The organism is Desulfobacula sp., from assembly GCF_030145145.1.
In the GTDB taxonomy this organism is placed as follows: domain Bacteria; phylum Desulfobacterota; class Desulfobacteria; order Desulfobacterales; family Desulfobacteraceae; genus Desulfobacula.
Window position 1 is genome coordinate 1 of sequence record NZ_JAQYWD010000037.1, and the last position, 57671, is coordinate 57671.

Consider the following 57671-nt stretch of genomic DNA (forward strand, 5'->3'; position numbering starts at 1 on the left):
TAAAGAGGCTCAGCTTCTTCATATTTGCCCTGGGATCTGTAAAGCCCAGCCAGATTGTTCAGGGTGGTGGCTACAGAGGGATGATCAGGCCCCAGAACGGTTTCTATTATTTTCAGTGCCCTGGTGTAAAGAGGCTCAGCTTCTTCATATTTGCCCTGGGATTCATATAGCCCAGCCAGATTGTTCAGGGTGGTGGCTACATCGGGATGATCAGGCCCTTTTGAAATTTCTTCCCGCATTAAACAAACCCAGGCAATTGGCTCAGCTGTATAATATCTGCCTGCATTCTCAAGATATGAACTCAATTTAGAAAGTCTCCAAGCACTCGGGAACTCATCCTCTGGCTGATCTTTTCCAGACTGTTGGGCTATATGAAGAATGTGCGGGATTAGCGCATACCCTTTGATATAATTTCCTGTTTTGTTTATCTCATCTACTTTGGAATTTATATGACCTAATACAGCTTCTCCCCATTTTATATCCTCATCTAAAAAGAAGATTGCCTGTTGAATAAGACGATGAATCCCGTATCCATTTGATGTTTTCTTCAAGATGGATAAATCGGTCAGGTGGGCCAGGATTGTATATATGTCTTTTTCTGACATCTCCAAAACATCAGCCAGCAGATCAGGTACAATCGTTTCCGGATCAAGGTAAGCAATGGAACAAAGGACATCCCTTGTGCGTGGCTGCGTAAATTGCTGACCGGCCAAGTTAAGGGATGCCAGAACGCTTGTACATTCTTTGTTACATGTCTCTCGCTCTTTTTGAATCAAGTTCTTTGGAAGATCTTTAACCATTTGTTTTAATGGGTATCCACGGGAAAGGCTTCCCAATATCTCCAAAGCCAGGGGCAGGTATCCCATCTTTAAACAGATGGCCTTTACAAAATCCATATCCTTTTCGTTCATTTTGGAACGGTCCAGTTTTGCGTAGCCTAAAAAGATATCTATTGCAGTATCCGGGTCCGGCAATTCCATGTCTATCTGTTGAATGGCCATGGCCTGGTTGCGTGTCGTCACAAGTTGGTGAGAGTCTTTAATTTCGGCAATATCATCCGGGATCTTATCTGATTCAAGGTTGTCAAGGATGATCAGTTTAAGGCCGTCGCTTTGAAGCTGTGATATTAAAATATGAACCAAGACTTGTTCATCAGCTTCTAACCATTCACCATGAGTCAATCGCTGCCTGTCTGTCATTTTTAAAAAAGCGGATGCAGCCCCTAAAAGGCCGTTCTCCATACCTAACCAGAATACACCGCCAGGGTAATCGCCTGCATGTCTGTGCGCATACTCAATGGCCATGGCAGTTTTTCCGATTCCGCCCTGGCCAACAGCTGCTGCCTGGCAAACGGCTGCTTGATACTCTGTTGTGAATTTGTCTTTTATTTTATTTGTCCAGATATCCCCATTTTTAAGAAAGGAGTTTTTAGGATATGGGACAAGGAATATCGATGTGTCAGGGTGGTGGAGTTCATTTGAAAAGACAGCCCCAAAATTTTTATCAAAATGCTCTATTATTTCTTTTTTTGATTCGGTTGTATGCTCATTAACCTCTTTTGCAGTTTTCTCAATGTCTTCTTTTGTTGAAGGATCAGGCTTTTGCGTATTAAGATAGGCTTTAATTAAATGGGCAATAGTAAGGATAAAGCTGAGTATGAAAATATAAAATATAATTTGCGAATTCGTATTTCCTGCCATTGCTTTTTGATAATTAAATCCAATGACAATAAAGGACAGAACTATTATAAAAACGTCTACCAGAAATATTTTCAGATTCAAGATCATATGAACTCCTATTGATAAACAATTTTTTGTTCTTCAAACGAATTCGGCAGTCTGATAAATACGAGTTTAGAGCTTATTTAAGGTCTTTTCAGATATCTGTTGAACAGTCAAGGAATAATGACATGCAAGCCGCAATGATTTGCTTTCTATCGCATAAAAAACAAAAAAGAGGACGTGCTTTCTGTTGATGTTATCTTACAACGGTAAAGGCATTTCAATTAATCAATTATGGTGGAAATATAATTGATTCTTATAAAAGAAACCAAAATAACCTTTATTGGAGACCAAGTTGATTTTGTCCATCAAATTCGATTCCCTCAGAGTGTTCCCTTGCCTTACCCCAACCTATCCAATTGTAATAATCAATTTCGTTACTTCCATCTTCGCCCAAAGTGCGGGGGACCATTAATCATTTCCTATTTTATACCCGGCTTCTTCCCACGCCTTTCTCATTACTTCATTTTTCTTTAAATATTCATCAACCACTTCTTTTGAGACCCGATTAAAAATACAAGAAAAATTAACGCATTTTGAACAGGTATTTCTTCCTAATATTACAAAAAACACAATCGTTCCAAGTGCGGTAAGTCCTGCCCATAAGTATTGCTCCCCAATTATGGAAAAGTATATGGGATAACCAAAAAGAATGCTAAAGCCTATTACAAGTTGAAACTTCTCCCACCTGTTTATAGGTGCCGGATTATATTTCCAGAATTTAGGACACCCGGCATTCGCATGGCATTCCAGTAAAAAGCCCTCTTTGGCATAGTAGGGACAATGACTGCATAAAATTTTAATCTCCCAGAAACCAAAAAAAAATATCCAGAAAACAAACATCCATGCAATCTGGTTAGAGTAACCTCCACGATTCATCCCTATTAATCCGGGTACCAAAAATACGGAAAACAATAGAATAAATTTTAACCAATCAAAAACACTAAATCTACATTTTAATTTACCTGAGATAGTACACCCTGTACAGTTCGACTCTTGGCCGGCAGTACAAATACCATTGGGATTATCATGACCAACCGGATTCATTATCGGTCTCCTTCAATCATGCTACGACTAAAAAGTTTGATCTGTAAATCAGTATCAGTGTTTCAAATTTGTGTAAAGAAACATTCAATTATATGGAAGGATAATAAGCAAATTAATCAAGATGCCATTAAGGTATATTGGAGATAAAAAGTAGGAGTAGACCGACTCTGATATGGTGCGGACCGGACTATGTTGGGTGCAAAGTTTTTAAATTGTCGGTTTCCCTTTTGGCCAGACTCATATCATCAATTAAATTATTATCGTTCATAGATATGAAAAGGGTGGCTCGAAAGTCTGCATCAAGTTTTAAACACTCCGTCAATCCCCATACGATATCTGCATCAGAGTGGCAACAGTTATGGACTTCCCCGGAAATGTTGGAAAGATCACGCAGCGTAAAATCAATATTGTCATTATATATGATATTAAGCAGGAGGCCGCTCGAATTTTTTATATGGGCTTTGTAAGTATCTATGGTTTGTTTAAAGGCGTTGAAACTGTCCTTATAAGAACTTACCGTATGAACCATAACTCCGCTTTTTCCTGAAACATTACTTTTTACATCTGCAAAATCAAGGCCGACGCGGCTGGGGATCATAAGCATGGAAAAAAGGCTGTGGATCGTTAAAATCGCTTGGTGTTCATAATGTTTCTCATGAATAAAGACACAGGCTTCTTGTTCGTTCACCGGAAAATTCTGCGCAGCCAGAAGGGGGTTCTCGTCTTCAATGGCTATTGTGAATGACAGGAAAAGATCGTGACAATTGATGAGTTCTCTTGCGATCCAAAAGTCCCTATCTTTCATAGACCCTATGAGAAAGACGATTTGACCTTCAGAAATGAATCCATCTATCTGATTGTTATTGGGGCTGAAGTGCTGAATTATAGCAGGCTTGCCAGCCAGAACGTCAATCGGTTTCGGTCCAGATTGTAATACCTTAGCAATCTTAAATCCTTTATTTCCAACAGTAATGAAGAGAATTTTTATAATATTTTCTGGAAGTGTAAAACCATTTGGTTCAGATAACGGTGATTGCCGTTTGCCCTGGATATTTAACTGGGATGGAAAAAAGGATAGAGCATCATGAGTGTTTCCTGTTGCAGCTAATATGGTACACAAACCGATGCTCTTTATAAATTTTCGTCTTGATACATTGGACATGATAGATCCTTTTCGAATATTCATTCCTTAACTTTCGGCTGACCGAAAAATCTGTTATAAGGGTTGCTCTAAAATTCCGGTTACAATCGCATCTTTTATTCTTGTAACTGTATTTTGTTTTTTTAAATTTATTGCTCAAATTTAGCATATTGACGCAAAAAGCTCAGACACGCGGTTCCAATATTGCCATAACGATTTTTAGCGACAATTACCTTAACAATTTCTTTTTCATGACAACTTGTCATTTGATTCGTAACATCATCCCGATGAATAAATGCCATGATATCTGCATGCTGAAACAACCCACAGGTTTCAGTGGAAGTCTTCAACATTGAAGTCCAATCGCAGCAGATATCATCAATAAGACCACTCATCTGAGATACGACGATTACAGGAATATTCAGTTCCCTGGCAAGAGTCTTAAAAAAAATTGCCATCCGTGTTATTTGCCGTTCGACTGAACAATCATCCGTTGTAATAAGCAACTGGATATAATCAATAATCAGTAACCCAATCCCCAATGATTTTTTCAGATATTTCGCTTTCCTGTGAATCCCTTTTAATGAAAAATCTAATTTATCTTCGATAAAAAGGGGTTTGCCTTCTAATCGAGTGGCAGCATCAGTGAGTTTTCGCCACTCTTTAGGTCTAGGTCGTGTATGAATCAATTGATTCAGATCTATATTGGCTTCTGAAAGCAATAGACGCATTGCTAACTGTTCCGCTGTCATTTTAAAAGAAAAAAAAGCAACTGGAGTGTGCTCTTCAATGGCCACATTTCGGGCAATACCAAGTGCCAAAGAAGATTTCCCCATTTGTGAACCTGAAGCAAGCACGATGAGATTTGAATCTTCTAACCCCAAGAATATGCGATCAAGTTCTGAGAACCCTGTGGAAAGCCCTAAAAGTTCATCTGGATTATTGTGGATTTGCTCAATTTTATCCACATTCATTTCAATGTATTCATCTATTCCAAAAAAATGGTTATGGTTTTTAATTTTTCGGTTTGTCATTTTAATCAATACTCCATGTTCCAAATCTCATTTTATTTGACATTACCATGACAATATTCCATTTTATGGAACGATACTCTGCTTTTTTATGAAAGAATTGGCAATTTTAAATTCAGTATACACTTAATTGGCGGGCGTTTCGAGCATTATTATCATTTTATTTTGGAATTGGCCTTCCACGGGATTTGCTGCTACATGGGAACGTCATCGTCATCATCATTAATATCATTATCAAAATCTTCTTCTTCAATTTCATCCAGGGTGTCCCGGGCGGCCTGGGATACATTAATGTCTGGATCTTTAATTAATTTTTTGAGAATGAAGCCAGGTGTCTCATCGGTGCTTCCCAATCCAAACCTTATGGTGGGATCTGCTTGTTGATAAAGTTTTTCACATAACCAGTCCCTCTCACAGAGTTCATATACTTCCGTTAAATCAGAGATATTATCCACGATTTCAGTTAAAATCTCAGAATCACCAGTGTTTATAAATCGTTCGATATCATCTTTGCCCATTTGTGATAGAAATTTATCCTGGTTAATCATAGATCGCATAACCTCTATTTGAGAATCAGGTAAAAGAAGTCTAACAGTTTTTGCATGAAGATAATTTTTAGATACAATATTTGACCTTGTCTCGGCTGAAGGCGATTGAGCCAATTCGTGGTAGATATTTTTGGTCCTTTTACAATCATCCAAAGCATAGGCTATTTCGTTTAATTCTCTATGCCCGAGCTCTAATCTGACGTTGTTAATAATAAGTTCTGCGGTCATGTTTTATCCTCCTTGTTTTTATTATATGGTTAATAGTATCATTGTCGCATTCCATGGGATGGAACGACTATTCACTTATTTTAAATGGGATCATCATGACTAAAAAAATCAAGCCTGATAAAGACCATGGACAAAAGGTTATAGAGTTATTTTTCAAATTATTCTTCTCCCCATATGAATATTCACTGACTGAGCTTTCAAGGGAATTGGAGTGTTCAAAACAAACAATAGGCCGCATTGTCGATAAAATAAACAGTTCCACTGAAGGTATCAAAATTGAAGATTTCATTAAGGATAGAAGACGGTTCTTCAGGATCAAGAAAGAGAAAATTCCTGCTAAAGAAATAAATTTGACTCAGTCAGAATATGGTGTTTTGCAGATGTGCTGTTCTTTTACAAAACACCTGATTGGAAAAGAAATATTTGACCAGGCTTTGAATGCTCTTGGTAAAAGCCAGGCCTTGATAAAGAATAGGGAGACCGTGTCGGAAAAACATTTTGGTGCCTTTACCCCTGGGACAATAGATTATTCAGGTCACCAACGAATAATAAAGAACCTGATAACTGCCATGGAAAGCAGCAAGGTTTGTAAAATCACCTATAAATCCATCTGGAATCAAGAACCCAAAATATTCTATATCAAACCATTAAAGCTCTTTTCCAAAGACGATACCATTTATTTACATGCTCAAATGGCCAAAGCTCCCGGCAAAGTTTATAAGGCACCTAAGTTTGACCCTCTGCTGGTAATCCACCGGATTGTGGAACTTGAAATCACCGAGATATCTTTTAAATTTCCTGATAATTTTGATTTTGAAAAGTCGTTTAATCAAACTTTTGGTGTTATGAAAGAAGATTCTTTTCAGGCAAAAGTTGAGTTTTCCGGATACGCTGCCAAGCATGTGAAAGAACGGATCTGGAGTCATGACCAAATTATAAAAGAAAAGAAAGACGATAAGATTGAATTAACATTTACTGCGACATCTTACATTGAAACGGTTTCCTGGATACTTTCATATGGCCATGAGGCCCGAATTCTTGAACCAGACTGGTTCGTGGAGGATATGCAGGCAGAAATCAAAAAAATGCATGAATTATATTGATCTCTTTGTGACTTTGACAATTCAAGTATTAATTTTCAAAAAAGTAAAAATGAATTATAGAATCATGAGGAGGCAGACAATTTAATTTACAAAGCCCTCTTTTTGGAAATACTTTTTATAACGTGGCAAAATATCATCTGTAAAATTTATACAAGTCTTCTGGATATTAGCCTTAAAATCTTCAGAATTTTTCAGTTTACCAATGTTAATAATATGTCTTAAAGAATAATTGAGGACTGTGATCTCATCTTTATATTCTTCCTCCTTTTTAAAGATTCCCATACATTTTTGAAAATCAGCCATTTTTTCTTTTCTATTTTTGCCTTTCGGTTCTAAATAAAGATTAAAGGCGGGATATACATCCACGGATTTATCAGTTAGATCTTCCCAATCTATAAAATCATATTGAAAATAAAGCCCAACATCTTTATCAATATCATATGATCTATCATCGTACCAATAAACACAGTCGCCATCAGTTTCGATTACCAAATTATGATCTTTTTGAAAAGGATGCTGTAATTCTAAAATACTTTTTGTTACCAGGTTGTTCACGATTTCTGGTATTTTGATTTGTGCTCTTTTATAGATTTCGTTTAATGCTTCGATATCATCAATGTTATCAATGATAAAATTCAAGTGTTTATCGGTTGTAAAAATCATAATTCATCTTCCTATAAATTAAAACCAATTATAATAATTCAAGAAACATTCAATATTAGTTATCGTATCTGAATTAGTTGCTCTATGCTCAGAATTGACTATTGCCTTCTTAATGGCCATTACCACTTTTGAAACAGACATGGGGATAAAATTATTTTCAAGAGGATATTTATCCTCCTCAGGAGAAAGAAAAATTCCAAGTAGATATTGTTCTTTTATTCCTTTCATTTTGCCCATTTTTAAAAGTTTTTTCCATTGCCGTTCTGTTTGTGGGGCAGTTGAATACGTTTCACTACCACCCCTGATTTTGTTTTCAATGAAAATAATGAATTTGTCAGAAATAATAGCAATGTCTGGGATAGTATCCCCCAAATGATACTCTCTAATAATCTGAACCTCGGCTGAATCAAGAGTTGATATAATAGCAGATACATTTTTATGTCTGTTTTCAATCGTTGATAGAACATTTCTTAAGGGCTCTATTCCTAATTTGTGAGCGGATTTAGGATTTAATAGAGAGGCTAAGGCATCACTTAATTGGTTTTCTGTTGGAGTAAGACCTGCAATACGAAACAAATCATAGTGATGAAGTTTTTTTTCATTGAAAATTTTAAGTACTTTTTTAGCACTGTGAACTTTTTCATCAAGATGCTGTCGATAAATTTCAATAAAATCTTTTAATGATTTCTCAGCACGATATAGTATTGAATTTTGTAAATCCCTAAAATCTATAAGAAGCCGTTCTATCTGAACAAGATCAAATTCCATGACATCCTCATTGAAGTATTTTCAATACGGATACCACCTAAAAGATGTATTTTCAATAATAATATTACTTATGAGTGCCTGTAGTTGATTCTCTTTTTGACATATAAAATGAAAGGAGAATTGCTATGGACATTGATCAAATAAAAACAAAACTTGGTTTCCGGTTAAAGGCACTACGGCTTGATAAGGAATTGAAGCAGGAAGATCTTGAAAACTTCAATTTTTCCTACAGGCATTATGGCAAAATTGAAAGGGGCCAGGTCAACCCAACATTAGGGACACTAGCCCGGCTGTGTGAATTGTTTGATGTCTCTTTATCTGAATTGTTCTTTTTTATGGATGATAAAGGGTCAACCTCAGATATACAACAGGAAGTTGCAGCCAAAATCAGAGGTGTTTTAAAAGAGAATGATGAAGCCAAACTATCCAAATTAAAAATCTTTCTGAATGAAATTTTGTAAATTAAAAATCCCTTTGATCCATTAGCTTTTAGTATAAATAATTGCTATTGTACGTTCTTGAAAAAATTTCTGTGGATTTGAACAGGATCTACTTTATCTCCAATAAAATTGAAAATTCCATTTTGATTCCCATTATGTCTATTTTCTGTAAAGTTGAATCAAGGATAGGATAAGGTTATTCCTGTTGCGATAATTAAAATTCTATTATAGGTATAAATCAAACCTAAGAATTAGGCATGTTTTTCAACCGCAGGGAGCTGCCATGAATTTACTTAATCGGGTTATACTAACATCAATAATATTTCTTTCTTCATGTAGCACTCAAACAGGGAATTATGTAAAAGCAGAGGATTATGTACAAACTGAGGATTCTATTAAAATAGAGAATTTAACGAAAAAAGAGGAATATTTACAACCAGAGGAGGAGCATTTAGCAGCCTTTGGTGATTGGACAGTAAACATAGTTTGGTTTCCTGAATTTAATCCATTATATAATATATTTGGAAATAATCCAGTTGCCCAAGTAGAAACCACAAATAAATATGGTTATACTCTTGGTATAATGTGTTCTGGTGAAAATAAAGGAACATGTGTACCGTACGTGAATCTTAGTCAGCCCTGCGAAGAGTTAGAATACTATAATGCATTAGTCTATGACGATTCTGGAGTTAACTGCGTTTCATTAGAATGTATTCCAATAACTCCAGTCTATTATTTGTTTTTACTCCCTGAAGATCATATGGATTATATATTGTCAGGTAATAAATATGGAATTGCATATGGGACAAAGGACGGTTTATTTAGGGCAGCATATTTTAGTTTAAATGGTTCTACAAAAGCTTTTCTCGAAGGACAGAGATTGTTCAATCGGTTTCAGCCACCAAAAACTGAAGAAAATAAAAAATCAGAACATAAAGATACAGTTCTTTAAATCTGATGTATCCTCAGTTATAAGGTGTTTTTTGGATATTAAAAACATCCTCTTCAAAGACCTGAATTTTGAATTTCTGATTCAACTTTATAACCCTTCAATACTTTTACAACTGACTTTTCCATATTCAAGTTGATAAAGTATATATCAAAAACATTTTGGCAGCGTATGGAAAAATATTTTCCAGGCTTGAACCAGAATCAACTTGGTCTCCAATAAGGTTGAATATCAGATTAAAAGCTTGACTCACATTATATATTGGTATCTATCCTTGCTTTTTAATGAGCCTCGTAATAATTTGGTATTTAATTTTCTAAGCTTAACAATCTAAAGGAGTTCAATTATGGTCGAATGTCAGTATTATCAGGCCGGAGTCAATGTGCAAAGACCAGAAGAAAATCTCCCACAATGGTACTGGTGTGACCATAAGCATAGCAAACATAGTAAAGAAGATATGAATTCAAGGAATACTTCAAACCCCATAAATATGCCCCCTTGTGGAGGAGCTTTGCCTTTATGCACCTTGAGTGCTGAAGAACTTAAGGATGCATAGGATTTAAAATATAATTTAAAAATTCTTCGTCTTTAATTTTAAAGACGAATTTGTCATATTTTAAAATTTCCTTTATGTATTAATATAGGACAGAATGCTATGATTTTCTCTCGTCATCCCAAACTACTTAGCGATTCAGAGCTTAGCACATGGCTTAATTCGCTAATTGAAAGAAAAGTACCAGAGTCTGATTTTTTGGATTACAAAGAATCAATCTCAATCAATTCACCAAAAGAAAAAATGGAACTTTGTAAGGATGTAACTTCCTTCGCTAATGAAAATGGTGGTGCATTAATTTATGGTGTTCCAGAAACAGTTCAAAATGGAATACCCTTGCCAAAAGACATTTCTGAATGCGGCATAGAATTCCCAAGTGATTCAATTATTAATATCGAAAATATATTATTAGATGTTATAGCACCTCCGCTGCCAGAACTTTTTATCAAGGTTATTAGCATAGATGTTACTCCGTCTAAATCAGTGCTATTGATTTACCATCCAGGAAGCTGGAATAAACCTCATATGGTAGAAGGATATAAACAAGGACGTTATTATCGGAGAGGAAATTTTCGTTCTATATTAATGAATGAAAAACAAATTGAAGAGGCTTATTTAAAAAGAAAAGTATCAAGTGATTTTGCGCAAGCATTTTTTGAAAACACAAATTTTCGAAAACCTCCTCAAAAAGTAACTTTTCTTAGGGCAATCGCATGTCCCCACTATTCCTTATACAGACGGGAGGAGATGGCTGAAAAAACCTTTAAAGATTGGCTTGATAGAAATCCTCCGGGTGGTCGAAGAGGAGAATGGGTTCCATTTATTGATGGATGGTGTTTTCGAGGGTATCCAGAAGGCAATTTTTATGGCAAACAATATGAAATACGTTTTTTTCACAATGGAGCCATTTGTTTAGATATTGATTTATCAACTGAAATAAATAATGCGCTACTCAAATTAAAATGGATTGAAGACTATGTTTTTGCTGAACTATTCCTTCCCTACTCAGCAAAGGTATTAGAAGCACATAAAATAAGTGGTCCGGTTTCTTTCAAATTTCATTTGTTCAATGCAAAAGGTTTATCTGCTGAATTTAAATCCGGTAGTTGGTATTCTAACCCCACAATAGGAGCAACCCCAATTGAGACCGACTCTTTAAGCTTTATTGAAGACTCATCGGTTAATGAATTAAACCTATCTCAATCAAATTTGTTGAAAAGATTGGTTGATAGATTTTCTTCCGCATTTGGTCTATGGAGAAATTCAAGAACATCCGAGTTATAACCCTGTTTGCTGCAGCGGACCGTTAAACTATATTTTTTGATAAATTTCATTTAAATTACTTCCCTGCAGTGTTTTTTATAAAATATATAAAAAATCATTTTAACAAAATCACCCGTTCATTTTTATAGGATAACAACTTTATTTTGAGAAAATGTTTTTGATGATGTAAAAAAACTATGGGCAGGGCTTAAATGTTGATTCAGTTACCATTTATTATCACGAAATATCGTAGCCCCATAATTTTAGCGTACAGGTTAAGATGTTATTCCTTCACTATCAATCTAAATCCAAATTAAGTAACATCCACATAGTCCATGGTCACAGATAGCAGGTGGTCATAATCTCCTGCCATGGCTTCTTCCATATATTTTGAAGCATACTCTTTGTCAGCACCGGCTTTAAGAAGTGCTTTTTTTACATGACCTATAATTACGAATGCATTACCATCATTACCAATGAGATTTACGGTTGGTTTAATTTTTGGTTCTATCATAATTTTATCTCCATATTTTATGAAATTTATAAAAGGAATGAATGAGAAACGCCGGGGGAATTTTATGGTTAATAACTTGGAATTAAAAATCACAGTCTAAATCGATTAATGCCTGTTGTGCCTCCAAGACAACTGATTTGTCTGGGTCAGTGGCAAGAATTTTTAAATAGCAGAGTGGAATATCACATCCTGCACCAGCAAGTTCAAAGCGAATTAATGGGTCTTGGTGCTGGACTAGCAGATCCGCTAAATACTGTATATCGCAACAATCAAATTCGTTTACGATGTCGTCGAGCTCCATTATCATCGTCTTTAATAGTCTGACCGATCCAAGTTCAATCAACCTGGTTAATTCGGATTTGTTGAGACATGTTTTCCCGATATCGGTTTTTAGAATTTGACAAAGAACCATAATTGAAGAATCTTGAATAAGAAGTTCCGCTGTCTCAGCCATTAGGTGTACTTTACAAGCCACAGCGGTACGAACCTCTGATGATTTCGACAGCGCAAGCTCATGAAAGATCAGAGCATTCTCTTGGCAGTCTGGAAGTATGTCCGCGATTACCTCCAGTTCTTTAAATCCTATCGAAGCTGAAACGTTATTTATTTTTAGTTTGGTCATTATGTTTTCTCCTCATAAGTTTTAGAAATGATAAATGTGTCTGTTGTAGACAGTCTATATGGCCTTTTTCTTGAATATTCTTTATTCCACAAATCGCATCTTTGCAGTTGTATCCTTGAGTTCCCTCTGTCAGAGTCAAATGTTACCAAACTCTTTTCGGTGATTTTTTTAATGATAGTCCAATGGCTGTAATATCCGTTATCATCTTCAAGTCCGTGCTCATATCCGAGAATTATGGCTGAATCCTGGGAGTTTAGAGCATTCCTTATCTTATTTAAAAACTCGTCTATACTGGTAGCCTTCTTTGACCACCAGGGCCGGTAAACGGTTAATGGTAGGCCCAATTCAATGATTACATTACACAATATTTTATTTACCCTGTCCCTGTATATTCCATACAAAACACCTTCTGCGTCTCCGTATGTTTCGATGTAATAATCCCATATTGATTCAAAAACTTTATTTTTATTTATGTTTGGAAATAGTAATGACATGACATTCCCAATCGCATAAAAGCCACATTGGCTGCTAAAATCCCCTTGTAGTGCTGGTTTTACCGGGTTTTTAGCCATTGATATTGATTCTTGTTTGAAATGTGGTTTGTATGGCGGGAAATACACTTTTCCCCGTCGTTACAGCATTTTTTGATATCATTGTATGCATGATGGTAAAATGATGATGAACATGACTTATATAATCAAACATCTATGGTCTTCTATTTAATGCAGTTACCATTGAGATCCGTTTTGACAGCTTTTGATTTAAGCTTTACTAAATCGTTGACACGGGCGCGGTTTGCCAAAGCTTTGGTTAGCAGAGTAGTGTATTTATTTTTGAAAGACTCATTGTGATATTCATAGCCGAGCATATGAGTTAGTTCTTCAGCAGCAGAAAATATCATATCAAAAACTGATTCCTCCCATGATGCTTCATAATAAGGGAAAGGATTGAAAGATATATAACCGTGCCTGTATTCAGCCCGTCTGGATAGATCCTCACTCATCAACAATCCATACCCATATCTTTTATTGATGTCAGCACATTCCGCGACTTCGTCTAACACCTCCTTCCATAACCAGGCCAGTTTTATCGTGGTTTGATCATAAAGAAGATAAGTCAAGTCACTGTTAATTTTCATATCAGTGACTACGATGAATCCAGAGTTAAAATGATTTCGATACCATGTAAGGCATTCATCAAATTTTTTGGTGTTGTAGATGCTTTTAGCCGACTTCATGGCAGAACGAATCTGATTTTCATTTTCTTTGTCAATTATTGATTCTTGAACTAAAAATTTTCCATCAAGCATTTCGGTAATATCATCAACAGTAAGTTCGGTAATGTCCTTATCTATCTGCTCAGCAAACAATTTGACAGTTTCAAGACTTTCTTCATTTAATTCATTGGTAAAAGCGGTGGCATAGCTTGAAATGTTTTCTAACTTTTTAACCTGAATAATGCTTTCTTTCCTGAGACAGGTGCTTTCAGAATCGATAGCTACTTTTCCAACCATTTTCGTGAATTTATCCTGCCACTCTCCAATGAAAGAATCTCGGTTGGATGTCAGGCAGTCATAGGATGACATTGAAATATTAAAGACATAGCATTTATCCAGAACAGAATGTAAAGAGAACATGAACAACCCGTGTGCCTGAACAATTATCATGTTTTTAGATTCATATTGTTGATCATCTATCAGATAAAGTGACCCAAGATCATCTATGACAAAAGCCTTTTTCCCGTGTTTAAGCCAATCAGATTCAACCTTTTCCCCATTATATTTTACAACTATTCCCCTGCTTTGAAAATTACACATACCGATGTAGTGTTTAATTTTGGTTTCAATATTTCTAACTTTATCTTTAATGAATATTCTGCTTATGGTTCCATGGATGGGATCACATTTTTGTATTTCATAGTTTGCCCCATTGCCAATAATCATGGAATTTTGAGAACGGATTCCCCATTGAGGCCATGCAAAATAAAGAATCTCTTTTGCTTTACCGATACCGCCAATGGAACACTTTTTCTTGTATGAACCACCCAATGTTAATAATGCGGTTTCAATGGTGGTTAATGACATACCAACGCCGTCATCTGTTATTTTCAGCCATTCACCATCAAAATTTAATTCAATATTTTTAGCGTCAGCATCAACACTGTTTTGGATAAATTCTCTTATGAGAGCTGATTCCCAGTTATAATAGTCCTTCAAGGCCATTCTAAAGAAATAATCAGAAGGGATTGATACCTGTTTTTTCACTATAATGTCTCCCATGGTTTTTTTGTTAATGTTGAAATTATTGATTTGGAGCTGTGTAAACTTCTTCTCGGTGAAAACGTACAATGCATGCAAAAGGACTTATCTTTACAAGCTTCACAAATTTTGTTTTTATCTAAGGTTGTTACAAGGTGATTGAATATATCATTCATGGTTTTGGTCATTGGCATTTTACATGCCCAGGCTATTCGTCTTAGAACAGCACTTTGAGTCTGATTGAGTTCTGGTGTATAAGCCATAATTATCAAAGTATTCCATTACGGCATTGAACAATTCGTTCAATTTCTGATGCTCTTTTGATTTGCCAATATAGGTCACAATCGATTTCCACATATCCGATGCGAATAGATTTCAAGTCATTAAAGGAAAAGTATCCCCATTCAGCCATTTCAAAATCATCATTTAAAATGACAAAGCCAAAGAATTGGTCATCGCCGTCATATTCAGCGACATACCAGTCACACCCGCCTATGAAAAAATGAAGAAATATTTTCTTATGTTTGATAGGGATAAAGTCTGTTGTATAAATTTTAGGGATCTTATCTAATTGGTCTTTAGTCGGTGTGTTCCACATAATATTCTCCTTTTTATGCTACCAGTGATTTATTGTTTTCGGTCTTGATTTCTTCCGAACCATGCAGATTTCTTATATCAGTCATGCTAAATTTCTTTTTTCCTCTTTTGCGATATACGTCCTCATGATAATACCAAGCCTTTTTATTGCCTGAAAACTTCATCTTGAGATCCCTTAAAATCGTTTTATGGTCGTATGTGTTACCAGATACCCAAAGCCAGGAGCCAATGATTTCAATTTTAATCCCTGGAATGGTTTTGATTTTATCAATCATTGCCTGAATAGTCTCAGTTAATGGGGTCTGCTTTTGTGCTGTCCTTGCCTGTTCGCCAGTCCACCAAGATTCACAATTTTTCAAAAAGTCATAAGCAATATTAACAAGTTTCATTACCTCAACATCACCATTTTTATCCGGGTGATGTTTCAAACATGCTGCCCGGTATGCTGTCTTTAGTCCGGCTTCTGTTTTTTCCGATGGACTTAGTATTGAAAGTGCTTGTATAATGTTCATGTAAGTTCCTTTCAGCCCTGCTAAATTACCGTTTAACGGGGGCATTTTGTGCCAGGCTTTCAGCGAGGTTGTTAATATCCACATAGTGTGCAGATGATCCTAAATTTCTTCCCATTGTAAATAATGATGTTGTTACCAAGGTTGGTACCAAAAGTGACCTTGTGGCCACAATCAAGTGTGAATCTTTTCCCTTTTAAAGAAATAAGAAAATCCCCTAATTTGTCCGTTTCTTTGTACCCCTTCATAACTTGCCCTCCTCTTTAAAATACAAAACCTTCGAAAGACTATCTCTCAAAGGCATTTGGTGAGTTGTAATACTGACAAATTCGGTATTACCAAAAATTGGAAAGTTGTTTTTGAATATCCTCCTTACTTACATCTGCATAAATTTGTGTTGTCTGAATACTTGCATGGCCAAGCTGTTTCTGTACGGCTCTCAGGTCTTTTTCCTGCTTGTAAAGCTGAACTGCATAGCTGTGTCTGAGTGCATGGACTGATTTGTTGTGTTCGTAAAGATTAAGAAATTTCAGGTACTTTTTAACGATTTGTTGTACAGCTTGGGAGGTCCAGGGGCCTCTCTGGCCTATAAAGACATGATCATCGTAACCCACCGGCTCACATCTGTCTTTTTTCCACTTGATGAAGCTATTAAAGTGCGACTTCAGGCTTTTGGGGATTTGTATGGTCCGGCTTTTCGACCCCTTGCCATCTCTGATGAACAATTCACATTGAGCATAACCTGTCTTTATATCACCACAGCGTATATCGGCTGCTTCACTGACTCGAACACCAGTTAACGTGAGAATATCAATGACCAGCCACTCTCGAAGTCCAGTGACCTGATTCTTCTTGCCATCTAAGATAGCCTTGTCCTTAACTGTCTTCCTGATGAGCTTGATTTGCATCGTATTAAAGTATTTAATGGTGTCCATAGATTTTACATTTCCACGGGTCTTGAACCTGTTGCTGTGCCGTGGTGGTGTATGCGATTGCAATTTTTCTGGGAACTTGAGCACTGCTTCCATTGATATGACCTCCTTTAGTATTAATGATGATGATGATTAATTGTACAACATGACAATATTATAGCAGATTTTGGCGAAAAAGTCAATAAGTACCTGAAATCATTGACTAATCGGATCATTTAGCGATATTTCGTGTTACTAATGTGATATGAAATAGTAGGGGCAGAAGTTCTGAAAAAAACTGAAAAAAGCTTATAAAAATGAGTTTTGAAACCGAATTAACCGCTTAAAGAACCTATTTACTGGGGTTAGACAATTTGTGCATACAATTTGAAATATAAAATGGCGGAAAACACTGATAGCAGGGCTTATTACGTTAATGGTGGGACCAAACATAGCAATAAATCAGGGGACACGGTGTTATGGCTGGGCATAGCTAAATGAGTCCATGATGTAACCCCTGAAAAAACGACAAATTTGACGGTTTTTCTAATAGCTCCTTTCCAAAGATGGATTATCGGGTTTGATACCACTTAAAAACCAGGGGTTAAAATTCCACAGTTTTTAATTCTGCAAAAATGTGCTTTGTACCCTCCCTTCCTTCTGAGATCAATTTTTATATAAAGGAATAAAAGCCGAAATTATTGATCAGGCATTAAGTGCAGGCATACAAAAAAGGATTATCGGTGGTAACATAAGATGAGGATGGATCATCACATTTCAAAGTTTATAGTAAACCGCAAAATCAGCAACCCGGTGTTTAAGTGTACAGATAGACCTCCCAAACCTTTCAAATGGGTGTTTTGAACAAAAGTTACCTCTTTTTTAATCACAACTATGGGTGTATACGGTGTAGTATGTACAGTGTAGATACTCGGTACGGCAGAGGGCGGAGCAGGCTGTAGGGCTGCGGTGGTATGTAGGTATTGGACTATAGTGTATATATATATATCAGTATTGTATATGCATAGTACTATTAACTACTTCTATTATATCTTTAACTATAATAAATAAGGGTAAGAGATCATCATCATCGTCAATTCATTATGGTATTCGTATAGCCTTCTATTCATAGAATGGAGCGGATATAATTTTAGCTTGTACTATTTCTTTGAGGCCTTACTTTCTTTTTTTTTTTGGTTTTGATCTTGATGTAATTTAGTCTCTCTTCAAACTCAGAATCACTGCATATTTGTTTAATCACAATATCTGCTTCTTTGAAACCGGATTCAATTCTGGCTGTTTCTATGATTTTTGGAGGTATCTTTTTTCCAGTGATAATACCATCATGTTCATTCCTGTAGACGGGGATATTGGATTTTGAGCAGAGAACAGTTAAGCGGTGTATGAAAAGGGCTTCCTGGCCTTGTAGCATGAATGCGGCTAATTTTCTCTTGCAGTTTGCATAGTGATCATTGCTTTTCTTGCCAGTATCATTAACCAAAGAGTTTTCAGGGTCTTCTTTTTTACCTATAGAATAATCCCTAAATATCATCCCACAGGCATTCTTCCATCTCAAGCAGTCGTTATACATGCTAATGTGTTGTTTGATGGGGTCTGAGAATAAAGTCTCTCTCCATTCTCTAGTGGCTTTCCTGAGGTCTGCTGTGACTGAAAGAAACCGCTTGTGAATTACATTTGCCCTGATTCTATCAATGCCTAACTGTGACGCTATTGTTTTGTAAATAGCACCTTTTTTGTTTGGTGCTTCAGCCCCCATTATTAATGCGTAAAAACATTCTTTCCATAGGTCTACTGTGATACCTGTTTTATCGGCATATATATTTTTAGCATCTTTTCTTTCTAAATATTTCTGCAACCAACCGCACTTAATGCGATACTTTTCCATTTCCTGCTTTAGAATGAAGCCCTGAGAGCTCTTTATATCATAATTGTATACCGGTATATTTACAATACTCACATACTTCATGGCCCTCGAAGCGCTTTGAAACCCCCCTCCTATTTCAAATAATCTTCCGCTTTTCTGAGATCTGTAAGAAGCTTTTACCAAATAAATTGGATGGCCATTTTTCTTGATTTTGCCTGTTTTAGTTGGGGTGTTAGCTAATATGGTTGTGAGGCTGGACAGATCACTATAATATCTACCCCTATGTGTTTTGAACTCTTTTAGGTGTTTTTTATAGCATCTGCCTGATTTACATTTTTTAGTTCTTTTTTCAAATAGATCCTTTTCATGATCGTATTTCCTTTTCATCCTCTTGACCCATTTTTTGGCGTTTTGAAGGTCAATCGGGCCTGGTTGTATGGACTTAATACTTTCTTTTATTATTGATGGAATATTGAAATTTTTGGTGCCATGAGATAATTGATAACGGTTTGATTTTGTCTCAACTTTTTTCCCTGTCATGAGATTTACAAAATCAAGGCCTTCTACAGAAGTATTCGGGTCCAATATACAATCCATTTTTTTAACAAAGGAATCGAATATGTTATTTGGGATGCGAAATTCCCGGCTTACATGATTCTTGATGCTGTGGGGCAAAATTTCTAATAATTTATGTTTTTTTAATATATTCCAGTTAAAATCCCGTCCAAAATTCTTATCAATTAATCTGCTGTAGATAGGCACAAAATAATCTTTTTCAGGGTTTTTAATTAACTCTTTGCTATTGAGATACATATTCGCCAAAATGTGAGATATGAATTTGTGGTACTTTCTACGCTTCTTCTGATCTTTAGCGCCCTTCGTGAGGGACCAGACATAATCGTAAACTATTTTTGGGGCCTTGTATATTTTCAGGATGTATCCTTTGCCATGGTAGGGCTTTGTTTTTTCTTCGATCGACATATTATTTCCTCCACGAATGATTAATTGTTGATTACATTTTTTCAGCAGAAAGATACCAGTTGATATGTTTAAAGTGAAAAGTCCAAATTTTAGATATGTCCAAATTTTGGACTTTTCATTTGTCATGGTATTACTTGGGCTTCATTCATTCAATTTAACAACCGGGATACTTGGACTGATTTACCCAAACAACCGTAAATCGTCATTTATCTCCGGCATTTGGTCCCATATTTTCCCCCGCAATAGACGTCCTGCCTTTTTCTTGTTTGTGCCACCCCATTGTTTGAAGAAAAAAGGGATATCATGCTTCACACACTGATTTTTAATATTTATTACCCACTTTTCTTCCATCGGTCTGGCACCGGGGCCGGACTCGCCACCAACGATAACCCAATCAATACCGGATAAATCCATTTTCCGCATTGGCCCTAATAGTGGTTCAATTGAAAGGAATCTGATAATGGCTGGGACTTCTCTCAATCTGTCAATCCTCTTAATGAGATTATTGTTTTCAACAGATACACCAACCCAGATGTTGTCAGTCCATTTAAGGCGATCCTTGAGTTTGAGCAGTCGTTTTGATCTTTTGGTTAGGACTTGAAATGTGTGCCAATGGGCTTTGTTCATAATGGTAAAAACAGATTTAATGAAAGACTCAGGTACATCTTTGTGGAAAAGGTCACCCATAGAACAAACAAATATCGTTTTAGGTTTTTTCCATTTTAATGGCATGTTTAATAGGTCGGAGTGGCAGGTCACTTCAAAACCATTTTTATACCTTTTTTGTTTTTCCATGGTTTTTAATCTCAATGCCATTCTTTCCGCGTAGCAGTTATCACAACCGGAGCTAAGTTTGGTGCAGCCAGTGACTGGATTCCATGTAATACCTGTCCATTCAATTTTGCTCATGTTCATTCTCCTATATAAATATTGCAGCAGATAAAATTTGACTTTACTGGTTAAACGATATTATTTATTTGAACTATGAGGGGTGGGACACCTACCGGACGAAGGCACCCCACTCCACAAAATAAACGACAAATTTGACGGTTTTTTCAAACGTCATTTTCACCTGGTAGATCGTGATCCCGTGCGAACTCATTTTTATAAATCGTCTTGAGTTGTTTCAAATGTGCAAAAAGGTTTTTGATTGTTTCGTAATCTAAATCACCAAAATCATTTAATTCAATAATCTTGTGTTTTTTATTCAAAATAAAATCTAAGTTCTTCACAAGTTTTTTTGCAGCACGATTTGTTGAACTAACCAAGTCGTCAGAATTAATTTTTCCTTCCTTTTTCAATGCTTTTTTATTCAGACGCTGCATACTCCGTTGTACCTTTCTTTTTTCTTTCATTTGCCTTTCCTCTTTTGAAATTTTAACATCGTCGTCGTACCAACCAGAGGTTGATTTAGCTAGTCCCTTTATTATTTCTTTAAAAACTTTTTTAAAGTTGCTGATTAACACACCACTAGTTAGAATCATCTCAAATTCTGGTGCGCTACTCAATTCTTTGAGTGTATCCTTGATGGAAACTTCTGCTGTTTTACAAAAACCAATAAAATCTTCTAAATCAGTTATGGGTATTAATGATAAAGCAGGGAATTCTTTCATGTCGATCTTCAGGGCAAGCCTCATATAACGTTGAGCTGTTCTTTCATCTATGTAGGGAAAATTAGTACGTCGATATTTCCCCCATTTTCCCCCAAGTTTTTTCTTTAATTTTTTTAACTGATTTAAAGTATCTCCCAATTTCCAAGCATACTTTGTTGAAGTCGACAATGATTCTTCATGCTTTAAATAAAAAGGTTCAATTTTCTTTTTAATGGTTTTCATTTCTTTTCTAATCTTTTTTGCTTCATCCGTTGTTAATTTTGCTTTTTGCTTTTTTTTTTTGCTGGCCATGATTTTGCTCCTTTGTTAATAATGTATTGTTTTGTACTAACGGATATTCATCTTTGATTGGTCTCTTGGTGTTTTGTTGTTTCGATTTGGTCTTTTTAATATAATTGAAAGAATCAACCCAAAGTTTATACCTGGTTTCTTTTTCGCTCTTTGGTAGCGGTAAAAAATTTACCCGAATTTTCCAATTATATTTTTTCATTTAAATCTCTTTTAAGTTTGTGTTGAACTTAATAAGGATGTTTTGCAGATGGCATGCCAAAAGATTTTAAATAGATAAAAATACAACAAATTACTGAAATTAAAGAGTTTTTAAATATTTGAAATTTTTTATTTGCTTGAAAATATTTAAAATATGTACTATTTAGTTTAGGTACATGTATTAAATAATTCATTTTTTTTGGGGAATATTAAAATTGAACTTAAGAGTTAGGTTAATGGGGAGGGGAGTATGAATATTGAAAAAGGTAATATATTGAATGAAAGTGATTTTGTATTTTTCACAAAATGCATGACAAAAGCCAAAGATTGTAAATTAGATGAATATAGCAGTTTTTTATCTGAAGTTTTAAAAAATTACGATGTATTTAATTGCCCGTTGGAGGACTTTCTTGAGAAGACTGATGATAAGGAATCTATCTCCATTCCTGCTGTTTTAGCTTTAAAAAAAATGTTTAAAAATATAATTAATAACAAAGAAATTAAACACAATGATTCAATTTATGGAGAGTATATTTTGTATCTTGAAAATCAAGGCAAAAGGTTTTCAGAATACTTTAAAAGCCTCGGTTCCAAAGAAGAACAATATAACATGCGAGAAGCGGGAATAATTGTTTATACAGATTTATTATCTATATACACTCTTCAGAAAGATAATATAAATTTTTCAAGGGTTTTTAAAACTATTTGTTTTCAAACCAGAAAAGTTAAATCAGCTGTTAAAAAAAACAAAATAACAATATCCGATGAATCTATTTTGGATAATTCGATTTCATCTTTAACAAAGTACATTGTTCAAAATATCAATATGTATGTTAACAACCCCTTGTTACAGAAAAGTATTGAAAAAGCTGTTATGTATGCAGATGACAGTGATCCTTGCCTTTTAATTGGTGCAACAGGAACGGGAAAGGAGTTACTCGTTCGTTTAATAAAAGAGTTTAGTCCTTCATATGGGCAATCTTTCAGAGCGGTTAACTGTGCGGGAATAACTGAAAGTTTGTTTGATTCGGAGATTAATGGTGCGGTGAGAGGGGCGGGAAGCAATTCATCAGAAAGATTAGGTGTTTTTTTATCAGCATGCTCAAACAATAGAGATAGTAAAGTCGGATATGGTATTAGTAAAACTGGAAAAATCATTTTTGAAAGCGGAAGACAAGACAATAAACCACCTACAAAAGAAGACTTAAAAGAAGCCCGTGGGATAGTTTTCTTGGATGAAATTAATTCGTTACCTTTGTATCAGCAGGCTAAAATTTTAAGAATCATACAGGAAAAAGAGGTTGAAGTCGTTGGGGCAGATCAACCCATAAAAGTTGATGTGAAAATAATTTGTGCGGCTAACGAAATTAATGATATTAGAAATCCAGGCAAGTTTCGACCTGATCTATTTTATCGAATTAGTGTTGGCATAATTGAACTTCCAACTTTAGTTGATATGAAAGATTCAATATTAGATTTTGCAGAATATAAAATTGAGGAAATTTGCATTAAGTTGGGATATAAAAAAAAATTTACACTTTCAGACAAAGCTAAGAAAAAATTAAAAAAGCATAATTGGCCTGGGAATCATAGAGAATTGGAAAATGTTCTTTCCCGTGCCATTAAAGATGTAAAATTTAAAGGTGAGAAAACGATCAAAATTCAAAATTTAGATTTTTTTCATTCTCCTTCAAAGAAGAGGGATTTAGGAAGTATCTTTTTTGAAGGCAAAACCTTTAAGGATGTTGAAAACGAATATTATTTATATCTAAAACGTAAATCAAAAGGGAATAAATCAAAAATGCAACAAATAGGAGGATACTCCTGTCGTACACCGGTTTATACACTAATTCAAAAATATGATTCTTAATTTTTTTAAGCTATTTGTCATTTTTTTTTAGCCAAGCATTAACTCTATCCTTATACTCAGGTATTGGCTTGGCTTCCATACGTTCCCATTTACCGATAGAAGCGGGGTCAACTTTAAGTTTATCTGCCAGTTGTGGTATGGTTAAAAAACTCTGCATCCTTGCAGCCCGTAACCTATCACCAAAAGTATTCTGTTGTTTAGGATACGACGGGTTGTTCTGAAAAAATAATTTCCACAGATCTTCTTCCGATATTAAGCCATTAATATGGGGTTTTAAAAATTCCGATAACCTTTTCAAAAAGGGAGTTTTGGGTTGGCTTCTTCCAACTTCCCAGTTGGTGATGCTACACTCATCGACACCCAGTTCTTTGCCTAGTTGTTTAACCTCCAAATTCAAATCTATCCTGGTTTTTCTGATCAAATCACCCAGAGAATTGATCTCAGCGGGATAACTTGGTTTGTAAACATTCCTTGGAATTTCTTTTGTAATCTGGTAGTTAGGGTAGTATGTTATCATTGATGAAAAGTTGCGATTGTGTACCACAGGCTTGTCCCTGCGGATATTTATCCGACCCAGGGGGACGGTGCACCTGCACCCGGCCCCAGGTACAGAAATACAGATCAAAAATATCCGGGCCGCTCCTGGACAGAATTGATATCCAGATTGAAGTGCCCAGGGTTGAGTATAAAGATCTTGCCGCCGGAACCAGGGGTGAACCCTCTTTGTGTATAAAAAAAAGGGTCAATAAGGCCCGAAAGATTCAGGAAAAAAGATTGAAAAAAACCGCTTTGTTCAGCAATGCGAGATTGCACAGCCGCCACTTGAAAGTGTTTTGTCAACTGGATGGTCCATGTGAGAAACTCCTTGAACAAGCCGTTGACGTGCTTGGGTTCTCTGCCCGGGCCTGCCATTCCGTCATACGGGTGGGAAGGACCATTGCAGACCTGGAAAATGGTTCCAAAATCCAACGGCACCATCTGGCTGAAGCCATTCAGTTCAGAAGTTTTGACAGGGGCTTTGCACAATCGTGTTAAAAAAAGGATCGAAAGATGACCGGTTATTTTTGGCAGCAGTGTTTACATTCAGCATCTACTATTTATAATACCCAGTTAAAGGGATGTAATTAACTCAACTTTTGGACGTTAGTTTTAATCGACGGGGTCAGGCTTTTTTTATTGTACTTTTTATCACGATTTCATAACCAGACGGGTAAAAAGTGCCATAAGGAAAGCCTGACCCCATGTAAAAATGACCAACTCCGAAAGTTGAGTAATTAAGATTTGTTCAGAATAATCTCCAGGGTAAAAGAAGATTAAATTATGATTAAAAAAGATATTTTTAATAAAAATGTCAAAGCGCAGTTTCAAGCGTCGGCAAAAGACAGGATATACCGGTTTATCATGGCGGATGGAACCATCCGGGGGGCGGTTGTTCATACCACCCGGATGGTGAATGAAATGAGGGCCAATCATAACTTGGGTCCCCTGGAAACACTGGTGCTGGGTCAGGCCTATATTGCAGCCAGCCTTCTGTGTGCAAGCCTGAAAGATAAAAATGACAGGATCAGTATCCACATCCAGTGTTCAGGGCCGATGAAAGGACTGGATGTTGAATCCAATTCCTTTGGGGAAGTCAGGGGATACCTTAAAACAAAATCGATCCAGGTCACCTCTCCTGAACAGATCAACTATTTGTCAACGCTTTTTGGTGCCGGTTTTCTTACGGTAACAAAATATCTTGAAAATGCACCCACCCCTTATTCCGGTCAGGTGGCCCTTGAGCATGGCAGCATTGCCGAGGATCTGGCCAATTATTTTCTTGTCTCTGAACAGATCCCCACCGGGTTCAAGTTAAGTGTGTATTTTGATGATCAAGAACGGGTTAAAGGGGCCGGGGGTATTTTCCTCCAGGCACTTCCGGGAGCAGATGCATCCCATCTGGCTGAAGCAGAAAAAAAGATTCAGCGCATCAATTCTTTGGGGGAATTGTTTGCCAAAGGGGAGTCACCCGAAGAGATTATTCGCAAGGAATTTTCAAGTCTTGCACCCCAATTCTTAAGCAGCAGCAGGGTGGAATTTTTTTGCAGATGTTCAAAAGAGAGAATGGAGGGGTATTTAAAAAATCTGTCCAAAACCGAAAAAAAGGATATGATGGCAAATGGCCCCTTTCCTGTTGTGGTAAACTGTCATCATTGTAATTCAGTATATCATTTCAGTAAAGATGAGTTGGCAATGCTTGAACAATAAGTGCGATTAAAAAAGGCGGGCATACCCAAACCGTCTTGACCTTTTTGACAATAAATTAAAATAATAGAATAAAAGGGGGTCATCATGTGTAATCATTGTAGTGATCATACTCACTCGCATCATCCGGAGATTGTTCAGCTGATGTCGGTTCAGAAAAACCTGTATGCGGTCTATCATACAACGGAAGCCCTTGACTTTGCTGTTGAAACAGGGAAAGGCAATATCAGCCTGATCCCGGTGCTGTTTATGGGGCTGATCAGACACGGGGAAAAAACCATGGTGGAGGGGTTTTTTGCCTCCACTTCCATTAACTCATGCGAAGACGTTGACGGGTTTAAAGGATATGCCGCATCCCTTGAAGATGCTGAAAAGTTATATGCTTAAATAATGGTGAACCACGCTTCCCTTGAGGAGAGCCGATGCATAAAATATTGAATGATAAATCCGGTGTAAAAATCATGCTCCCGGGAAACGAAGCCATTGAAAGGGGTGCCAGGCGGCACAAAACCAATGACACAAAATATTAAAAAAATTCAAGTGATGAATGGTCCCAATTTGAATATGCTGGGTAAACGGGAACCGGCAATCTATGGCTCCCTGACCCTTGATCAGATCAATACGGATCTTGCCCGACAGGCGGTGCCATTGGGAATGGCACTTGGGTTTTTCCAGTCCAACCATGAAGGGGCAATGGTGGATAAAATTCATGACATGTTCGAGGAAGAAATTGCCGGTATTATCATTAATCCGGGAGCATTAACCCACACCAGCGTTGCATTGAGAGATGCCCTGCTGTTAATGTCCTGCCCGATTATTGAGATTCACTTGTCCAATATTTACAAGAGAGAAGCCTTCCGGCACACATCATTACTGGCGGATATTGTTGCCGGCCAGATTACCGGGTTTGGTCATTATGGGTATACCATGGCTGTAATGGCCATGGCAGTAATGATCAATGACGACTGACCTTCTCATTTTGTGTGCCACACCCGGTGAGGCCGCTCAATTCCTGGATTGATGTTCGGTCTGCATCCAATTTTGTGGGAGAAAGGGATATGGCAAAATGGGATATGGATCGGGCAACAGCCTCTTTGGGCTTGATATGTGCCTGGATTTAACCCCTTGGTGGATTGGAGATTGAATGCAATTTATTGATTCCCATTGCCATCTGCATGATTCAAGGATTCTTTCCGGTATCCCCGGGATTTTGGATCGCGCAAACAAAGCAAATGTCCGGTACATGGTGTCCTGTGCCACTAAAGAAACCAATTTTGAATTAACGGCAACCCTGTCCCGGCAATATCCTTCCATTCTGCCCTGTTTCGGGGTCCATCCCTGGTGTGTGGACTCCCTGTCCGAACACTGGAAAGAGCAATTGGAGCACTATCTTTTGACCTATCCATCCGGTATCGGTGAAACCGGGTTGGATTTTACGGATAAAACCGCTGACCGGGATCTGCAGATCAAGGTGTTTGAGCATCATCTTGTTCTGGCAAGAGAATTGGAACGTCCCATTAACATCCATATCCGGAACGCCTGGGACACCTTTATCCATGTTCTTAAAAAATATGGAACGTTCAAGGTACCGGGAATAATCCATTCGTATTCCGGATCAGCGGATATGGTTCCGATTTTTGAAAAAAAGGGACTGTATGTCTCTTTTTCAGGGTCTGTGACAAATCCCGGGGCCAAACGAGTCATCAATGCCTTGAAACGGGTGTCTAAAGATCGGTTTGTTCTGGAAACAGATGCGCCGGATATCTATCCCTGTCTGGCGGTGCCGACGGTTTCCCGGCTCAATGAACCCGGGAATTTACCGGCCATCGCCCGGATAGCCGCCAGCAGGATCGGCAGGGAGTATGAAGCGTTTTCCCGGCATGCATATGAGAACAGTTTGACGTTATTTCATCCCCTGGTGCAGGGGAAAAAGGACGGGTAATGGATCAGTTCGTTCGAACAGAACAGCTCCTCGGAGCACAGAACATGGAAAAAATAAAAAACGCATCTGTGGCAGTTTTTGGCCTGGGAGCCGTGGGGTCATTTGCACTGGAAGCCCTCGCCCGAACAGGAATTGGAAATTTAAGGCTAATTGATTTTGATACGGTGGATGTATCCAATATCAACCGGCAGCTGCTGGCATACCATTCTACCATTGGCAGAGAAAAAGCAGTGCTTGCCTATGAACGGGTGAAGGACATCAATCCGTCCTGCAAGGTAGAGATCCATAGTTCATTTGTAAATGCCCAGAGCCTTGAGGATCTTTTGTCCGAAGATAGTGATGTGGTGGTAGATGCCATAGATGGCCTTAATTCAAAGATAAATCTACTGGTGGGCGCAAAGCAACTGAACCTTTCCGTGGTTTCCAGTATGGGGGCTGGCGGAAAAACGGATATTTCCATGATACGAACCGGAGATATCAGTGAGACGTGCGTGTGTCCCCTGGCAAGGGTGGTCCGGCAGCGGCTTCACCGGCGAGGACTTTACCAGGGGATCAGAGCCGTCTATTCCATTGAAAAACCCTTAAACAAACAAGCCTTTCGACCTGAAGATGCAGTAGCTGCCCTACCGGACCATGGCCGGCCAAGACCCCCCATTGGAACTGTCTCCTGGGTGCCGGGAGTGTTTGGCCTGACCATTGCCAGCGAGGTGATCCATATGATTATTCAGCGCCCTCAACCGCCTCATCCCGGAGAACCCGTCTAAGGACCTTTCCCACATTGGAAACAGGGATTTCATCTCTGAACTCAATGATTTTCGGTCGCTTATACCCGGCCATGTTTTCTTTGCAAAAAGCGGCCATTGATTCTTCTGTAGCTGTTTCTCCTTCTTTCAATTTGATAAAGGCCTTTACTTTTTCTCCGCTTTTTTCATCAGGCACTCCCACCACAGCGGTCAGCTCAACCTTGGGATGGGTGTACAGAATATCTTCCACTTCCCTGGGATAGACATTGAAACCGCCGACAATGATCATGTCTTTTTTCCGGTCGGTGATGGTGATATATCCATTTGGATCAATATTGCCAATATCCCCTGTAAGAAAATAACGGTTGCCGTCAATGTGGACAAAGACCTCCTCATTGGCATCCGGTCTTTTCCAATACCCTTTCATTACCTGGGGACCGCAAATGGCTACCTCACCTTCTTCACCCTGGGGCACTTCCCTTGAGGGATCTTCAATATCAAGGATTTTTATATCGGTACCGGGCAAGGGGAATCCAATGGAACCGATTTTCCGGGTCTGCTTGAACGTGGGGTTTACACTGGCCACAGGGGCGGTTTCCGTTAATCCATAGCCTTCAAAAATAATGGACCCTGTCTTGTCCTCAAATTGTTTGCAGACTTCAGGGGGAAGGGGGGCACCACCTGAAAAACAGCCGATGAGTGAAGACAAGTCATATTGATTGATCAGCGCATGATTGGTAAATGCAACAAAGATGGTGGGAACCGCCGGCATAAAGGTGGGTTTGTATTTTTGCACCGCTTTGAGGACCTCGGTAAAAGGCGGTTTGCCGGCCCGGGGATCTGGGATACAGATCAATTTGGCGGCCAGCTTGGAAGACAGCAGCAGGGCCACCGTAATACCAAAACTATGGTACCAGGGCAACACCCCCAGAAAAGAGTGAAACCCCTCCTGATACATACTTTCCGCGGTCTTGCCTTCCCCATGAACAAATCGGGCATATTCAATGATGGCCATGACATCATAGGTGAAATTGGTATGGGTCAGTTCCGCACCCTTGGGCAAACCGGTTGTTCCACCGGTATACAGCATGACCGCGGTATCTTCTTCCGGGTTTATGGTGATGGAAGGGGGGGTGGGCCGGGAGGCGGCAACAATGTCGTCAAACATTAAATGGGCAGGGGCAATGTTGTCAGCCCGGGGGATTTTGCCCAGCAGTCCACCTAAAAAGGCCTTGAATTTCGGCAGATAGGATTTAATATTGCACACGATAACCGTATCAACTGCCGTTCCTTCAATGGCTTTTACCGTGCTGGGATAGAACACGGGATGATCCATGCAGAACACCATCTTTGACTGGGAATCGGTTAATTGCTGGTTGAGCTCGGAAGCGGTGTAAACCGGATTACAGTTGACGGCAACCGCACCCGCCTTTAGAATGCCGAAAAGAATTTCAGGGAACTGGGGCAGGTTGGGAAGAAATATGGCGACCTTATCTCCTTTTCCAATGCCTTTGCCTGCCAGAAAATTGGCAATCCTGTCAGCGGTATCTTTTACCTGGGCAAAGGTTTTTGAAGCACCATTAAATATGGTGTAGGGAAGATTGGGATAATTTTTGGCAGAATCATCCAGAAATTTAAACACAGGGAACTTGTAATCCGTGCACGTATGCCCTACGCCTTCCGGCCAAAAAGGGGTCTTCCATACCGAGTCTGTCATTGTTGCTTCTCCTTTTGTTTAAGGTGTCCTGTCAAAAATGAGTCCGGTGTAGCTGAAGTCTTGTATTAACCGATTAAACCACGTAAACATAGTTATACATAACTCTATTCAAGATTGGAAAGCTTTTTTTTGTTTGATATGGGATATGAAATCAATGGCTTATTTTTAAACAGCAGGGATGTCATCCCCATCCTGGGGACCGTCAGAAGAAAAAGCGAGGGGCGTATGCAGATTCAATGGATCTCAAAACCATTCAGCCGGCTGGGTGTGGGGGAACTGTATGAGGTTTTAAAACTCCGGGTAGATGTGTTTGTGGTGGAACAGAATTGCCCTTATCCTGAGCTTGACGGCAAAGACAGTCATCCCCAGACCCTTCATTTCATGGGCTGGAACAAGGCAGATGGGACACTTGCCGCCTACCTGAGAATTCTGCCGCCGGGACTAAAATTTAAACAGGTGACCATTGGCCGGTTTGTTGTGGCAAAAGCATTCCGAAGACAGAGAATCGGAAATAGCATGCTTGAGCGGGCGCTTGACCGGATAAAGGATGCCTGGCCCAGTGAAACTGTCAAGATAAGCGCCCAGGTGTATTTGAAAAATTTTTATGAATCTCATGGATTTGAGGCCATATCCGAGCGCTATGTTGAGGATGGCATCCCGCACATCGATATGATCCTTTTGAAATGATACAGTTCCCAGTTCCGGGGACACCATATTAAATTCCAACAAACCAACCGCACGGATCAAGCCACTGATTTTAGTGTTCTTTTTATGCAGCGGAAAAAGAAAAAAATGAAACCACCTGAATTCTATAAAATGAGAGTTGCTGGGGCTCATAGAAAAAGCTGACGGTCTGATTCAAAGGTCACCTGTTTAGCGGATAGGGGATCCCGGAATTGGATTTTTCTGGCCAGGAGTTGAAGCGGTGCTAAGAAATTTCTTTTTTCCTCGGGTAAAAGCCGTGGGTAATATCTGTCGTTGAGGATGGGAAATCCCAGTTCACTGAGATGCAGTCGCAGTTGATGTTTTTTGCCGGTGACCGGAGATAGTTGAAAAAGCGCCCTGTTTCCCTTTGATCCCAGAAGACATATATTTGAAACAGCATTGGGTTTGCCTGGCACTGTTTTCATCCTGAACCACGGCTCCCCCCGGACAATCCTGTTTTCAACCGTCCATGCGGTTTTCTCCTGGACCCGGGGATATTTTGTCACAGCGGTATAGTTTTTTTTTACCTCTCCGTTCATGAACAATTCCTGGTAACGGCCCCTGGTTTTTGGGTTCATTGAAAATAAAACAAGTCCTGCCGTTTCCCGGTCGATCCTGTTGATGGGCGAAAGGTTTCTGTTGCCGGTTCTTTTTTTTAAACGGTGAAGCAGACACTCGTTCACATAAGGTCCCCCCGGGGTCACCGGTAGAAAATGCGGCTTGCAGGCCACCAGCAGCTCCTCATTACAGAAGATGATTTTTTCCGTAAAGGGAATGATGCATTCTGCTGTCACTTCTCGGAAATAATGGAGTTTTATCAGGGGAACATAGGCCGTGTCCGGAAAGATCCGCTGGCCTTTCTCGTTCAGGACTTTTCCGGAGCAGAGCCTGGCTTTCCAGATGTCCCTGTCAATGCGGGGGAACCGTTGGGCTAAGAAATCCAGGATCGAGGGATAGGGCTTTTCCATCTTCGGCAGGACGACGGTAGAGTGATATTCAGACATTCCCATTGTTGAAATCCTTTCGCCAAAAAAATTCGTTTCCCATGTAAGGACCGCAAATTTTGCTCACCTTATTTCATCTGCGGTCCTAAGCTTCGGTGGAAATCATACCAAACCCCGGGCCTGATGCCAACCTGATAAACTTCTCATTTTGTTGTTGACACACAAACCCGATCCCATATAGATTGGCTCAAGGAAATGAATTTCTTATCTCTCCCCCAAATTGACGTGACGCTGGAAAAAAACAGTCATCCCTGACGATTCGCTGGTCCCCATTAACCCTGAGCTTTCGGAAAAAAAGCAGTTTATTATTTCAATGATCTTTCGTGAGGATTTTGCCATGTCTCTTTTTCCCAAGGCAACGATTACAGGCCTGCTGACAGGTGTTTTGGGATTGATATTCAGCATCTTGCCCGTGGGGATTGGCCTTGAGGAAAATATTGGTTTAGACCTGTTGTTCAAGCTCAGGGGGGTAAGAAAAGCCCCCCCTGACGTTCTGATCGTTGCCATGGACAATTTGTCTGTCAAAACCCTCCACTTGCCGTTTCAACTCCATAAGTGGCCGCGTTCTTTACATACCGGCCTAACCGAATATTTGAGCAAAGAGGGTGCAGCAGTGATTGTGTTTGATATCAATTTCAGTGAGCCGCTTTCAAACAAAACGGATCAATTGTTTGCCAACGCCATTCAAAACGCTCGAAATGTTGTTTTGTGCGAATACCTTAAAAAAGAGATCATTTCCCTGACGGACGAAAAGGGCGCCTCAAAAGGACATCTGAATATAGAGAAACGGGTACCACCGATTGACCTGCTTGCCCGATCCGCGGTTGCCCTGGCACCATTTCCCTTACCCAAAGTCCCCATAAGGGTAAGCCAGTACTGGACGTTCAAGACCAGTGCCGGAGAGATGCCGACATTGCCGGTTGTGGGGTTTCAAATTTTTGCATTGGATGTGTATCGTGAATTTATCCAACTTTTAGAAACCGTTGTTCCCGTCAAAGCCCGGGAACTGCCTTATGATAAAAATCAGATCATTACGGATAAAAAGATGGAAATCCTCATTCAGTCGCTGAGGGATATTTTCAAGGCGGACCCATCCATTGCACCCCAAATGCTGGCAGCAGCCCAGACCGCAAAACCGGCATCGAATATCATTGAAAAAAATCAAGTTCTCAAATCCCTCATAAAAATGTATCAAGGCCCTGACAGTCGCTATTTGAATTTTTATGGTCCCCCCGGAACCATTCCCACGGTTTCCTATTGCCGGGTACTGCAGGATCAAACCCAATCGTCACCCCGTCAAAAGAAAATTGATTTTAACGGTAAAGCCGTGTTTGTGGGGTATTCGGAATGCTTGATGCCCGTGCATAAAGATGGGTTTCACACGTCTTTTTCCCAATCCAGCGGCATGGATATCAGTGGGGTTGAAATAACGGCCACGGCGTTTGCTAACCTGTTGGAAGATATGCCGGTGGTCCCCCTCCATTTTGCTGTGCAAAGTGTTTTTATTGTATTCTGGGGGGTGCTGCTGGGGATTGTTTGCTGTTTTTTTGCCACCCCTTTTTCCGCATTGGGGATGATGGGGGGAGGCATTGTTTACCTGGGGTATGCCCTGTATCAGTTTAGATCCAATGGTATCTGGTATCCATTGATGGTGCCCGTGTTCCTGCAACCCGCCATTGCTTTTTACAGTGCTGTTTTATGGAAGGTTGCGGATACAAATAAGGATCGTCAAAACATTAGAAAGGCATTTGGATATTATCTGCCCGATAAGGTGGTTGATCTAATGGTGAAAAACATCGCCAGGAAAGAGACCATCAATCAGATCGTTTATGGGACCTGCTTGTGTACCGATGCCGGACAATATACCGGTTTGTCTGAAACCATGGCCCCGGAGGATCTCCGGCAGGTCATGCATCAATATTATAAGGCCCTTTTTGAACCGGTAAAACAAAATGGGGGAATTGTCATAAACATTGTTGGTGATTCCATGCTGGCACTATGGGGAAAAGCACATCCTGATGTCGGTCTCAGGAGCAACGCCTGCCTGGCAGCCCTGGAGATCACTCATGCGGTAAATCGATTCAACCAATCCATTGAAAAAATACGACTTCCCACCCGTATGGGGTTGCATTATGGCGATATGACACTGGGGAATGTTGGCGCCATGGGCCATTATGAGTATCGACCCACAGGTGACATTGTGAACACAGCATCAAGGATGGAAGGGCTTAATAAATATCTGGACACCGAGATATTGGTGACAGGAGATGTCATGGATCAATTAAAGGGGTTCCTTACAAGGGATCTGGGGCAATTTCTTTTGTCGGGAAAATCAAAGCCGGTTACAGTCTATGAACTCGTATGCCGCGGAGATGACGCCAGTGAGCAGCAACAAAACTTTTGCAGGCTTTTTTCCAAGGCCCTGAAGGCCTACAGGGAGCAATCCTGGGAAAAAGCCATGGATTTTTTCTATCAGACGATCAGGGCCCATAAACAGGACGGACCGTCACTCTTTTATATAAAGCGTGTTAACGCTTATATCGCCTCCCCCCCTGGTGATATGTGGGATGGCATTGTCCGCATGGATAAAAAATAAAGCAAGGAGGGTAAAATGAAACAACTCCGGGTTTGTTTATTGATGTGGGTAATATTGGTGAATATGGCAGCGGTTGTTTTAATTTCAAGTGCTGGTGCGTCAGAAATCTGTGAGGACTGGGTGACCAAAGTTGTCTCTGTTCAGGGGACGGTTGAAGCCAGGAGGGCAGATCAAAAGGTCTGGTTGCCGGTTCGATTGAACGATATCTTTTGTCCGGGTGACATGATTCGAACCCAGGAACGAAGCCGGGCTGCCATCGTACTTTTCAACGAATCAATCCTCCGTCTTGATGAGAGGACCACAATCATGATCAGCGGGTTGAAAAAAAAAGACCTTCCCCTGATTGATCTCATCAGGGGGGCGGTGCACTTCTTCAGCCGGATACGCCGGGGATTGAAAGTGACTACACCGTTTGTTAACGGGTTTGTGGAAGGCACTGAATTTTATGTGCGGGTCGAAACGGACCATACCTTTATTTCAATATTTGAAGGTCATGTCGCCACCGTCAATGATGCAGGACGTCTCTCCCTGTCAAAGGGACAATCCGCCATAGCCCGGTCAGGGACAGCACCAGCCCTTAGGATGGTTGCACAGCCGAGGGATGCGGTCCAATGGGCATTGTATTATCCTCCCATACTGGCATATCGTGCCATTGATTTCCCCGGCGGTTCAGCAGGCCATTGGCAGGCAATGGTTCGACACTCCCTGGCGTTTTACTGGAAAGGTGATCTGACCAGGGCATTTTTAAGCCTGGAATCAGCACCCGAGGGGATCCGTGATCCTCATTTTTTTATCTATCGGGCTGGATTACTGCTTTCCGTTGGACGGTTTGATGAAGCAGAGCTGGATATCGAAAAGGCTGCGAACCTTGATCCTGGAAACAGTCACATTTTTTCATTGACATCCATTATCGCTTTAACCCGGCATCAAAAACGCCAGGCCCGTGATCTGGCACAAAAAGCGGTTGAATTGGATGCTGAATCTGCAACGGCAAGAATTGCCTTGTCCTATGCCCAGCAGGCCGGTTTTGACCTCCAGGGTGCCTTGAGCAGCCTTCAAATCGCTGTGGCCCTGGATTCTGAAAATGCCTTGGCCTGGGCAAGACTGGCTGAACTGTTTTTGTCTGTGGGAGATCTGGATAAGGCTGTTGCATCCGCGCAAAAGGCGGTGGCCCTGAACCCCTTTCTGGAACGGACCCAAACGATTCTGGGGTTTGCGTATATATCCCGGATAAACACTGAAAAGGCAAAACAGGCGTTTAACAAGGCCATTGAACTTGACCCGGCAGCGCCGCTGCCCAGGTTAGGGCTTGGCCTGGCCATTATCCGGGAGGGAGATGTAAAGAAAGGCCGGGGTGAGATTGAAGTGGCCGCCAGCCTGGATCCCGGTAACGCCCTGATTCGCAGTTATCTGGGCAAGGCCTATTTTGAAGAAAAACGGGATGCCCTGGTCAGCGATCAGTTCGCCACCGCCAAAGCATTGGACCCGGATGACCCCACACCCTGGTATTATGATGCTATTTTTAAACAAACAGTGAACCGCCCGGTTGAAGCATTGCATGACCTTCAGACCTCCATTGAATTAAACGATAATCGTGCGGTATACCGCTCCCGTCTGTTGCTTGATGAGGATCTGGCCGCCCGCAGTGCCAGTCTCAGTCGAATATACAGCGATCTTAACTTCCAGCACCTGGCACTTGTTGAGGGATACAAATCCCTTCATACAGACCCGGCCAATTATTCTGCCCATCGATTTCTGGCAGATTCTTATTCTATTGTGCCCCGGCATGACATTGCCAGGGCCAGTGAATTGCTGCAATCTCAGCTGTTGCAGCCCGTTAACATCCTGCCGGTCAAGCCGGATCTGGCTGAGGGCAGTTTGTTTGTCATGGAAGAATCTGGTTCAGCAAATCCCTCCTTTAACGAGTTCAGCCAGATGTTTAATCGCAATCGCATGACCCTGAACGCCAGCAGTGTTGTGGGCGGGAACAGCACGTGGGCAGAGGAAATCGTGCCTTCCGGGGTGTGGGACAAGCTGTCGTTCAGCCTGGGACAATTCCATTATGAAACCAGGGGATTTCGGGAAAACAATGATCAGGATCAAAATATCTATAACGCATTTGCCCAGGTCAGCCTATCTCCCAAAACAAGCGTCCAGGCGGAATATCGATATACAGACCAGGAAAATGGGGACCTGTCCCTGCGCTTTGATCCTGATTTTTATTTAGCAACTCAAAGGAGAAACGAACAGACAGAGTCGATACGGCTGGGCTATCATCATGCGTTTACCCCCCAATCTCATTTTATCACCTCTTTAATATACCAGAACAAAGAAGAGGAAATGGTGATCCCGGAATTTTGGGTTGATATTTCAGAAGAGGAGGATGGTTTCATGGGGGAGATTCAGCATTTGTTTCGATCAGAACGATTCAATATTATCAATGGTGTTGGTTATTTCAGTGCCGATCGAAAAACCATAACCCCCCCTGAGATTACGGAAACCGATATCTATCATACAAATTTTTATACCTACTCATATCTCAATTATCCGGACCGTTTCACCTGGATCATCGGCGGCAGTGGGGATTTGCTTGAAGGTGCGATTGTGGATAACGATCAGTTTAATCCGAAATTCGGGATCATATGGAACCCTTCTCCGGCAACTACCTTTCGTGCAGCAGGATTCAGGACCTTGCAAAGAACATTGATATCCAGTCAGACGCTTGAACCCACTCAGGTGGCAGGTTTTAATCAGTTTTTCAATGATGGGGAGGGTACTGAAGCCTGGCGTTACGGTATGGCTGCCGATCAAAAATTCTATAGAGATCTCTATGGGGGTGCGGAACTGTCCCGGCGGGATATGACAGTGCCGTTTAACTATTATGCACCTTTTGCCGTTACCCCGGAAGTTCGAAAAGTAGACTGGAAAGAAAAACTGCTGCGTACGTATCTTTACTGGACACCGAAAAAATGGCTGGCCTTAAGTGCTGAATATCTTTACGAGAAACTTGAAAGGAAACTCGAGTTTTCTGGTGATGCTTATTTTACAGAGATCAAGAGCCATCGATTGCCCTTGGGGATAAGTTTTTTTCACCCCGCGGGTTTCAGCTTTTGGTTGAAAACAACCTATGTTTATCAGGACGGTCAGTTTCTTGATTTTTTTAACACCATTGTGCCGGGAGATGATCAATTCTGGATAGTGGATGCCGGAATCAGTTATCGTCTTCCCAAACGATCCGGTCTTATTACCCTAGAGGTAAAAAATTTGTTGGACAAAACATTTAACTTTGAAGACACAGACCCTTCAAATCAAAAATATAGTCCGGATCGCCTTATTGTAGCTAAAATAACAGTGTCATTTTAAGAATTTTTTAGAATGATTTATAAAAAGAAGGGGGGGTGATTGATATGGTATCAATGTCAAGGTGAACAATTAAAATAGAAAAACAGGCAAACCCGTTTAAACAACAGGTAAATTTTTATATCAAGAGGGGGTAGACATGGAAGAAGACCTGCAGGAAGAATATGTAGCTATTGTCATGGGAGTAAGGGATGGGGAATTTAAAGGTATATTCGAGTTTGATGGGATAGTTCGAATTGGTTCAGAAATCAAAGAGATTGAAAAAGAAGCGCTTCTTGAGAAACTTCCTTCTTTGGGGAATGTAAAGAAAATAGAGAACTTTATAACTTTTTATTCTCACTCAAGTCCGTTTTGTATCAGTTTTTATTTTAATGGAAGGTGGTATCAAAAATGTATAGCATAGAACTCTGTTTATTATTATAAGCCTTGACCTGGGGATCAGGGCAGGCAAAATTTTATATTGAAGCATCTCCTTGAGATTGGCCATTATGGTGGATAACAGGGGGGCTTTAGAAGATCAGCCCTTGACCACGGCCAGGGGCCGAAGGCGTGCCACAATTTTGGACAGGCCGGCGCCATGGACAATATCCACCACCTGGGAAATGTCCTTGTACGCGTCCGGCATTTCCTCGGCCAGTGTGGACCTGCCGGTCCATTTTACCAGAATCCCCCGGTCTTCCAGTTCTTGTTGAATGGAGCGGCCTTGGCTGGCCTTTCTGGCAGCCATGCGGCTCATGACCCGTCCGGCACCGTGACAGGTGGACCCAAAGGTTTCGTCCATGGCCCTTTGGGTCCCTGCCAGCACATAGGAGGCAGTGCCCATGTCACCCGGTATCAGGATGGGTTGTCCCACTTTCCGGTATTCTGGGCAAAGGGACGGGTGTCCCGGACCAAAGGATCGGGTGGCGCCCTTGCGGTGAACGCAAACGGTCTGGGTTTTTCCGTCAATGGTATGGGATTCTTTTTTGGCAATGTTATGGCACAGGTCATAGACCAGGCTCATGCCTAAGTTTCCGGGGCTGATGCCCAGCACGTCCATAAAGACAAGACTGGCCCTGTGCATGAGGATCTGACGGTTGGCCCAGGCATAATTGGCCGCACAGGCCATGGCGCTCAGGTAGTGTTGGCCCGGACCTGATTGAATCCTGGCCCAGGCAAGCTGCCGGTCCGGCAGGGTCAGTCCCCGTTTGTTCACCTGTTGGGTCATCATTGCCAGATGGTCGTCGCAGACCTGGTAACCCAATCCCCTTGAGCCGGTATGGAGCATCACCGTGACCTGGCCCTGGAACAAACCGTATGCCTTTGCTGCTTTGGGTTCAAAAATTTTTTCCACCACCCCCACTTCCAGGAAATGGTTTCCAGACCCCAGGGTGCCCAATTGCTTTTTCCCCCGTTCCAGGGCCCGCTTGCTCAAGTCTTTTGGGTCTGCCCCGGGCATGCACCCGCCCTCCTCGGTGTGTTCAATGTCTGAGGCCTGACCGAATCCCTGCTGCACCGCCCACAGGCTGCCTTTTTTCAGCACCTTTTTCTCGTCCGAATAGGAAAGGTTTAATGATCCTGTGGATCCGATACCCGAGGGAATTTCCCGGAACAGGGCGGAGATCAGTCGCCTGAGATGTGGTCGAACCTCTTTTTCTTCAAGAAACGTACGGGCCAGGCGCACCCCACAATTGATGTCATATCCAACGCCGCCGGGTGAAACGATACCGGTTTCCCAGTCAAATGCCGCAACACCGCCAATGGGGAACCCATAGCCCCCGTGAAAATCCGGCATGGCCATGGAGGCTTTTATAATCCCGGGCAGACATGCCACATTGCAAACCTGTTTAAAGGCCGCATCCTTGTTAATGTCCCCCAGTCCGGATTCGCTGGTATAGATGATTCCCGGTACGCGCATGGAACCGGTTCGGGGCAATAGCCATCGAAAATCGTCTATTTTTTTTAAGGACATGGCAGCCTCTTTTTTCAGGGGTGCCTGCAGTCAATCCTCAAAGATTGTCCTGCAGGGTGGGCGGTCAACTATCAAATATGATCCGGGCATTAATCTGCGGTGTGATCAACCCATTCGTATTGAACCCTTTTTTTTGTATTCCACCCGCACTTATAATTACAGATCAATTTTAATCAACCCGGCCATCACCTGAATGTTTCTTAAAGATTCGGTACGGTTGTCGTCTGTAAAAGCAGGCCAATTGTAAAATTTGACATAAACTATAAGATAGGAAAGGCGGTTGTGTCAAGTGATTCCGGGGCCTTGGATGTGCCTTCGGTTGCCGGCTGTTTTTTTCGTCTATGGCTGTCTGCCATGCACTGTTGATATGTAAAAAAGCACTTGGGACTCCCCTGTTTCAGGAAAATATTGGGCTTTTCATCTGATCTCTATTCATATATAATCATTTTTTTAATTACCATAAAAAGGAAGATGGATGCGCAGAATCATTGTCTTTATGTTCATGGCGGTTTTGATAATGCTGCCTTGCCAGGGGATTGGTGCGGTCATAGACTGGAAACAATTCAATGAGGGTATCCGGTTGGCACAGAAACAAGATAAAAAAATATTTTTACATTTCAGAACAGACTGGTGCGGCTATTGCGGCCAAATGGAACGTGTATCGTTTAAAGACAGCGCGGTCGTAAGGTTTTTAAATGAGAATTTTGTTTCTATCAAAGTGGATGGCGATAAGGAAAAATTCATTGCTGAAGCGTATAAGGTGACCGGATATCCGGATAACCGGTTTTTGGATGAAAAAAAGGAAGAGGCCTATCGGTTGCCTGGATTTGTTGATCCCATGACCCTCCTGTTTTTTCTGGAATATATACAAAGTGACAGCTTCAAAACAATGGATCCGATGCAGTATTATAAAACCAGATAATCAATCATATTGATGTTGACAGGACGCAGTGATATGGGGATGAAATTCAAAAATATCAAAATAAAAAAGGAAATGGTGTTTGGATGAAAAAAAAATATCAATACGGGCTGATCCTGTCGTTATGGATGGTGTTGTTTTTTATCGGCACGTCATTTGCTGAAGATATCTATGTGACCGGGATTACAAAAATTACCATGCGGACCGGCCCTGGTGTGAACCACAAAGTGATTGCCATGCTGAAATCCGGTACCAAACTTGCCATTATTCAATACCAGAAGGACTGGTCCCAGGTCAGCACTGACGAAGGAAAAACCGGCTGGGTGTTATCACGGTTCTTAACCCAGAAAGTACCGGATGCCCTTCTGGTTGAAACGCTGAAGAACGATAATCAGACCCTGATGTCAAAGTTAGAAACCATCCAAGCGAGAAACAAACAACTGACAATCAAAAATACTGCATTGATCCAGATAGAAGAAAAATATCAAAAACTGAAACAGGCATCTGCTGATTTTTTAAAGCTTGATGCAAAGTATAAAGAAATGATGCAGCAGTATGACACCCAGAAAGATCATATCAAGACCCTGGAGGATGAATTGAACAATGAGCCTAAACTTTGGTTTCTCATTGGGCCGGGTGTTTTTATTGTGGGCTTGTTTTTTGGTTTGAGTACGCGCAAAAAGAAAAGAAGCCGGCTGTTATGATTAAAAAAACAGATTTTTTAGTGATCGGCAGTGGCATTGCCGGCTTAAGTTATGCTTTGAAAGTGGCTGAATTTGGCAAGGTCACCGTCATTACCAAAAAAAATTCATAAAACCAATACCGCTCTGGCCCAGGGGGGCCGATATTATGGCTTGGTACCGACAAACAGGGTCACAATTCCAAAGGTCATTTGTTTGAACCGGACGTTCTCAAATCCAGCCTGCTGCATGAGTTTCGAAAAGTCAACAGGCGAGGGAAAGTTTAGCACAGAGTCGGGTAAATACGTGTAGGCCTTAAGGTCTTTTGAAAAAAAGGAACCGATTATCGGCAGAATCTTTTGAAAATAGAGAAGATATAAAGAACGGAAAATCCCTTTTTCCGGTGTGGTCAATTCAAGGACAGCCAGACGACCTCCCCCCTTTAAAACCGTCAGGAATGCAGTAAGGGCCCGTTGCCGATTCATGATATTCCGGATGCCGAAAGCAATAAAGACAGCATCAAATAAGTGCTGTTGGAACGGCAGATGCAATGCATCTGCCGTTAAAAGGGCAATATTTTTCCGGCGCTTGTGTAGGAGTTTATGTTTTCCAAGTTTCAGCATACCAAAAGAGAAATCAAGCCCAAAAATATGGGCCTGTTCGTTTAACTGAGAACTGATTTCCAACGCCACATCACAGGTTCCACAGGCCACATCCAGAACCCGGCTGCCGTTTTGAAGGGTCGCGGCCTTTACCATCTGGGTTCGCCAGACCGTATCCTGCCGCAGGCTCAAAAGGCGGTTCAAAAAATCGTATTTCGGTGCAATACGGTCAAACATGTCTTTGACAAAATCAAGTTCGTTATTCATTGTTGACAACCTGGATTTCTGATTTATTTTATCTGCTTGCCAGGGCAGGTAAAAAAAAATATCACAATAAAGAGAAGATTACAACAGAACGGTTGGGACCCATATGACAGAAAAACGTGATTATTATGAAATACTTGGTGTTGCCAAGGATGTTTCAAAGCAGGAATTGAAGAAAGCATACCGTAAGCTTGCCATACAATATCATCCGGATAAGAATCCGGATGATAGTGTGTCCGAAGATAAATTTAAAGAAGCGTCTGAGGCTTATGAAGTTTTAAGTGATGACAGCAAGCGCCAGATTTATGATCAATTCGGACACAGGGGACTTGAGGGTGCCGGTCACTCCGGTCCGAACGGGTTTGAGGATATTTTTTCGAGCTTTGGTGATATTTTTGAAGATTTCTTTGGCTTTGGTTCGGGAGGCGGCCGGGGAAGCAGGGTTCAGAGAGGGTCTGACCTCAGGTACAACATGACCATAGATTTTATGGAGGCGGCCTTTGGTACTGAAAAAACCATTTCCATTCCAAAACTGGAAACCTGTAAGGCGTGCCATGGCTCAGGATGTGAGCAAGGGACAAGCCCGGAGACCTGCTCCCAGTGTCATGGATCAGGACAGTTTATTCAGAGCCAGGGTTTTTTTAAGGTAAAAACCACCTGTCCGTATTGTAAGGGCAAAGGAACCATTATTTCGAATCCCTGTGGAAAATGCCGGGGGGCCGGTAGGGTTGAGATCACCCGGAAGGTTCAGGTGAAGATTCCGGCAGGGGTGGATGTCGGATCAAAACTTCGACTGTCCGGTGAGGGCGAGGCACCGCCTTCGCCTGAAGGAACTTCCGGCGATCTGTATGTGGTGATCAATGTCAAACCCCATAAATTTTTTCAACGGGATAACACCGATATTATTTGTGCCATTGACATTTCATTTATTCAGGCGGCCCTTGGAGATGAGATCAGCATTCCCACCCTGGTGGGGGAAGAAAAATTTAAAATTCCGAAAGGCACCCAGTATGGGGATGTTTTCCGGTTGAAAGGTGAGGGAATTGCCTCATTAAGAACCGGCCAGAGGGGTGACCAGATCATTAAGGTCATTATTAAAACACCGACTAAGCTGAATCAAAAACAAATTGCATTGTTAAAACAATTTGACAAACTTGATTCCAATAAAATATCCAACAAACTGAAAAATCTTTTTAAGAACTTTTAAGGCACTTAAAGAACGGAGTATATGTTTGAACTTAAGGTGAAAACGCGTTTTGCAGGGGCCCATCAATTGACCATGGTGGGACAAAAATGTGAAAGCCTGCATGGACATAACTGGCATGTAGAAGTTTGCGTTACAGGGGAAAAATTGAATTCAGCAGGCGTGCTGGCCGATTTCGGGGATATAAAAAAAGCGGTTCGCCAGGTTGTTGAAGGGGAGCTGGATCATAAATTTTTAAATGAACTTGACATATTTGAGGGCATGCAGCCGACATCCGAACGGATTGCCGTATACATCGCTCAAAGAGTTCAGGTTCTTTTGGATCAGCGCTTAGACAAAACTGTGCGGGTATCAAAAGTCATGGCCTGGGAATCGGACAATGCATGTGCCACGTACTTTACAGAACCTGAGTGAGCGTTGAGAAGCGCAGGGTGAGAAACAACCGTGTATGGTTTGACGTCCCCTGCTGATTACCCGTTACAATCCATTTCAAGAATCCGTTTGGCCGGGATGAGCCCGGTTGCTGCAGCAGATACAATGTTGCCTGCCACGCCAGGTCCGTCACCTGCCACATACATTCCCTGAATAGCTGTCTCAAGATTGTTGTTTGTTTCCACCTGTGTGGCAAAAAATTTGATTTCAGGTGCATACAAAAGGGTCTCATCGTTGGAGACGCCCGGTAAAACATGATTTAAAGAATTAAGGCCTTCAATCAAGTTTGTCAGAATCCGTTCGGGAAGGGCCATGGCAATATCACCACACACCACATTGGTCATGGTCGGTTCTATATATCCTTTCCTGATCCTGTTCCAGGTTGAACGACGTCCCCGCTTTAAATCTCCAAACCGTTGTAAAATAGGCTTTCCACCACCGATAATGGTGGCCAGTTTTCCAATGGATTCCCCATAGGCCTGGTTATCGGTAACCGGCTCAGTGAGAACGACCTTTGACAGAAAGGCAAAATTTGTGTTGTTTGATTTTTTATCTGAATAGGCGTGACCGTTCACACACACAAAATCATTGTAGTTTTCCAGGGAAATAAACCCGCCCTGGTTGGTGCAGAAAGTCCGGGTCTGGTCATCATAAGTGGGGGTTTGAATAAAAAAAGTGGGATCATAAATCACATTGCAAAGATCGTCCATGATGTCATTGTGGACTTCAACCCGGATGCCGACCTCAATCCCTCTCTGGAATAGACTGATGCCGTGTTTTTTTGCAATTGAGGCCATCCAGTTTGCACCGATTCTTCCGGGGGCAAGAATAACATTGGCGGCTGCATATTCTCCCTTGTCTGTTATAACGCCCTGAACGCGGCCGTTTTTTTCAAGGATATCCATTACATTTTCCCGGGTTTTGATGTCCAGTCCTTTGGATTGGATATAGTTCGCCATCCCGGCAATATAGCCTGGCAGGTTATCAGAGCCTAAATGTTTCTGTTTGATCAGCAAAAGGTCAATTCCAAACCGTTTTGCATCTTTTCGGATTTGTTTTGCGTCTTCCATGTTGGTGGGAAACACAGGACCATCCATTTTGAAGCGGGTGAAAATTTGTTCTGTTTCATCAATCAGGTTCTGGGCAGAATTCAACGGCATAAACTGGGTTAAATCCGTTTTTCCGAGCCGAGGGATAAAATTGAGCTTACCATCCGAATAAAGGCCGGCCCCACCGATACCAGACAGAATATTGCAGGGATCACAGTGGCTGCATTTTTGAAGATGATGATTGGGGCACTTTCTTTTTAAAGGACTTTTGCCTTTTTCAATTAACAGGACGGTTAAATTTGAGTGTTCTTTCAAGTGATAGGCGGCAAAAAGTCCGGCAGGCCCACCCCCTACAATAATAACGTCATACACCATATGCCACCTTCATAAAGATTATACCCTTCCTTTAATAAACCGACTTGATATGGATAGCAAGTTTTATTAAAATGTAACCTTCAACCTGTCAAAAATTTTTACAGGTTGTTAAATTAAAGGTCCCTATCAGCGCGGTTTTGTTAGTGCCTTTATAATTTTTTATCTTATAATCCCAGCGGGTTAGACTGTTTTGCTTCGATGGTTACACCTGGCATGCATATTGAATTACATTTGAAACAGTGATCAATAGCCGATACAGCAAAAAAATAATTTGTTGTCAGGTAATATGCGTTAACCATCTTAAAGGGAAGGATAAACATCATGAAAAAAGCGATTGGTATGGCAGGGGTGGTCGTCATCAGTTTGTGGGTGTTGTGGGCCGTTGTGCCGCCAGCTATGGCAACGGCGGCAGGCCAGGGACTGCAATACAGCTGTTCAGCACAGGTCTATGAGGCGTTTGAGGGGGCACGGTTGAAAGCGTTTACAGAGGAAACCGGCATTCCCATTGAATTGTTTGTGTCATCATCAAATTCATGTGTATATCGCGTGATGCAGGACATGACCGATATCGCCAGCAGTACGAGGGCGATATACCAACGCCACAAGGATCATGGATTATTGGAGATTCCTTTTTGCAAGGATCCGCTGGCCATCATAACCCATAACGCCTGTACCGTGGATAATTTAAGTACAGAGCAACTCCGGCAAATATTTTCCGGCGGCATTACCAATTGGCGAGAAGTGGGCGGGGCTGATCTTCCGATGATTCTTGTCGTCCCGGGCAATGACACGGGTGCCTATAAAAATTTTATGCGGCAGGTCATGAAACACAAAGAAATTAAATATGATTATTTAACCTATAAATCTACCCGTGTTCTGGAAGCAATTGAGGGCCTGCCCGTAGGGGCCATCTCTTTCATCTCCCGGGGAGCCCAGATTTCCCATCTGAATATAAAGGCCTTGACCATAGACGGCAAAAAACCAGGAGATGCAAATTATCCTTATTACCAGATATTTTACCTGGTTTCAAAAGGAGAACCCAAGGGATCCATTAAAGCGTTTGCCGACTTTATTACCTCTGAAAAGGGAAAGTCCATAATCCTGGAAAAAGGGATGCTGCCCATCAACTGATTAATGGAAAATATCCAGTCAGTCATCGTCCAAATAGCGATTAAATGTCATCCTCCTTTCATTCATAAAAGGGGGATGACAGATCTGGCTTTTTAAGGTTGACACTTGTCAAGCGCCTTGTATGTTGTTATAAAAGCTGCGTTGAATTAATGGATGAATATGAAAGAAACGCATAGGATTAAACATTGGGGCATAAAACAAACGGTAGATTTATCGTGTTTGAAGGTATTGACGGGTCCGGGAAAAGCACACAGATAAAAAAAATATCAAATCGGCTGGCGGCCTGGGATTATTCCCCTTATTTGACATTTGAACCCACTGACGGACCTGTGGGATCCCTCATCCGGCAGATGCTTTCAGGAAAGGTTACAACCGATCAACGGACCATTGCCTCTCTTTTTGCTGCGGACCGGACAGATCATCTTGTAAACAGAGAAAATGGCCTTCGTCATAAAGTCGATCAGGGTGAAATCGTATTATGTGACAGATACTATTTTTCATCCTATGCCTATCATGCCCAGTACATTGATATGGAATGGGTAATTCATTTAAATTCCCTCAACGCTGAGATCTTGAGGCCGGATGTGACCCTTTTTATTGATGTTGATCCGGATACCTGTTTTGAAAGAATCAAAAACAGCCGCAATCATTTTGAAATGTATGAAAAAAGAGAGATCTTAAAAAAGGTCCGAACCAACTATTTTAAAGCCTTTGATGCATTGAGCAGTCTGGAAAAAATTGTTATCATTGATGGAAATAACACTATGGAACGAGTTGAACAGGCGATTTTTCATGAGGTCAAAAAGGCCCTGGAGATTGGGTGAAATATAATTAGCTAAAGGCAATATCAGATATGGTAATGATCACCAGGAAAAAAGTATGTGTTATAGATGGCCAGGGGGGGGGCATCGGGTCTGCTGTGATTAAAAAACTTAGAGAGCGATTCGAAGAACGCATAGAAGTCATTGCCCTGGGAACCAATGCCATTGCCACAGCCCAGATGCTGAAAGCACGGGCAAACAAGGGGGCTTCCGGCAGTAATGCCATTGTTCAAACCGTAAAAAAAGCAGATATCATTATCGGGCCTGTGGGGATTATCATGCCCCAGGCAATGATGGGGGAGGTGACGCCTTTGATGGCAGAAGCCATATGCACGGCCGATGCAAAAAAATTCCTTCTGCCCTTGACCCAGGAAAACCTGGAAATTGTTGGTGTAAGCGGTCTGCCCCTGCCCCAACTGGTGGATGAACTATTGGATAAACATTTATATTTTTTGTAATATACGAGGAGTGATGGGGTTATGTGTGAAGCAAATGCATATTTACTTGAAAAGGATGGCGAGCCCGGTGAAACACTGCTGATGGAAGCAGTTGACAAGGTGGAACCGGATGAAGACGGTATCCGTCTGGTGTCTATTTTTGGTGAGCAAAAATTTATTAAAGGCCATGTCCATTCATTATCACTGGTGGACCATAAAATTTATATCAAACCATAATTCAGCTTTCAATCTTCAGCTTTAATGGAAGGGGGCAGGCTTTTTTTGTGGTGCTTTTTATCCCTGTTTCATGACCCGCCAGGTAAACAGTGCCATAAAGAAAGCCTGACCCCGAGCATATGAGAAATGGATATGGAAAAAGACTAACCATTGAAACAGTTTCCAATGGTTAGTCTGTCGATTTGCTATATCTTATGGATTACCACCCTAAGGTCAGGTAATCGTGTATTGAGTCGGCTGCCCCTCTTCCGGCACCCATGGCCAGGATGACGGTGGCGGCTCCGGTTACAATATCTCCCCCTGCCCACACGCCTTTCTTGGATGTTTTCCCGGTTACGGGATCACCCACAATATTTCCCCATCTGTTCAGAACAATATCAGGCGTCGACTTTGTCAGCAGTGGATTGGCATTGGACCCCACAGCGACAACGACCAGATCGCAGTCTAGTTTGAATTCTGAACCATCAATGGGTATGGGCCGTCTTCTTCCCGAGGCATCGGGTTCGCCCAATTCCATTTTAAGGCATTCCATTCCAGTCAGACGACCCTTTTCATTCCCAAAAAATTGAGTGGGATTGGTCAGAAGCACAAATTCAATTTTTTCCTGTTCTGCATGGTGAAGTTCTTCTTCCCTTGCCGGCATCTCTTCCCGGGATCTTCTGTAAACCACTTTTACCGATTCAGCTCCCAGACGCATGGCTGTCCTTGCCGAGTCCATGGCCACATTACCGGCGCCTAAGACAACCACATTTTTACCCCGGGCAATGGGGGTGTCATATTCCGGAAAGAGATAGCCTTTCATCAGGTTGGTACGGGTAAGGTATTCATTGGCTGAATAGATGCCGATGAGGTTTTCACCCGGAAGGTTCATGAATCGAGGCAAACCGGCACCGACGCCAATATATGCCGCATCATATCCTTCTTCAAACAATTCATCAATGGTGACAGAGGCGCCGACCACGACATTACATTCAATGTCAGCCCCCATCTTTTTAAGGGCAGCCACTTCTGAAGCGACAATTTCTTTGGGAAGCCTGAATTCAGGAATACCATAGACCAATACCCCCCCGGGTTTATGAAAGGCTTCAAAGATAGTGACGTCATGCCCTTTGAGTAAAAGGTCACCGGCAACCGTCAGGCCTGAAGGGCCTGAACCAATGATCGCTACTTTTTTTCCTGTTTTCTCCTCAACAACAGGGGCTTCACCGGAACCATTTTTTCGTTCATGGTCGGCGGCAAACCTTTCAAGATATCCAATGGCAACAGGGGAGCCTTTTTTGCCTAAAATACATTTTCCTTCACACTGTTCTTCCTGGGGGCAGACCCGTCCACAAACAGCTGGCAGTGCATTGGTTTCCCATAACTTTTTTGCTGCTCCTGAAAAATCATTTTCAGCAATGAGTTTAATGAATTGGGGTATTTTAACTGAAACCGGGCATCCTTCAACGCAAGCCGGATGTTTACACTGAAGACATCTTGAGGCCTCAGTCATGGCCATTTCCGGGGTGAGTCCCAGGGGGACCTCTTCAAAATTTCTTCTTCTTACATCCGGGTCCTGTTCGGGCATTTTGGCCCGGGGCACCTTTACTTTTTTATCTGCCATTTATTCCTCCCTATAACCAACAGTGGTCGTATGGTTTATTGTAGTTTGCATTTTTCATAGCCGTCGAGGCTTACCTTCTCCTCGTCAAGGTAAGAAGCCAGGCGTTTGGCCAGTTCATCAAAGTCTACCTTGTGACCATCAAACTCTGGACCGTCCACGCAGGCAAATTTGGTCTCATTGCCGACAGATACGCGGCAGCAACCACACATGCCTGTCCCATCCACCATAATGGGGTTGAGACTGACAAAGGTTTTGACATTTTTTTCCTTGGTGATGAGGCTGCAGAATTTCATCATGGGAATGGGGCCGATGGCAACAACCAGGTCAATGTCTTGTTGTTCAAGGACATCTTTTAAGACGTTGGTCACAAATCCATGGTGTCCGTATGATCCGTCATCTGTGCAGACATGCAGGACCGTGGATGCGGCTTTCATTTTCTCTTCCATAATCAACAGATCATGGGTTCTGGAACCCAATATGGTGGTCACTTCATTACCGGCTTCTTTAAGTGCCCGGGTGATGGGATGAAGAACAGCAATTCCGGTTCCACCGCCGACACAGACAACTTTGCCGAAGTTTTCAATATGGGTGGGCTTCCCCAGAGGACCAATCAGGGCGAAATAGTCATCCCCCACCTTTAACTCTTTAAATCGGGCAGTGGATTTTCCAACCACCATATATATAATCGTAATCGTACCTTTGTCTGGGTTGGTATCTGCCATGGTCAAAGGGATACGCTCTCCTGTTTCATCAGCCTGAAGTATCACAAACTGACCGGGCTTGGCTTTTCGTGAGATTCGGGGCGCTTCGATTTCGTTAAGAATAATGGTTCCCTGAGCCATTTCTTCACGATTTACAATTTTTGCCATTCTTTCCTCCTAATTTCTAAATATACTAATCAACATTCAGCTGAAAAATTTGCTTCAGTATATGGTTTTAAATAAAAAAGTTAATAATACTAAAATCCCATAAAATCAAGTGGCAAGACAATTAAACTCAGGGGAATGACCTTTTTACGGCCAATGAATGGTTGAAATAAACGGATGAAATTTGAATCTGGTGTATTGGTAATCTAATGAAATAATAAGATTTTTCAGAAATATACAGACCGCTATCATTTTTTAATTGACTTAATCATATAGAAATAGTAGGGATTAATCCTATCAATTTGGTTGGGTATGTTGGAGTTAGGTTTTAAAAATCAATCGGGGGATTGAACCATGTCAAAAGTTAAATCATTTCAGTTGATGATTTTTGTGATGATTGTCTTATCCGTTATGCTGCCCTTCCTAGGGCAAACCAGTACTGAAAAAAGCGATAATGATCAAAGTCCGGATCGAATCACAATTGAGCTTGGGGCTGAATTAAGCAAAAATGAAATGCCGGGTGTTGGCTTTCTGCATGACCGTCACACCCAGGCACTGGAGGACAAATGCACTGCCTGTCACAGTGAAAAAGATACGGTTGTTATCTTTAAATTCAAACGGACCAGTGAACCAGCATCCATGGAGTTGTATCATGACCAGTGTATTGCCTGTCATATAGAAAAAAAAGCCGCCAATGAAATGGCCGGTCCGGTTACGGATGAATGCCGATCTTGTCATGTTGCCGGAGAACCTAAGGAATCTTCCTGGGAAAAAATCAATTTTGACAAATCACTGCATTTTATCCATGCGAGCGCGGAACCGATTAAGGCCATGGACCCATCCGATCAAGATAATTGCAGCCGCTGCCATCATCAGTATAATGAAAAAACCAAAGAGACCTTTTACGTCAAAGGCGAGGAATCCTCTTGTTTTTACTGTCATAAATCCGTGAAACAGGACGACATAAGGTCCATTCGGGAAGCATCCCATGACGCGTGTGTGACATGCCATCAGACCTTTAAAACGAAAAATATTGCTGCGGGACCTGTCAGCTGTGAGGGCTGCCACGACAAAGAAAAACAGCAACAGATAAAAAAGGTGACCGATATCCCCCGGCTCAAACGAAATCAGCCGGATGTGGTTGCCATTACCGGATGGAAGACCGGCAGCAAGATCCAGAACACTTATATGAATGCGGTTGCCTTTGATCATAAATCCCATGAAACAACTGCCCAGAGCTGTAAGGTATGTCATCATGAGACATTGAAAAGCTGTAATACGTGTCACGGGGCAGAAGGGGGAGACGTCCAGGGCGGATTTATCAGTCTTGGTCAGGCCATGCACAACCAGGACAGCACGAGGAGCTGTATGGGCTGTCACAAAGATATTAAAAAGAGTGCTGATTGTGCCGGTTGTCATACGTTGATGCCCACCGCCGCAAACAATTCAGAATCCTGTAAAACCTGCCACAGCGTTCAGCCATCACAACTGGCATCAGGGGAACCCGCCCAGGTTGTAAAAAAGGCATTAACAGACCTTTTATCTCAATACACGCCTGTTCAGGAAAAGAAAATTCCTGAAACCGTCGTCATTGATGGGTTGGCAAATGAGTATAAACCCAGTCAGTTCCCCCATGGAAAAGTGTTTCAGGCCATTGCCCAGCGGGTTGAGAAAAGTGATATGGCAAAGGCCTTTCACACGGACCAAGCCGGACTGTGCATGGGCTGTCATCACAATAGTCCCAAGACACTTGAGCCTCCCAAGTGCGCCTCCTGCCACAGTAAAACCGGCCCGGCCCCGGATGGCAGACCGGGATTAAAGGGCGCATATCATGGCCAGTGCATTACCTGTCACCAGAAAATGGATGTTAAATCGGTGGCAGCCACAGACTGCGCAAAATGTCATGAAGAAAAGAAATGAAAATTTCAAAGGATATAAATAAAAGGGTATAATTATGGCTATTTCTCGTAGAAAGTTTTTGGGCTCCCTTGGGGCGGCCATCGGCGCCACGACCTCTGGTGTTCTGACAAAAGCTTATGGTGCCGCAAACAAAGAGTTTAAGGGATATCCGGGAAGTTCTGGCGTTCTGCATGACATCACCTTGTGTATCGGGTGCAGAAAATGCGAACAGGCCTGTAACAAGGTAAATGATTTGCCGCAACCTGAAAAACCGTTTGACGATCTAACGGTTCTCCAACAAAAAAGGCGCACCCAGGCGGATGAATATACGGTTGTCAATCAGTTTGGACCCCAGGGAAGCGTTTTTGTAAAAAAACAGTGCAATCATTGCCTTGAACCGGCATGTGCCTCGGCCTGTTTTGTTAAAGCGTTCAAGAAAACACCTGCCGGACCGGTTGTATATGATGCTGATTTGTGTGTGGGATGCCGGTACTGCATGGTGGCATGTTCCTTTGAGGTGCCTGCCTATGAGTATGATAAAGTTCTCACTCCCCGGGTGACCAAATGTACCATGTGTGCCCCCCGTTTAGCAGAAGGAAAGCTTCCGGGGTGTGTGGAAGCCTGTCCCAGGGAAGCTTTGATTTTTGGAGAAAGGGACATGCTTTTAAAAATTGCGAAATCCAGGATACAGAAGCACCCTGACCACTATGTGGATCATGTGTACGGTGAACATGAAATGGGGGGGACCAGCTGGCTTTATCTGTCCGGACAGCCATTTGAAAGCATCGGCATGAGAGAAGATCTGGGAACCGCATCTGCACCGGAACTCACCTCTGGTGCGCTTTCAACGGTTCCCATCATTGTCGGGCTCTGGCCGGTTTTACTCACCGGCGTATATGCCATTTCCAAGAGAAAAGATAAGATTGCCAAAGAAGAACAAGATCAGGCATTGCACACAGCAAGCGTTCAGGCAACTGAAGAGATGAATCAGAAGATAGAGGCGCTTCGGGAGAAAATGGTCAAAGAAAAAACAGCGGCCATTAATTTTGAAGTCAAAAAAGCGCTTGAAGAAGCCGCCAAAGAAAAAGAGGCTGAAAAGCAGATTGAAATTCACGAAGAAAAGGATTCAACATCCACTGGCGAGCTTGAAGATTCTCAAGAAAATGGCAAACAGGAGGAATAAATGGATTCAGATAACAGGATTCCTGAAAATAAAAAATTAACGACATTTAATGTGGTAACAGGCATCATCCTTGCCGGAGGCGTTGTTTTAACCATTCTCAGGTTCACCATGGGCCTGGGTACGGTCACCAACCTTGATAACAATAATCCCTGGGGGATATGGATCGGGTTTGACCTGCTGTGTGGTGTTGCCCTGGCAGCCGGCGGTTATGTCACATCAGCGACCTGCTATATTTTTGGCCTGAAACGATTTCATTCCGCTGTTCGACCGGCTATTCTTACGGCTTTTTTAGGGTATGCACTGGTGGTTCTGGCCCTTCACTATGATGTGGGCCGCCCCTGGAGACTACCGTATCCGGTATTTTATTCTCCGGGAACATCGTCCCTCTTGTATGAGGTGGGACTTTGTGTGTTTCTCTATCTGACGGTATTGTTCATTGAATACAGTCCGGCTGCCATGGAATGGCTGGGGTTTAAAAAGTTACGCAACGTGGTGGTCAAGCTAACCTTGCTGTTGACGATTTTCGGTGTGGTCCTGTCAACGCTCCATCAGTCGTCTCTGGGGGCGCTGTTCCTGATTGTACCATCAAAACTTCATCCCCTGTGGTATTCATCCTATCTGCCGGTATACTTTTTCATTTCCAGTATGTTTGCCGGCATGTCCATGGTTATTTTTGAAGGCAGTCTGGCCCATCGACACCTTAAAGATAAAATGGATGAAACCCATTTAAGGGAAAATACCGGGGTTGTCCTGGGGTTTGGTAAGGCCGCATCATTTATAATGATGGGGTATGTCGGTATTAAAATAATCGGCCTCTCCATAGACAACAACTGGCATTATCTCACCACTGGCTGGGGGCTCTGGTATCTTTTAGAACTCATTGGGTTTGTCCTTTTTCCTGGGATTCTGTACGCGGTGGGTTCAAGGGAAAAGAACCTTACCCTGATCCGGGTGGCATCCCTGTGGACGGTTCTGGGAATCGTACTGAACCGGCTCAATATTTCCGTTGTTGCCTTTAACTGGCACCTGCCTTCGGCCCAGCGATATTGTCCCAGTTTTATGGAGATTGCCACATCCGTTTTTATTGTCACCTTGGGAATTGTGATTTACCGGTTTATTGCAACCCGGATGCCCATTCTGCATGAGCACCCGGATTACAGGGCCCATTAGACGTTTAAAGGAGGATATCTTGGAAAACACTATTTTTACACTTCAGGATTTTATGACGTGTACCAAAGGCCTGACATATATCATCATGGGGGGCATCCTGGTTTTTATGCCGCTTTTCTGGAAATTTTTAACGGACAGAGAAGATGATTAAAATCTATATATTATATGGAGGATTAAACAATGCATGATCTGTTAACAGGCGTATTCTTCTGGATTGCTCTGGGGGTCTGTTTGATTGGAATGCTTGCACGATTTATCATGTATTTCAGAGGCCTGAGCTGGCAGTTGGACCGAGTGGCGTATACCTCACATCCCGCGGCAGGGGTTAAAGGGGCTGTCCGGTCCATTTACAAATGGTTGATCCCTTTTGGAACCTATGGCTGGCGAACCCAGCCGTTTATTGCGGTGGCCTTCTTTGGATTCCATATCGGTGCGGTACTGCTGCCATTTTTTCTGCTGGGACACACCCTGTTCCTCAAGGAAAAACTGGGGATTTCGTTTATTTCCTTAAACGCAACCGTTGCCGACGGTTTAGCCTGGGCTGCAGTGATCAGTGCATTTTTTCTTGTATTAAGACGTCTGGTCCTGCCTGAAGTCAGGATAATGACCACGCTGCAGGATTATTTTATTTTACTGATATCCATTGCTCCCTTTGCTACAGGTCTTCTGGCCCGATATGAAATTGGAAATTATTCATTCTGGCTGAACATGCATATTTTTTGCGGGGAGCTCCTTTTGATTGCCATACCCTTTACCAAGCTGTCCCATGTGTTCTTGTTTTTTGCATCCCGTGCCCAGCTTGGAATGGATTTTGGAATTAAAAGGGGGGGAATGAAAGGGACAAAAATGGCTTGGTAAGACACCCCATTTGCCTAAGCGATAAGGAGATATAGATCCATGCCGGAAGGAAAATTTTGCAATAAGAAACCTGTTGATACCGCAGAAGGTATTACGCAGCTGCTGTCTGATACCAGTGGGAATACCTATTACAAGGAAATGAAGGAACTTACGGTTGATAGTGACCTTTTATGGAAAACGATACAGAATACCTGTAAATCCCGCATACGAACCTGGCTTGAAATCTGTGCCCATTGCGGAATGTGCGCAGAATCCTGTTTTTTATACCAGGTAAATGGCCGGGATCCAAAGCAGGTGCCCGCCTATAAGATTCAGTCCACTCTGGGCAAAATCATACAAAAAAAGGGAAAAGTGGATAATGCATTCATGCGGCATGCCATGGAGGTTGCCTGGTCACAATGCACCTGTTGCAACCGGTGCGGCATGTATTGTCCCCATGGGATTGATACCGGTATTATGTTCGGATATCTTCGCGGGTTGTTGTACCAGCAGGGGTTTGTGCCCTGGGAGCTGAAAATCGGTGCGGGTATGCACCGGGTTTACAATGCCCAGATGGATGTCACCGATGCAGACTTTGTGGACACCTTTGAATGGATGGTGGAAGAGTATGAAGAGGACTATCCCGGGCTCACCGTACCCGTGGATAAGGAAGGTGCGGATATCATGTACACGGTCAATGCAAGGGAAGTAAAGCACTACCCCGAAGACCTAGCAGAAGCGGCCGTGTTGTTTCATATGGCAGGTGAAAACTGGACAGTTCCTTCTAAAGGATGGGAGGAGACAAGTCTTGCCATGTTTGCAGGAGACTGGGCTGCCTGTAAAATACAGGTGGAGTCCGTGTATGCTGCCATGGAAAGACTAAAGCCCAAACGCATGATCGGAACCGAATGCGGTCATGCCCACAGGGCAACCGTTATTGAGGGCCCCTATTGGGCAGGCCGCAAGGATGGGTTGCCGCCGGTGGAGTCCATTCATTATGTTGAATGGCTGGCTGAAGCCCTTAATACAGGAAAACTTAAAATTGATCCTTCTAAACGGATCAAAGAGCTTGTGACGCTTCAGGATTCCTGCAATTACATCAGGAATCAAGGCCTTAAGCAAGCCACCCGGGATATTATGAAGCATATTGTTGAACCCGGGTATTTTGTGGAAATGTCCCCCAACAAAGAGCACAATTACTGCTGCGGCGGCGGCGGGGGGTTCAATGGGATTGGCTTGTACAGAAAACAGAGAAACATTGCTTTGATTAAAAAACGGGACCAGATCCTTGCAACCGGGGCAAAGTTAGTGTTAGCCCCCTGTCATAATTGCTGGGATGCCATACGGGACCTTGAAGAAGAATATGACATCGGTATCCGGTGGTCCTTTTTAAAACCGGTTATCATTAAAATGTTGGATATTCCGGATCATTTAAAACCAGAAGAATAGGGCCTTTTGATCATTTAATCAAATGAGAGGGGTTTGATATGTTTAAAAAAATTTTATTTGCAACATCTGCCACTGCGGCAAGTGATCATGCCGCAAGAGTGGCCTTTAACATTGCCAGGAGTTACCAGTCTGCCTTGAACATTTTTCATGTTCTGGGGGTTCCCTCAAGGGGGTACAGCCAAGTCGTCGTGGACGTGAAGACCAAAGAACGCGTAGATGTTGATGAAGACTATTTGGCCTGGGTCAATGAAGACATTAAAACGTATTATGCCAAATACCTGGATGAGCGTCTTCATTACACCATAGATGTTGCCGTTGGGCTGCCGGCCAGAGAGATATTAAGGCAGGCAAAAAAGCTGACACCGGATTTGATCGTCATTGGTGGCAGCACCGGGGATGAGGATGAGACGGTTTATAAAAAAAGTTCAGCAGGCACCACCCTTCAGAAGGTTGCCAAAGCGTCCCATTGTCCTGTCCTGGTGGTGAAC

The 57671-nt window shown here is 41.7% G+C and carries 57 protein-coding genes (1 of these 57 running past the window's edge); 31 read left to right on the top strand and 26 right to left on the bottom strand.

Annotated features, from left to right (window positions below; genetic code table 11):
• The 5 genes from Q1Q15_RS19175 to Q1Q15_RS19195 form a co-directional block, all read right to left on the bottom strand.
• On the bottom strand, positions 1–1787 hold a 1787-nt coding region (locus Q1Q15_RS19175), incomplete at its 3' end, for a tetratricopeptide repeat protein (protein ID WP_300463648.1).
• Positions 1788–2192: 405 nt separating this feature from the next.
• Entirely contained in the window at positions 2193–2828 is a 636-nt protein-coding gene (locus Q1Q15_RS19180; RefSeq protein ID WP_300463651.1) for a hypothetical protein, read from the bottom strand.
• 187 nt (positions 2829–3015) lie between these two features.
• A complete protein-coding gene (locus Q1Q15_RS19185; RefSeq protein ID WP_300463653.1) occupies positions 3016–3990 on the bottom strand; it encodes a hypothetical protein in 975 nt (324 codons plus the stop codon).
• Between the two features lie 128 nt (positions 3991–4118).
• Positions 4119–5003, bottom strand: a complete 885-nt coding sequence (locus Q1Q15_RS19190) for a DnaB-like helicase C-terminal domain-containing protein (RefSeq protein ID WP_300463655.1) — start codon at positions 5001–5003, stop codon at positions 4119–4121.
• Positions 5004–5194: 191 nt separating this feature from the next.
• A complete protein-coding gene (locus Q1Q15_RS19195) occupies positions 5195–5776 on the bottom strand; it encodes a hypothetical protein (protein ID WP_300463658.1) in 582 nt (193 codons plus the stop codon).
• Positions 5777–5871: 95 nt separating this feature from the next.
• Between Q1Q15_RS19195 and Q1Q15_RS19200 the strand changes: the two genes are divergently transcribed.
• A complete protein-coding gene (locus Q1Q15_RS19200) occupies positions 5872–6879 on the top strand; it encodes a WYL domain-containing protein (protein ID WP_300463661.1) in 1008 nt (335 codons plus the stop codon).
• An 81-nt stretch (positions 6880–6960) separates the two neighbouring features.
• Here Q1Q15_RS19200 and Q1Q15_RS19205 read toward each other — a convergent pair whose 3' ends face one another.
• Entirely contained in the window at positions 6961–7542 is a 582-nt protein-coding gene (locus tag Q1Q15_RS19205; RefSeq protein WP_300463664.1) for a hypothetical protein, read from the bottom strand.
• An 18-nt stretch (positions 7543–7560) separates the two neighbouring features.
• Positions 7561–8310, bottom strand: coding sequence for a PD-(D/E)XK nuclease family protein (locus Q1Q15_RS19210; protein WP_300463666.1), 750 nt, complete (start codon positions 8308–8310; stop codon positions 7561–7563).
• 125 nt (positions 8311–8435) lie between these two features.
• On the opposite strand from Q1Q15_RS19210, the gene Q1Q15_RS19215 reads away from it, so the two are divergent.
• The 3 genes from Q1Q15_RS19215 to Q1Q15_RS19225 all read left to right on the top strand — a co-directional run bounded on the left by Q1Q15_RS19215 (position 8436) and on the right by Q1Q15_RS19225 (position 11536).
• Positions 8436–8771, top strand: coding sequence for a helix-turn-helix transcriptional regulator (locus Q1Q15_RS19215; RefSeq protein WP_300463669.1), 336 nt, complete (start codon positions 8436–8438; stop codon positions 8769–8771).
• A gap of 262 nt (positions 8772–9033) precedes the next feature.
• Positions 9034–9702, top strand: coding sequence for a hypothetical protein (locus tag Q1Q15_RS19220; protein ID WP_300463671.1), 669 nt, complete (start codon positions 9034–9036; stop codon positions 9700–9702).
• A 652-nt stretch (positions 9703–10354) separates the two neighbouring features.
• Positions 10355–11536: an ATP-binding protein gene (locus Q1Q15_RS19225; protein WP_300463674.1), complete on the top strand. Its 1182-nt coding sequence runs from the start codon at positions 10355–10357 to the stop codon at positions 11534–11536.
• A 292-nt stretch (positions 11537–11828) separates the two neighbouring features.
• On the opposite strand, the gene Q1Q15_RS19230 is transcribed toward Q1Q15_RS19225, so the two are convergent.
• The 11 genes from Q1Q15_RS19230 to Q1Q15_RS19280 all read right to left on the bottom strand — a co-directional run bounded on the left by Q1Q15_RS19230 (position 11829) and on the right by Q1Q15_RS19280 (position 21894).
• The gene (locus Q1Q15_RS19230) at positions 11829–12029 is read right to left on the bottom strand and encodes a hypothetical protein (RefSeq protein WP_300463677.1); all 201 of its coding nucleotides are present in this window, start codon (positions 12027–12029) and stop codon (positions 11829–11831) included.
• A gap of 82 nt (positions 12030–12111) precedes the next feature.
• Positions 12112–12651, bottom strand: a complete 540-nt coding sequence (locus tag Q1Q15_RS19235) for a hypothetical protein (protein ID WP_300463679.1) — start codon at positions 12649–12651, stop codon at positions 12112–12114.
• Positions 12651–13223, bottom strand: coding sequence for a hypothetical protein (locus Q1Q15_RS19240; protein WP_300463681.1), 573 nt, complete (start codon positions 13221–13223; stop codon positions 12651–12653). Before Q1Q15_RS19240 ends, Q1Q15_RS19235 begins: the two co-directional genes overlap by 1 nt.
• A 143-nt stretch (positions 13224–13366) precedes the next feature.
• The gene (locus tag Q1Q15_RS19245; protein WP_300463684.1) at positions 13367–14914 is read right to left on the bottom strand and encodes an ATP-binding protein; all 1548 of its coding nucleotides are present in this window, start codon (positions 14912–14914) and stop codon (positions 13367–13369) included.
• Positions 14915–15176: 262 nt separating this feature from the next.
• Positions 15177–15506 carry a DUF2958 domain-containing protein gene (locus tag Q1Q15_RS19250; protein ID WP_300463687.1) on the bottom strand — a complete coding sequence of 110 codons (330 nt, stop codon included), beginning with the start codon at positions 15504–15506 and terminating at the stop codon, positions 15177–15179.
• A 13-nt stretch (positions 15507–15519) separates the two neighbouring features.
• A complete protein-coding gene (locus tag Q1Q15_RS19255) occupies positions 15520–16017 on the bottom strand; it encodes a J domain-containing protein (RefSeq protein WP_300463690.1) in 498 nt (165 codons plus the stop codon).
• A 332-nt stretch (positions 16018–16349) separates the two neighbouring features.
• Positions 16350–17042, bottom strand: a complete 693-nt coding sequence (locus tag Q1Q15_RS19260) for a tyrosine-type recombinase/integrase (RefSeq protein WP_300463693.1) — start codon at positions 17040–17042, stop codon at positions 16350–16352.
• A 1033-nt stretch (positions 17043–18075) separates the two neighbouring features.
• Positions 18076–19791, bottom strand: coding sequence for a hypothetical protein (locus Q1Q15_RS19265; protein ID WP_300463696.1), 1716 nt, complete (start codon positions 19789–19791; stop codon positions 18076–18078).
• A gap of 180 nt (positions 19792–19971) precedes the next feature.
• Positions 19972–20700 (bottom strand): phage Gp37/Gp68 family protein, encoded by a 729-nt coding sequence (locus tag Q1Q15_RS19270; RefSeq protein WP_300463699.1) that lies wholly within the window; start codon positions 20698–20700, stop codon positions 19972–19974.
• 146 nt (positions 20701–20846) lie between these two features.
• Positions 20847–21695 carry a hypothetical protein gene (locus Q1Q15_RS19275; RefSeq protein ID WP_300463701.1) on the bottom strand — a complete coding sequence of 283 codons (849 nt, stop codon included), beginning with the start codon at positions 21693–21695 and terminating at the stop codon, positions 20847–20849.
• Positions 21649–21894, bottom strand: coding sequence for a hypothetical protein (locus Q1Q15_RS19280; protein WP_300463703.1), 246 nt, complete (start codon positions 21892–21894; stop codon positions 21649–21651). The genes Q1Q15_RS19275 and Q1Q15_RS19280 overlap by 47 nt, the downstream gene beginning before the upstream one ends.
• Positions 21895–22143: 249 nt before the next feature.
• Here Q1Q15_RS19280 and Q1Q15_RS19285 point away from each other — a divergent pair, with 249 nt between their 5' ends.
• Positions 22144–23763, top strand: coding sequence for a sigma 54-interacting transcriptional regulator (locus Q1Q15_RS19285; RefSeq protein ID WP_300463706.1), 1620 nt, complete (start codon positions 22144–22146; stop codon positions 23761–23763).
• A 10-nt stretch (positions 23764–23773) separates the two neighbouring features.
• On the opposite strand, the gene Q1Q15_RS19290 is transcribed toward Q1Q15_RS19285, so the two are convergent.
• Positions 23774–24280, bottom strand: coding sequence for a helix-turn-helix transcriptional regulator (locus tag Q1Q15_RS19290; RefSeq protein WP_300463709.1), 507 nt, complete (start codon positions 24278–24280; stop codon positions 23774–23776).
• A gap of 2 nt (positions 24281–24282) precedes the next feature.
• Here Q1Q15_RS19290 and Q1Q15_RS19295 point away from each other — a divergent pair, with 2 nt between their 5' ends.
• The 6 genes from Q1Q15_RS19295 (at position 24283) to Q1Q15_RS19320 (ending at position 28713) form a co-directional block, all read left to right on the top strand.
• Positions 24283–24798 carry an ATP-binding protein gene (locus Q1Q15_RS19295; RefSeq protein ID WP_300463711.1) on the top strand — a complete coding sequence of 172 codons (516 nt, stop codon included), beginning with the start codon at positions 24283–24285 and terminating at the stop codon, positions 24796–24798.
• Positions 24799–25083: 285 nt separating this feature from the next.
• Positions 25084–26010 carry an Hsp33 family molecular chaperone HslO gene (gene hslO, locus Q1Q15_RS19300; protein WP_300463714.1) on the top strand — a complete coding sequence of 309 codons (927 nt, stop codon included), beginning with the start codon at positions 25084–25086 and terminating at the stop codon, positions 26008–26010.
• An 84-nt stretch (positions 26011–26094) separates the two neighbouring features.
• Entirely contained in the window at positions 26095–26394 is a 300-nt protein-coding gene (locus Q1Q15_RS19305) for a hypothetical protein (RefSeq protein ID WP_300463716.1), read from the top strand.
• A 126-nt stretch (positions 26395–26520) separates the two neighbouring features.
• Positions 26521–26976: a type II 3-dehydroquinate dehydratase gene (gene aroQ, locus Q1Q15_RS19310; protein WP_300463718.1), complete on the top strand. Its 456-nt coding sequence runs from the start codon at positions 26521–26523 to the stop codon at positions 26974–26976.
• Between the two features lie 175 nt (positions 26977–27151).
• The gene (locus Q1Q15_RS19315) at positions 27152–27949 is read left to right on the top strand and encodes a TatD family hydrolase (RefSeq protein WP_300463720.1); all 798 of its coding nucleotides are present in this window, start codon (positions 27152–27154) and stop codon (positions 27947–27949) included.
• Positions 27949–28713: a tRNA threonylcarbamoyladenosine dehydratase gene (locus Q1Q15_RS19320; protein ID WP_300463723.1), complete on the top strand. Its 765-nt coding sequence runs from the start codon at positions 27949–27951 to the stop codon at positions 28711–28713. The genes Q1Q15_RS19315 and Q1Q15_RS19320 overlap by 1 nt, the downstream gene beginning before the upstream one ends.
• On the opposite strand, the gene Q1Q15_RS19325 is transcribed toward Q1Q15_RS19320, so the two are convergent.
• Positions 28670–30409 (bottom strand): long-chain fatty acid--CoA ligase, encoded by a 1740-nt coding sequence (locus tag Q1Q15_RS19325; RefSeq protein ID WP_300463726.1) that lies wholly within the window; start codon positions 30407–30409, stop codon positions 28670–28672. The two genes, Q1Q15_RS19320 and Q1Q15_RS19325, sit on opposite strands and share 44 nt — an antisense overlap.
• A gap of 138 nt (positions 30410–30547) precedes the next feature.
• Here Q1Q15_RS19325 and Q1Q15_RS19330 point away from each other — a divergent pair, with 138 nt between their 5' ends.
• Positions 30548–31096 (top strand): GNAT family N-acetyltransferase, encoded by a 549-nt coding sequence (locus tag Q1Q15_RS19330; protein WP_300463812.1) that lies wholly within the window; start codon positions 30548–30550, stop codon positions 31094–31096.
• A 146-nt stretch (positions 31097–31242) separates the two neighbouring features.
• Here Q1Q15_RS19330 and Q1Q15_RS19335 read toward each other — a convergent pair whose 3' ends face one another.
• Entirely contained in the window at positions 31243–32124 is an 882-nt protein-coding gene (locus tag Q1Q15_RS19335; protein ID WP_300463728.1) for a pseudouridine synthase, read from the bottom strand.
• A 307-nt stretch (positions 32125–32431) separates the two neighbouring features.
• Here Q1Q15_RS19335 and Q1Q15_RS19340 point away from each other — a divergent pair, with 307 nt between their 5' ends.
• From Q1Q15_RS19340 to Q1Q15_RS19350, 3 genes are all read left to right on the top strand, one after another.
• Positions 32432–34714: an adenylate/guanylate cyclase domain-containing protein gene (locus Q1Q15_RS19340; RefSeq protein ID WP_300463731.1), complete on the top strand. Its 2283-nt coding sequence runs from the start codon at positions 32432–32434 to the stop codon at positions 34712–34714.
• Between the two features lie 15 nt (positions 34715–34729).
• A complete protein-coding gene (locus tag Q1Q15_RS19345) occupies positions 34730–38077 on the top strand; it encodes a FecR domain-containing protein (protein ID WP_300463733.1) in 3348 nt (1115 codons plus the stop codon).
• Between the two features lie 136 nt (positions 38078–38213).
• Positions 38214–38477, top strand: a complete 264-nt coding sequence (locus Q1Q15_RS19350) for a hypothetical protein (protein WP_300463735.1) — start codon at positions 38214–38216, stop codon at positions 38475–38477.
• 114 nt (positions 38478–38591) lie between these two features.
• Here the strand turns inward: Q1Q15_RS19350 and Q1Q15_RS19355 are convergent, their stop codons facing one another.
• Positions 38592–40025 carry an RtcB family protein gene (locus Q1Q15_RS19355; protein WP_300463737.1) on the bottom strand — a complete coding sequence of 478 codons (1434 nt, stop codon included), beginning with the start codon at positions 40023–40025 and terminating at the stop codon, positions 38592–38594.
• A gap of 475 nt (positions 40026–40500) precedes the next feature.
• Here Q1Q15_RS19355 and Q1Q15_RS19360 point away from each other — a divergent pair, with 475 nt between their 5' ends.
• The 3 genes from Q1Q15_RS19360 (at position 40501) to Q1Q15_RS19370 (ending at position 41758) form a co-directional block, all read left to right on the top strand.
• Positions 40501–40947, top strand: coding sequence for a DUF255 domain-containing protein (locus tag Q1Q15_RS19360; RefSeq protein ID WP_300463739.1), 447 nt, complete (start codon positions 40501–40503; stop codon positions 40945–40947).
• 83 nt (positions 40948–41030) lie between these two features.
• Complete coding sequence (locus Q1Q15_RS19365; protein ID WP_300463742.1) at positions 41031–41648, top strand: TIGR04211 family SH3 domain-containing protein; 618 nt, start codon at positions 41031–41033, stop codon at positions 41646–41648.
• Complete coding sequence (locus Q1Q15_RS19370) at positions 41645–41758, top strand: FAD-binding protein (protein ID WP_300463744.1); 114 nt, start codon at positions 41645–41647, stop codon at positions 41756–41758. The genes Q1Q15_RS19365 and Q1Q15_RS19370 overlap by 4 nt, the downstream gene beginning before the upstream one ends.
• 33 nt (positions 41759–41791) lie before the next feature.
• Here Q1Q15_RS19370 and ubiE read toward each other — a convergent pair whose 3' ends face one another.
• Positions 41792–42493: a bifunctional demethylmenaquinone methyltransferase/2-methoxy-6-polyprenyl-1,4-benzoquinol methylase UbiE gene (gene ubiE / locus Q1Q15_RS19375; protein ID WP_300463747.1), complete on the bottom strand. Its 702-nt coding sequence runs from the start codon at positions 42491–42493 to the stop codon at positions 41792–41794.
• Positions 42494–42596: 103 nt separating this feature from the next.
• Between ubiE and dnaJ the strand changes: the two genes are divergently transcribed.
• Positions 42597–43697, top strand: coding sequence for a molecular chaperone DnaJ (gene dnaJ, locus Q1Q15_RS19380; RefSeq protein WP_300463750.1), 1101 nt, complete (start codon positions 42597–42599; stop codon positions 43695–43697).
• A 21-nt stretch (positions 43698–43718) separates the two neighbouring features.
• Positions 43719–44108 carry a 6-carboxytetrahydropterin synthase QueD gene (gene queD, locus Q1Q15_RS19385; protein WP_300463753.1) on the top strand — a complete coding sequence of 130 codons (390 nt, stop codon included), beginning with the start codon at positions 43719–43721 and terminating at the stop codon, positions 44106–44108.
• Positions 44109–44164: 56 nt separating this feature from the next.
• Here the strand turns inward: queD and Q1Q15_RS19390 are convergent, their stop codons facing one another.
• The gene (locus Q1Q15_RS19390) at positions 44165–45550 is read right to left on the bottom strand and encodes an FAD-dependent oxidoreductase (RefSeq protein ID WP_300463755.1); all 1386 of its coding nucleotides are present in this window, start codon (positions 45548–45550) and stop codon (positions 44165–44167) included.
• A 321-nt stretch (positions 45551–45871) separates the two neighbouring features.
• Between Q1Q15_RS19390 and Q1Q15_RS19395 the strand changes: the two genes are divergently transcribed.
• The 4 genes from Q1Q15_RS19395 to Q1Q15_RS19410 all read left to right on the top strand — a co-directional run bounded on the left by Q1Q15_RS19395 (position 45872) and on the right by Q1Q15_RS19410 (position 48176).
• Entirely contained in the window at positions 45872–46681 is an 810-nt protein-coding gene (locus Q1Q15_RS19395) for a substrate-binding domain-containing protein (RefSeq protein ID WP_300463758.1), read from the top strand.
• 185 nt (positions 46682–46866) lie between these two features.
• Positions 46867–47505, top strand: coding sequence for a dTMP kinase (gene tmk / locus Q1Q15_RS19400; protein ID WP_300463761.1), 639 nt, complete (start codon positions 46867–46869; stop codon positions 47503–47505).
• A 29-nt stretch (positions 47506–47534) separates the two neighbouring features.
• Positions 47535–47960 carry a DUF3842 family protein gene (locus Q1Q15_RS19405; RefSeq protein ID WP_300463763.1) on the top strand — a complete coding sequence of 142 codons (426 nt, stop codon included), beginning with the start codon at positions 47535–47537 and terminating at the stop codon, positions 47958–47960.
• Between the two features lie 21 nt (positions 47961–47981).
• Positions 47982–48176 carry a CooT family nickel-binding protein gene (locus Q1Q15_RS19410; protein WP_300463766.1) on the top strand — a complete coding sequence of 65 codons (195 nt, stop codon included), beginning with the start codon at positions 47982–47984 and terminating at the stop codon, positions 48174–48176.
• A gap of 199 nt (positions 48177–48375) precedes the next feature.
• Here the strand turns inward: Q1Q15_RS19410 and gltA are convergent, their stop codons facing one another.
• A complete protein-coding gene (gene gltA / locus Q1Q15_RS19415) occupies positions 48376–49779 on the bottom strand; it encodes an NADPH-dependent glutamate synthase (RefSeq protein ID WP_300463769.1) in 1404 nt (467 codons plus the stop codon).
• Between the two features lie 35 nt (positions 49780–49814).
• Positions 49815–50648 carry a sulfide/dihydroorotate dehydrogenase-like FAD/NAD-binding protein gene (locus tag Q1Q15_RS19420; protein ID WP_300463772.1) on the bottom strand — a complete coding sequence of 278 codons (834 nt, stop codon included), beginning with the start codon at positions 50646–50648 and terminating at the stop codon, positions 49815–49817.
• Positions 50649–50999: 351 nt separating this feature from the next.
• Here Q1Q15_RS19420 and hmcA point away from each other — a divergent pair, with 351 nt between their 5' ends.
• The 7 genes in view from hmcA to Q1Q15_RS19455 are tightly spaced (at most 39 nt apart) and all read left to right on the top strand, a layout consistent with a single transcriptional unit that may run on beyond the window.
• Positions 51000–52565, top strand: coding sequence for a sulfate respiration complex hexadecaheme cytochrome HmcA (hmcA, locus tag Q1Q15_RS19425; protein WP_300463775.1), 1566 nt, complete (start codon positions 51000–51002; stop codon positions 52563–52565).
• Positions 52566–52599: 34 nt separating this feature from the next.
• Complete coding sequence (hmcB, locus tag Q1Q15_RS19430) at positions 52600–53727, top strand: sulfate respiration complex iron-sulfur protein HmcB (RefSeq protein ID WP_300463778.1); 1128 nt, start codon at positions 52600–52602, stop codon at positions 53725–53727.
• Positions 53728–54897, top strand: coding sequence for a sulfate respiration complex protein HmcC (hmcC, locus tag Q1Q15_RS19435; protein ID WP_300463781.1), 1170 nt, complete (start codon positions 53728–53730; stop codon positions 54895–54897). It begins immediately after the preceding gene.
• A 19-nt stretch (positions 54898–54916) separates the two neighbouring features.
• Positions 54917–55048 (top strand): sulfate respiration complex protein HmcD, encoded by a 132-nt coding sequence (gene hmcD, locus Q1Q15_RS19440; RefSeq protein ID WP_300463783.1) that lies wholly within the window; start codon positions 54917–54919, stop codon positions 55046–55048.
• A 29-nt stretch (positions 55049–55077) separates the two neighbouring features.
• Positions 55078–55755 (top strand): sulfate respiration complex protein HmcE, encoded by a 678-nt coding sequence (hmcE, locus tag Q1Q15_RS19445; RefSeq protein ID WP_300463786.1) that lies wholly within the window; start codon positions 55078–55080, stop codon positions 55753–55755.
• Between the two features lie 39 nt (positions 55756–55794).
• A complete protein-coding gene (hmcF, locus tag Q1Q15_RS19450; protein ID WP_300463788.1) occupies positions 55795–57183 on the top strand; it encodes a sulfate respiration complex iron-sulfur protein HmcF in 1389 nt (462 codons plus the stop codon).
• A 38-nt stretch (positions 57184–57221) separates the two neighbouring features.
• Positions 57222–57671, top strand: partial view of a universal stress protein gene (locus Q1Q15_RS19455; protein WP_300463791.1) — the start only. The gene runs 450 nt beyond the window's last position; 450 of the gene's 900 nt are visible here — the first part of the coding sequence; it begins with the start codon at positions 57222–57224; its stop codon lies beyond the right edge, outside the window.

What these genes read in the sequence shown, in the direction of transcription:
- Q1Q15_RS19210 (WP_300463666.1), bottom strand. Translation starts at nt 8,310, where the DNA reads ATGGAATTTGATCTTGTTCAGATAGAACGGCTTCTTATAGATTTTAGG.
- Q1Q15_RS19395 (WP_300463758.1), top strand. Translation starts at nt 45,872, where the DNA reads ATGAAAAAAGCGATTGGTATGGCAGGGGTGGTCGTCATCAGTTTGTGG.
- aroQ (WP_300463718.1), top strand. Translation starts at nt 26,521, where the DNA reads ATGACACAAAATATTAAAAAAATTCAAGTGATGAATGGTCCCAATTTG.
- Q1Q15_RS19230 (WP_300463677.1), bottom strand. Translation starts at nt 12,029, where the DNA reads ATGATAGAACCAAAAATTAAACCAACCGTAAATCTCATTGGTAATGAT.
- Q1Q15_RS19315 (WP_300463720.1), top strand. Translation starts at nt 27,152, where the DNA reads ATGCAATTTATTGATTCCCATTGCCATCTGCATGATTCAAGGATTCTT.
- Q1Q15_RS19295 (WP_300463711.1), top strand. Translation starts at nt 24,283, where the DNA reads ATGAAAAGTTGCGATTGTGTACCACAGGCTTGTCCCTGCGGATATTTA.
- Q1Q15_RS19290 (WP_300463709.1), bottom strand. Translation starts at nt 24,280, where the DNA reads ATGATAACATACTACCCTAACTACCAGATTACAAAAGAAATTCCAAGG.
- Q1Q15_RS19365 (WP_300463742.1), top strand. Translation starts at nt 41,031, where the DNA reads ATGAAAAAAAAATATCAATACGGGCTGATCCTGTCGTTATGGATGGTG.
- dnaJ (WP_300463750.1), top strand. Translation starts at nt 42,597, where the DNA reads ATGACAGAAAAACGTGATTATTATGAAATACTTGGTGTTGCCAAGGAT.
- Q1Q15_RS19355 (WP_300463737.1), bottom strand. Translation starts at nt 40,025, where the DNA reads ATGTCCTTAAAAAAAATAGACGATTTTCGATGGCTATTGCCCCGAACC.
- Q1Q15_RS19285 (WP_300463706.1), top strand. Translation starts at nt 22,144, where the DNA reads ATGAATATTGAAAAAGGTAATATATTGAATGAAAGTGATTTTGTATTT.
- Q1Q15_RS19405 (WP_300463763.1), top strand. Translation starts at nt 47,535, where the DNA reads ATGGTAATGATCACCAGGAAAAAAGTATGTGTTATAGATGGCCAGGGG.
- Q1Q15_RS19275 (WP_300463701.1), bottom strand. Translation starts at nt 21,695, where the DNA reads ATGGCCAGCAAAAAAAAAAAGCAAAAAGCAAAATTAACAACGGATGAA.
- Q1Q15_RS19195 (WP_300463658.1), bottom strand. Translation starts at nt 5,776, where the DNA reads ATGACCGCAGAACTTATTATTAACAACGTCAGATTAGAGCTCGGGCAT.
- Q1Q15_RS19360 (WP_300463739.1), top strand. Translation starts at nt 40,501, where the DNA reads ATGCGCAGAATCATTGTCTTTATGTTCATGGCGGTTTTGATAATGCTG.
- Q1Q15_RS19255 (WP_300463690.1), bottom strand. Translation starts at nt 16,017, where the DNA reads ATGAACATTATACAAGCACTTTCAATACTAAGTCCATCGGAAAAAACA.
- Q1Q15_RS19185 (WP_300463653.1), bottom strand. Translation starts at nt 3,990, where the DNA reads ATGTCCAATGTATCAAGACGAAAATTTATAAAGAGCATCGGTTTGTGT.
- Q1Q15_RS19305 (WP_300463716.1), top strand. Translation starts at nt 26,095, where the DNA reads ATGTGTAATCATTGTAGTGATCATACTCACTCGCATCATCCGGAGATT.
- Q1Q15_RS19220 (WP_300463671.1), top strand. Translation starts at nt 9,034, where the DNA reads ATGAATTTACTTAATCGGGTTATACTAACATCAATAATATTTCTTTCT.
- Q1Q15_RS19225 (WP_300463674.1), top strand. Translation starts at nt 10,355, where the DNA reads ATGATTTTCTCTCGTCATCCCAAACTACTTAGCGATTCAGAGCTTAGC.
- gltA (WP_300463769.1), bottom strand. Translation starts at nt 49,779, where the DNA reads ATGGCAGATAAAAAAGTAAAGGTGCCCCGGGCCAAAATGCCCGAACAG.
- queD (WP_300463753.1), top strand. Translation starts at nt 43,719, where the DNA reads ATGTTTGAACTTAAGGTGAAAACGCGTTTTGCAGGGGCCCATCAATTG.
- Q1Q15_RS19340 (WP_300463731.1), top strand. Translation starts at nt 32,432, where the DNA reads ATGATCTTTCGTGAGGATTTTGCCATGTCTCTTTTTCCCAAGGCAACG.
- Q1Q15_RS19350 (WP_300463735.1), top strand. Translation starts at nt 38,214, where the DNA reads ATGGAAGAAGACCTGCAGGAAGAATATGTAGCTATTGTCATGGGAGTA.
- Q1Q15_RS19270 (WP_300463699.1), bottom strand. Translation starts at nt 20,700, where the DNA reads ATGAGCAAAATTGAATGGACAGGTATTACATGGAATCCAGTCACTGGC.
- Q1Q15_RS19390 (WP_300463755.1), bottom strand. Translation starts at nt 45,550, where the DNA reads ATGGTGTATGACGTTATTATTGTAGGGGGTGGGCCTGCCGGACTTTTT.
- Q1Q15_RS19205 (WP_300463664.1), bottom strand. Translation starts at nt 7,542, where the DNA reads ATGATTTTTACAACCGATAAACACTTGAATTTTATCATTGATAACATT.
- Q1Q15_RS19260 (WP_300463693.1), bottom strand. Translation starts at nt 17,042, where the DNA reads ATGGAAGCAGTGCTCAAGTTCCCAGAAAAATTGCAATCGCATACACCA.
- hslO (WP_300463714.1), top strand. Translation starts at nt 25,084, where the DNA reads ATGATTAAAAAAGATATTTTTAATAAAAATGTCAAAGCGCAGTTTCAA.
- Q1Q15_RS19240 (WP_300463681.1), bottom strand. Translation starts at nt 13,223, where the DNA reads ATGGCTAAAAACCCGGTAAAACCAGCACTACAAGGGGATTTTAGCAGC.
- Q1Q15_RS19320 (WP_300463723.1), top strand. Translation starts at nt 27,949, where the DNA reads ATGGATCAGTTCGTTCGAACAGAACAGCTCCTCGGAGCACAGAACATG.
- hmcF (WP_300463788.1), top strand. Translation starts at nt 55,795, where the DNA reads ATGCCGGAAGGAAAATTTTGCAATAAGAAACCTGTTGATACCGCAGAA.
- Q1Q15_RS19325 (WP_300463726.1), bottom strand. Translation starts at nt 30,409, where the DNA reads ATGACAGACTCGGTATGGAAGACCCCTTTTTGGCCGGAAGGCGTAGGG.
- Q1Q15_RS19420 (WP_300463772.1), bottom strand. Translation starts at nt 50,648, where the DNA reads ATGGCAAAAATTGTAAATCGTGAAGAAATGGCTCAGGGAACCATTATT.
- hmcC (WP_300463781.1), top strand. Translation starts at nt 53,728, where the DNA reads ATGGATTCAGATAACAGGATTCCTGAAAATAAAAAATTAACGACATTT.
- Q1Q15_RS19335 (WP_300463728.1), bottom strand. Translation starts at nt 32,124, where the DNA reads ATGGGAATGTCTGAATATCACTCTACCGTCGTCCTGCCGAAGATGGAA.
- Q1Q15_RS19250 (WP_300463687.1), bottom strand. Translation starts at nt 15,506, where the DNA reads ATGTGGAACACACCGACTAAAGACCAATTAGATAAGATCCCTAAAATT.
- Q1Q15_RS19345 (WP_300463733.1), top strand. Translation starts at nt 34,730, where the DNA reads ATGAAACAACTCCGGGTTTGTTTATTGATGTGGGTAATATTGGTGAAT.
- hmcA (WP_300463775.1), top strand. Translation starts at nt 51,000, where the DNA reads ATGTCAAAAGTTAAATCATTTCAGTTGATGATTTTTGTGATGATTGTC.
- Q1Q15_RS19190 (WP_300463655.1), bottom strand. Translation starts at nt 5,003, where the DNA reads ATGACAAACCGAAAAATTAAAAACCATAACCATTTTTTTGGAATAGAT.
- hmcE (WP_300463786.1), top strand. Translation starts at nt 55,078, where the DNA reads ATGCATGATCTGTTAACAGGCGTATTCTTCTGGATTGCTCTGGGGGTC.
- Q1Q15_RS19180 (WP_300463651.1), bottom strand. Translation starts at nt 2,828, where the DNA reads ATGAATCCGGTTGGTCATGATAATCCCAATGGTATTTGTACTGCCGGC.
- ubiE (WP_300463747.1), bottom strand. Translation starts at nt 42,493, where the DNA reads ATGAATAACGAACTTGATTTTGTCAAAGACATGTTTGACCGTATTGCA.
- Q1Q15_RS19235 (WP_300463679.1), bottom strand. Translation starts at nt 12,651, where the DNA reads ATGACCAAACTAAAAATAAATAACGTTTCAGCTTCGATAGGATTTAAA.
- Q1Q15_RS19330 (WP_300463812.1), top strand. Translation starts at nt 30,548, where the DNA reads ATGGGATATGAAATCAATGGCTTATTTTTAAACAGCAGGGATGTCATC.
- hmcB (WP_300463778.1), top strand. Translation starts at nt 52,600, where the DNA reads ATGGCTATTTCTCGTAGAAAGTTTTTGGGCTCCCTTGGGGCGGCCATC.
- Q1Q15_RS19215 (WP_300463669.1), top strand. Translation starts at nt 8,436, where the DNA reads ATGGACATTGATCAAATAAAAACAAAACTTGGTTTCCGGTTAAAGGCA.
- Q1Q15_RS19410 (WP_300463766.1), top strand. Translation starts at nt 47,982, where the DNA reads ATGTGTGAAGCAAATGCATATTTACTTGAAAAGGATGGCGAGCCCGGT.
- Q1Q15_RS19200 (WP_300463661.1), top strand. Translation starts at nt 5,872, where the DNA reads ATGACTAAAAAAATCAAGCCTGATAAAGACCATGGACAAAAGGTTATA.
- Q1Q15_RS19265 (WP_300463696.1), bottom strand. Translation starts at nt 19,791, where the DNA reads ATGTCGATCGAAGAAAAAACAAAGCCCTACCATGGCAAAGGATACATC.
- Q1Q15_RS19280 (WP_300463703.1), bottom strand. Translation starts at nt 21,894, where the DNA reads ATGAAAAAATATAATTGGAAAATTCGGGTAAATTTTTTACCGCTACCA.
- Q1Q15_RS19370 (WP_300463744.1), top strand. Translation starts at nt 41,645, where the DNA reads ATGATTAAAAAAACAGATTTTTTAGTGATCGGCAGTGGCATTGCCGGC.